55 protein-coding genes and 3 tRNA genes (1 of these 58 cut by a window edge) are annotated in these 56,406 nt (G+C 64.0%); 28 read left to right on the plus strand and 30 right to left on the minus strand.

The features are described from left to right. From ACZI8Q_RS16870 to ACZI8Q_RS16920, 11 genes are all read left to right on the plus strand, one after another. A protein-coding gene (locus ACZI8Q_RS16870; protein WP_463374719.1) for an alpha/beta fold hydrolase crosses the window boundary here: on the plus strand, positions 1-695 show its 3' portion. It extends 190 nt beyond the left edge of the window; the window shows 695 of its 885 coding nt (coding positions 191-885); its start codon lies off the left edge, out of view; its stop codon occupies positions 693-695. A 216-nt stretch (positions 696-911) separates the two neighbouring features. Continuing rightward, the gene (gyrB, locus tag ACZI8Q_RS16875) at positions 912-2,957 is read left to right on the plus strand and encodes a DNA topoisomerase (ATP-hydrolyzing) subunit B (RefSeq protein ID WP_463374720.1); all 2,046 of its coding nucleotides are present in this window, start codon (positions 912-914) and stop codon (positions 2,955-2,957) included. 373 nt (positions 2,958-3,330) lie between these two features. Beyond that, the gene (locus ACZI8Q_RS16880; RefSeq protein ID WP_463374721.1) at positions 3,331-6,216 is read left to right on the plus strand and encodes a sensor histidine kinase; all 2,886 of its coding nucleotides are present in this window, start codon (positions 3,331-3,333) and stop codon (positions 6,214-6,216) included. Next, a complete protein-coding gene (locus ACZI8Q_RS16885) occupies positions 6,213-6,629 on the plus strand; it encodes a roadblock/LC7 domain-containing protein (RefSeq protein ID WP_463374722.1) in 417 nt (138 codons plus the stop codon). Before ACZI8Q_RS16880 ends, ACZI8Q_RS16885 begins: the two co-directional genes overlap by 4 nt. A 15-nt stretch (positions 6,630-6,644) precedes the next feature. Then, complete coding sequence (locus ACZI8Q_RS16890) at positions 6,645-7,016, plus strand: DUF742 domain-containing protein (RefSeq protein WP_463374723.1); 372 nt, start codon at positions 6,645-6,647, stop codon at positions 7,014-7,016. Continuing rightward, on the plus strand, positions 6,997-7,581 hold the full coding sequence (locus tag ACZI8Q_RS16895) for a GTP-binding protein (RefSeq protein WP_463374724.1): 585 nt from the start codon (positions 6,997-6,999) through the stop codon (positions 7,579-7,581). The genes ACZI8Q_RS16890 and ACZI8Q_RS16895 overlap by 20 nt, the downstream gene beginning before the upstream one ends. A gap of 39 nt (positions 7,582-7,620) precedes the next feature. Then, on the plus strand, positions 7,621-8,448 hold the full coding sequence (locus ACZI8Q_RS16900; protein ID WP_463374725.1) for an MHYT domain-containing protein: 828 nt from the start codon (positions 7,621-7,623) through the stop codon (positions 8,446-8,448). 115 nt (positions 8,449-8,563) lie between these two features. Then, positions 8,564-11,077, plus strand: coding sequence for a DNA gyrase subunit A (gene gyrA, locus ACZI8Q_RS16905; RefSeq protein WP_463374726.1), 2,514 nt, complete (start codon positions 8,564-8,566; stop codon positions 11,075-11,077). Then, on the plus strand, positions 11,078-12,340 hold the full coding sequence (locus tag ACZI8Q_RS16910; protein WP_463374727.1) for a DUF3566 domain-containing protein: 1,263 nt from the start codon (positions 11,078-11,080) through the stop codon (positions 12,338-12,340). A 109-nt stretch (positions 12,341-12,449) separates the two neighbouring features. After that, positions 12,450-12,523, plus strand: a tRNA-Ile gene (locus ACZI8Q_RS16915). Between the two features lie 118 nt (positions 12,524-12,641). Next, a tRNA-Ala gene (locus ACZI8Q_RS16920) sits at positions 12,642-12,714 on the plus strand. Positions 12,715-12,830: 116 nt separating this feature from the next. Here the strand turns inward: ACZI8Q_RS16920 and ACZI8Q_RS16925 are convergent. The 3 genes from ACZI8Q_RS16925 to ACZI8Q_RS16935 form a co-directional block, all read right to left on the minus strand. Next, complete coding sequence (locus ACZI8Q_RS16925) at positions 12,831-13,268, minus strand: hypothetical protein (protein ID WP_463374728.1); 438 nt, start codon at positions 13,266-13,268, stop codon at positions 12,831-12,833. A 124-nt stretch (positions 13,269-13,392) separates the two neighbouring features. Beyond that, the gene (locus ACZI8Q_RS16930; RefSeq protein WP_463374729.1) at positions 13,393-14,235 is read right to left on the minus strand and encodes an MHYT domain-containing protein; all 843 of its coding nucleotides are present in this window, start codon (positions 14,233-14,235) and stop codon (positions 13,393-13,395) included. A gap of 172 nt (positions 14,236-14,407) precedes the next feature. After that, the gene (locus ACZI8Q_RS16935) at positions 14,408-14,992 is read right to left on the minus strand and encodes a hypothetical protein (RefSeq protein WP_463374730.1); all 585 of its coding nucleotides are present in this window, start codon (positions 14,990-14,992) and stop codon (positions 14,408-14,410) included. Positions 14,993-15,082: 90 nt separating this feature from the next. Between ACZI8Q_RS16935 and ACZI8Q_RS16940 the strand changes: the two genes are divergently transcribed. Both ACZI8Q_RS16940 and ACZI8Q_RS16945 read left to right on the plus strand, forming a co-directional pair. After that, a complete protein-coding gene (locus ACZI8Q_RS16940; RefSeq protein ID WP_463374731.1) occupies positions 15,083-15,610 on the plus strand; it encodes a peptidylprolyl isomerase in 528 nt (175 codons plus the stop codon). Between the two features lie 13 nt (positions 15,611-15,623). Beyond that, positions 15,624-16,544, plus strand: coding sequence for a rhomboid family intramembrane serine protease (locus ACZI8Q_RS16945; protein ID WP_463374732.1), 921 nt, complete (start codon positions 15,624-15,626; stop codon positions 16,542-16,544). A gap of 11 nt (positions 16,545-16,555) precedes the next feature. Here the strand turns inward: ACZI8Q_RS16945 and ACZI8Q_RS16950 are convergent, their stop codons facing one another. Together ACZI8Q_RS16950 and crgA are read right to left on the minus strand one after the other, a co-directional pair. Continuing rightward, entirely contained in the window at positions 16,556-17,011 is a 456-nt protein-coding gene (locus ACZI8Q_RS16950; protein ID WP_463374733.1) for a PH domain-containing protein, read from the minus strand. A 123-nt stretch (positions 17,012-17,134) separates the two neighbouring features. Next, positions 17,135-17,395 carry a cell division protein CrgA gene (gene crgA, locus ACZI8Q_RS16955; protein ID WP_463374734.1) on the minus strand — a complete coding sequence of 87 codons (261 nt, stop codon included), beginning with the start codon at positions 17,393-17,395 and terminating at the stop codon, positions 17,135-17,137. Positions 17,396-17,571: 176 nt separating this feature from the next. Between crgA and ACZI8Q_RS16960 the strand changes: the two genes are divergently transcribed. Together ACZI8Q_RS16960 and ACZI8Q_RS16965 are read left to right on the plus strand one after the other, a co-directional pair. After that, a complete protein-coding gene (locus ACZI8Q_RS16960; protein WP_463374781.1) occupies positions 17,572-18,261 on the plus strand; it encodes a DUF881 domain-containing protein in 690 nt (229 codons plus the stop codon). Between the two features lie 22 nt (positions 18,262-18,283). Next, positions 18,284-18,937 (plus strand): aminodeoxychorismate/anthranilate synthase component II, encoded by a 654-nt coding sequence (locus tag ACZI8Q_RS16965; protein WP_463374735.1) that lies wholly within the window; start codon positions 18,284-18,286, stop codon positions 18,935-18,937. A 31-nt stretch (positions 18,938-18,968) separates the two neighbouring features. Here ACZI8Q_RS16965 and pknB read toward each other — a convergent pair whose 3' ends face one another. The 7 genes from pknB to ACZI8Q_RS17000 all read right to left on the minus strand — a co-directional run bounded on the left by pknB (position 18,969) and on the right by ACZI8Q_RS17000 (position 28,645). Beyond that, positions 18,969-20,867, minus strand: a complete 1,899-nt coding sequence (pknB, locus tag ACZI8Q_RS16970) for a Stk1 family PASTA domain-containing Ser/Thr kinase (RefSeq protein ID WP_463374736.1) — start codon at positions 20,865-20,867, stop codon at positions 18,969-18,971. After that, complete coding sequence (locus tag ACZI8Q_RS16975; RefSeq protein ID WP_463374737.1) at positions 20,864-22,258, minus strand: serine/threonine-protein kinase; 1,395 nt, start codon at positions 22,256-22,258, stop codon at positions 20,864-20,866. The genes pknB and ACZI8Q_RS16975 overlap by 4 nt, the downstream gene beginning before the upstream one ends. Positions 22,259-22,260: 2 nt before the next feature. Continuing rightward, entirely contained in the window at positions 22,261-23,748 is a 1,488-nt protein-coding gene (locus ACZI8Q_RS16980) for a peptidoglycan D,D-transpeptidase FtsI family protein (protein ID WP_463374738.1), read from the minus strand. Next, a complete protein-coding gene (locus tag ACZI8Q_RS16985; RefSeq protein ID WP_463374739.1) occupies positions 23,745-25,199 on the minus strand; it encodes an FtsW/RodA/SpoVE family cell cycle protein in 1,455 nt (484 codons plus the stop codon). Before ACZI8Q_RS16985 ends, ACZI8Q_RS16980 begins: the two co-directional genes overlap by 4 nt. Then, on the minus strand, positions 25,199-26,707 hold the full coding sequence (locus tag ACZI8Q_RS16990) for a PP2C family protein-serine/threonine phosphatase (protein WP_463374740.1): 1,509 nt from the start codon (positions 26,705-26,707) through the stop codon (positions 25,199-25,201). The genes ACZI8Q_RS16985 and ACZI8Q_RS16990 overlap by 1 nt, the downstream gene beginning before the upstream one ends. After that, on the minus strand, positions 26,704-27,180 hold the full coding sequence (locus tag ACZI8Q_RS16995) for an FHA domain-containing protein FhaB/FipA (protein WP_463374741.1): 477 nt from the start codon (positions 27,178-27,180) through the stop codon (positions 26,704-26,706). Before ACZI8Q_RS16995 ends, ACZI8Q_RS16990 begins: the two co-directional genes overlap by 4 nt. Positions 27,181-27,340: 160 nt before the next feature. Further along, a complete protein-coding gene (locus tag ACZI8Q_RS17000) occupies positions 27,341-28,645 on the minus strand; it encodes a DUF3662 and FHA domain-containing protein (RefSeq protein ID WP_463374742.1) in 1,305 nt (434 codons plus the stop codon). Positions 28,646-28,877: 232 nt separating this feature from the next. On the opposite strand from ACZI8Q_RS17000, the gene ACZI8Q_RS17005 reads away from it, so the two are divergent. After that, positions 28,878-28,963, plus strand: a tRNA-Leu gene (locus ACZI8Q_RS17005). Between the two features lie 200 nt (positions 28,964-29,163). On the opposite strand, the gene ACZI8Q_RS17010 is transcribed toward ACZI8Q_RS17005, so the two are convergent. The 5 genes from ACZI8Q_RS17010 to ACZI8Q_RS17030 all read right to left on the minus strand — a co-directional run bounded on the left by ACZI8Q_RS17010 (position 29,164) and on the right by ACZI8Q_RS17030 (position 33,533). After that, the gene (locus ACZI8Q_RS17010; RefSeq protein ID WP_463374743.1) at positions 29,164-31,017 is read right to left on the minus strand and encodes a hypothetical protein; all 1,854 of its coding nucleotides are present in this window, start codon (positions 31,015-31,017) and stop codon (positions 29,164-29,166) included. Further along, positions 31,014-31,919: a hypothetical protein gene (locus ACZI8Q_RS17015; protein ID WP_463374744.1), complete on the minus strand. Its 906-nt coding sequence runs from the start codon at positions 31,917-31,919 to the stop codon at positions 31,014-31,016. The genes ACZI8Q_RS17010 and ACZI8Q_RS17015 overlap by 4 nt, the downstream gene beginning before the upstream one ends. Positions 31,920-32,044: 125 nt before the next feature. Further along, positions 32,045-32,179 carry a hypothetical protein gene (locus ACZI8Q_RS17020; RefSeq protein ID WP_463374745.1) on the minus strand — a complete coding sequence of 45 codons (135 nt, stop codon included), beginning with the start codon at positions 32,177-32,179 and terminating at the stop codon, positions 32,045-32,047. Between the two features lie 274 nt (positions 32,180-32,453). Next, positions 32,454-33,005 carry a hypothetical protein gene (locus ACZI8Q_RS17025; protein ID WP_463374746.1) on the minus strand — a complete coding sequence of 184 codons (552 nt, stop codon included), beginning with the start codon at positions 33,003-33,005 and terminating at the stop codon, positions 32,454-32,456. Between the two features lie 156 nt (positions 33,006-33,161). Continuing rightward, the gene (locus ACZI8Q_RS17030) at positions 33,162-33,533 is read right to left on the minus strand and encodes a hypothetical protein (RefSeq protein ID WP_463374747.1); all 372 of its coding nucleotides are present in this window, start codon (positions 33,531-33,533) and stop codon (positions 33,162-33,164) included. A gap of 107 nt (positions 33,534-33,640) precedes the next feature. Between ACZI8Q_RS17030 and ACZI8Q_RS17035 the strand changes: the two genes are divergently transcribed. Further along, a complete protein-coding gene (locus ACZI8Q_RS17035; protein ID WP_463374748.1) occupies positions 33,641-33,994 on the plus strand; it encodes a hypothetical protein in 354 nt (117 codons plus the stop codon). A 145-nt stretch (positions 33,995-34,139) separates the two neighbouring features. Here ACZI8Q_RS17035 and ACZI8Q_RS17040 read toward each other — a convergent pair whose 3' ends face one another. The 7 genes from ACZI8Q_RS17040 to ACZI8Q_RS17070 form a co-directional block, all read right to left on the minus strand. Further along, a complete protein-coding gene (locus tag ACZI8Q_RS17040) occupies positions 34,140-34,514 on the minus strand; it encodes a hypothetical protein (protein ID WP_463374749.1) in 375 nt (124 codons plus the stop codon). 35 nt (positions 34,515-34,549) lie between these two features. After that, positions 34,550-35,056 carry an LppA family lipoprotein gene (locus ACZI8Q_RS17045; RefSeq protein ID WP_463374750.1) on the minus strand — a complete coding sequence of 169 codons (507 nt, stop codon included), beginning with the start codon at positions 35,054-35,056 and terminating at the stop codon, positions 34,550-34,552. Positions 35,057-35,319: 263 nt separating this feature from the next. Next, positions 35,320-35,904 (minus strand): LppA family lipoprotein, encoded by a 585-nt coding sequence (locus ACZI8Q_RS17050; protein ID WP_463374751.1) that lies wholly within the window; start codon positions 35,902-35,904, stop codon positions 35,320-35,322. Then, positions 35,904-37,625: an alpha/beta hydrolase gene (locus ACZI8Q_RS17055; protein WP_463374752.1), complete on the minus strand. Its 1,722-nt coding sequence runs from the start codon at positions 37,623-37,625 to the stop codon at positions 35,904-35,906. Before ACZI8Q_RS17055 ends, ACZI8Q_RS17050 begins: the two co-directional genes overlap by 1 nt. After that, positions 37,622-37,918: a hypothetical protein gene (locus ACZI8Q_RS17060; RefSeq protein ID WP_463374753.1), complete on the minus strand. Its 297-nt coding sequence runs from the start codon at positions 37,916-37,918 to the stop codon at positions 37,622-37,624. Before ACZI8Q_RS17060 ends, ACZI8Q_RS17055 begins: the two co-directional genes overlap by 4 nt. A 251-nt stretch (positions 37,919-38,169) precedes the next feature. Then, positions 38,170-38,565, minus strand: a complete 396-nt coding sequence (locus tag ACZI8Q_RS17065; RefSeq protein ID WP_463374754.1) for an antitoxin Xre/MbcA/ParS toxin-binding domain-containing protein — start codon at positions 38,563-38,565, stop codon at positions 38,170-38,172. A 71-nt stretch (positions 38,566-38,636) separates the two neighbouring features. Continuing rightward, a complete protein-coding gene (locus tag ACZI8Q_RS17070; protein WP_463374755.1) occupies positions 38,637-38,873 on the minus strand; it encodes a helix-turn-helix domain-containing protein in 237 nt (78 codons plus the stop codon). A 433-nt stretch (positions 38,874-39,306) separates the two neighbouring features. Here ACZI8Q_RS17070 and ACZI8Q_RS17075 point away from each other — a divergent pair, with 433 nt between their 5' ends. The 3 genes from ACZI8Q_RS17075 (at position 39,307) to ACZI8Q_RS17085 (ending at position 42,371) form a co-directional block, all read left to right on the plus strand. Next, entirely contained in the window at positions 39,307-39,519 is a 213-nt protein-coding gene (locus ACZI8Q_RS17075) for a hypothetical protein (protein ID WP_463374756.1), read from the plus strand. 177 nt (positions 39,520-39,696) lie between these two features. Beyond that, positions 39,697-41,457: an ATP-dependent nuclease gene (locus tag ACZI8Q_RS17080; RefSeq protein WP_463374757.1), complete on the plus strand. Its 1,761-nt coding sequence runs from the start codon at positions 39,697-39,699 to the stop codon at positions 41,455-41,457. A 104-nt stretch (positions 41,458-41,561) separates the two neighbouring features. Beyond that, positions 41,562-42,371 carry a MerR family DNA-binding protein gene (locus ACZI8Q_RS17085; RefSeq protein ID WP_463374758.1) on the plus strand — a complete coding sequence of 270 codons (810 nt, stop codon included), beginning with the start codon at positions 41,562-41,564 and terminating at the stop codon, positions 42,369-42,371. A gap of 21 nt (positions 42,372-42,392) precedes the next feature. Here ACZI8Q_RS17085 and ACZI8Q_RS17090 read toward each other — a convergent pair whose 3' ends face one another. Genes ACZI8Q_RS17090 through ACZI8Q_RS17110 form a run of 5 tightly spaced genes read right to left on the minus strand, consistent with a single transcriptional unit; the run spans position 42,393 to position 47,877 of the window. Further along, entirely contained in the window at positions 42,393-43,373 is a 981-nt protein-coding gene (locus ACZI8Q_RS17090; protein ID WP_463374782.1) for a PGN_0703 family putative restriction endonuclease, read from the minus strand. Positions 43,374-43,375: 2 nt separating this feature from the next. Continuing rightward, entirely contained in the window at positions 43,376-45,223 is a 1,848-nt protein-coding gene (locus tag ACZI8Q_RS17095; protein ID WP_463374759.1) for a DUF2357 domain-containing protein, read from the minus strand. Between the two features lie 4 nt (positions 45,224-45,227). Beyond that, entirely contained in the window at positions 45,228-46,385 is a 1,158-nt protein-coding gene (locus tag ACZI8Q_RS17100) for an McrB family protein (RefSeq protein ID WP_463374760.1), read from the minus strand. Between the two features lie 60 nt (positions 46,386-46,445). Next, a complete protein-coding gene (locus ACZI8Q_RS17105; RefSeq protein WP_463374761.1) occupies positions 46,446-47,039 on the minus strand; it encodes a hypothetical protein in 594 nt (197 codons plus the stop codon). Beyond that, positions 47,032-47,877, minus strand: coding sequence for a DNA-methyltransferase (locus tag ACZI8Q_RS17110; protein ID WP_463374762.1), 846 nt, complete (start codon positions 47,875-47,877; stop codon positions 47,032-47,034). The genes ACZI8Q_RS17105 and ACZI8Q_RS17110 overlap by 8 nt, the downstream gene beginning before the upstream one ends. A 262-nt stretch (positions 47,878-48,139) precedes the next feature. Between ACZI8Q_RS17110 and ACZI8Q_RS17115 the strand changes: the two genes are divergently transcribed. The 4 genes from ACZI8Q_RS17115 to ACZI8Q_RS17130 all read left to right on the plus strand — a co-directional run bounded on the left by ACZI8Q_RS17115 (position 48,140) and on the right by ACZI8Q_RS17130 (position 51,141). Further along, the gene (locus tag ACZI8Q_RS17115; RefSeq protein ID WP_463374763.1) at positions 48,140-48,472 is read left to right on the plus strand and encodes a hypothetical protein; all 333 of its coding nucleotides are present in this window, start codon (positions 48,140-48,142) and stop codon (positions 48,470-48,472) included. Positions 48,473-49,232: 760 nt separating this feature from the next. After that, on the plus strand, positions 49,233-49,892 hold the full coding sequence (locus ACZI8Q_RS17120; protein WP_463374764.1) for a hypothetical protein: 660 nt from the start codon (positions 49,233-49,235) through the stop codon (positions 49,890-49,892). 89 nt (positions 49,893-49,981) lie between these two features. Further along, on the plus strand, positions 49,982-50,605 hold the full coding sequence (locus ACZI8Q_RS17125) for a hypothetical protein (protein ID WP_463374765.1): 624 nt from the start codon (positions 49,982-49,984) through the stop codon (positions 50,603-50,605). Positions 50,606-50,658: 53 nt separating this feature from the next. Continuing rightward, positions 50,659-51,141 (plus strand): hypothetical protein, encoded by a 483-nt coding sequence (locus tag ACZI8Q_RS17130; RefSeq protein ID WP_463374766.1) that lies wholly within the window; start codon positions 50,659-50,661, stop codon positions 51,139-51,141. A gap of 760 nt (positions 51,142-51,901) precedes the next feature. Here the strand turns inward: ACZI8Q_RS17130 and ACZI8Q_RS17135 are convergent. Next, positions 51,902-53,080 carry a PucR family transcriptional regulator gene (locus tag ACZI8Q_RS17135; protein ID WP_463374767.1) on the minus strand — a complete coding sequence of 393 codons (1,179 nt, stop codon included), beginning with the start codon at positions 53,078-53,080 and terminating at the stop codon, positions 51,902-51,904. A gap of 153 nt (positions 53,081-53,233) precedes the next feature. On the opposite strand from ACZI8Q_RS17135, the gene ACZI8Q_RS17140 reads away from it, so the two are divergent. The 4 genes from ACZI8Q_RS17140 to ACZI8Q_RS17155 are packed head-to-tail and all read left to right on the plus strand — an operon-like array spanning position 53,234 to position 56,394. Continuing rightward, positions 53,234-54,664 carry a fatty acid desaturase gene (locus tag ACZI8Q_RS17140; protein WP_463374768.1) on the plus strand — a complete coding sequence of 477 codons (1,431 nt, stop codon included), beginning with the start codon at positions 53,234-53,236 and terminating at the stop codon, positions 54,662-54,664. Next, the gene (locus tag ACZI8Q_RS17145) at positions 54,661-54,855 is read left to right on the plus strand and encodes a ferredoxin (protein WP_463374769.1); all 195 of its coding nucleotides are present in this window, start codon (positions 54,661-54,663) and stop codon (positions 54,853-54,855) included. The genes ACZI8Q_RS17140 and ACZI8Q_RS17145 overlap by 4 nt, the downstream gene beginning before the upstream one ends. 3 nt (positions 54,856-54,858) lie before the next feature. Beyond that, positions 54,859-56,079 carry an NAD(P)/FAD-dependent oxidoreductase gene (locus tag ACZI8Q_RS17150; RefSeq protein ID WP_463374770.1) on the plus strand — a complete coding sequence of 407 codons (1,221 nt, stop codon included), beginning with the start codon at positions 54,859-54,861 and terminating at the stop codon, positions 56,077-56,079. Positions 56,080-56,112: 33 nt separating this feature from the next. Then, on the plus strand, positions 56,113-56,394 hold the full coding sequence (locus ACZI8Q_RS17155) for a hypothetical protein (protein ID WP_463374771.1): 282 nt from the start codon (positions 56,113-56,115) through the stop codon (positions 56,392-56,394). Positions 56,395-56,406: the final 12 nt, after the last annotated feature.

A 56,406-nucleotide genomic window follows, 5' to 3' on the forward strand; every position in this document is an offset into this window, starting at 1 on the left:
CCAGCTCGGTTCCGACGTCGGTCGAAGCCTATCGTCTCGAGGCGCTGGCCTCGGATCTCTGCGCCGTGATCGACGCGGTGAGTCCAGGCAGTCCCGTTCACGTTCTTGCACACGACTGGGGTTCGGTCGAGACGTGGGAGGCGGTGTGTGAGCCCGATGCCGCCCGTCGGATCGCCTCCTTCACGTCTGTGTCGGGTCCCAACCTGGACCATCTCGGTTCGTGGATGCGGCGTCGTTTCGCGGAACGCAGGATCGGCGCGCCTCTCGAACAGGCCGTGGCGTCGGCATACACGGTGGCGTTTCAGATCCCCGGTGTGGCGACGCTGCCGCTGAAACTGTGGTTCTCGAAGAACTGGCCGCGTTTCCTGGGATTCTTCGACGGCCTCGACCCTGCATCGGTCCGGCCCGCCGACACGCTGGCGCGGGACATGGTGAACGGTCTGAAGCGATACCGTGCCAATATCCGCCCACGACTGAAGGCGCCGCGTGTTCGTCGCACCACTGTTCCGGTTCAGTTGATCGTGAACGAACGCGACAGAGCCGTGCGTCCTGCGGGGTACGAGGACACTGCACAATGGGTGTCGGACCTGCGGCGATCGGAACTCGATGCCGGTCACTGGTCGCCGATCTCGCATCCGGCGGACATCGCCGAACTGACGGCCAGTTTCGTGACACACCTCGCGAACAGGACGTAATCCCGCCGATTCCGTGTAGGGATTGACCCTCGGTACATCGAAATAGTTCGCCTACGGGGCTCTCAGGGGTGTCGTAGCGCCGCTGTATGTTCGGGGTACCAGTAAGATGATCGTGACATGTAGCGGCATATTGCCGGCACCGTGACCACTGCGGCCCCGTGGGGCCGGCTCGTCGGCTGTGCCGACGATCGGACGTAGAAGGAGGGCTACCCACCCGTGGCTGCCCAGAAGTCAGAGAAGAGCACGTCCAAGAAGGATTACGATGCTTCGTCGATCACCGTTCTCGAGGGCCTCGAAGCGGTCCGGAAGCGTCCCGGTATGTACATCGGTTCCACCGGGGAACGTGGTCTGCATCATCTGATCTGGGAAGTTGTCGACAACTCGGTCGACGAGGCGATGGCCGGGTACGCCAGCAAAGTCGACGTCACCATTCTCGAGGACGGCGGAATTCAGGTCGTCGACGACGGACGCGGCATTCCCGTCGGCATGCACGCCTCCGGTGCACCCACCGTCGAGGTCGTGCTGACGCAGTTGCACGCCGGTGGCAAGTTCGACTCCGATTCGTATGCGGTGTCCGGTGGTCTGCACGGTGTCGGTATCTCCGTGGTGAACGCGCTGTCGTCCAAGCTCGAGGTCGACATCAACGTCGACGGATACGCCTGGAGCCAGACCTACACCGAGTCCAAGCCCGGAGAACTCGTCCAGGGGGCGGAGACCAAGGAAACCGGTACCACCGTCCGCTTCTGGGCCGACGACACCATTTTCGAGACCACGGATTACAACTTCGAGACGGTGGCTCGGCGCCTGCAGGAGATGGCCTTCCTGAACAAGGGACTCACCATCACGCTGACGGACGAGCGGGTCGCCCCCGAAGAGGTGACCGACGAAGCCGTCAGTCAGGTCGCGGAGGCCCCGAAGACTGCGGAGGAAGAGGACGCCGAGGCGGCGGCGCCGGCAGTGCACAAGGTCAAGACCCGCGTCTACCACTACCCGGGCGGGCTCGAGGACTACGTTCGCCACATCAACCGCACGAAGCAGCCGATCCACAATTCGGTCGTCGGGTTCACGGCCAAGGGCACCGGGCACGAGCTCGAGATCGCCATGCAGTGGAATGCGGGCTACTCGGAGTCGGTGCACACGTTCGCGAACACCATCAATACGCATGAGGGTGGTACGCACGAGGAGGGCTTCCGCTCGGCGTTGACGGCGACGGTCAACAAGTACGCGCTCGACAAGAAGTTGCTCAAGGACAAGGACCCGAAGCTCACCGGTGACGACATCCGTGAGGGGCTCGCCGCGATCATCTCGGTGAAGGTCGGCGAACCGCAGTTCGAGGGTCAGACCAAGACGAAGCTCGGCAACACCGAGGTCCGCTCGTTCGTGCAGAAGGCAAGCAACGAACACCTGCAGCACTGGTTCGAAGCCAACCCTGCCGATGCGAAGACCATCGTGCAGAAGGCAGTGTCGTCGGCTCAGGCACGCGTGGCGGCGCGCAAGGCCCGCGAACTGGTTCGCCGCAAGAGCGCCACCGATCTCGGCGGGCTGCCCGGCAAGCTTGCCGACTGCCGGTCGAACGATCCGAGCAAGTCCGAGATCTACATCGTGGAGGGCGACTCCGCAGGTGGCTCGGCGAAGTCCGGCCGCGACTCCATGTACCAGGCGATCCTGCCGCTGCGAGGCAAGATCATCAACGTCGAGAAGGCTCGCATCGACCGCGTCCTCAAGAACAACGAGGTTCAGTCGATCATCACCGCGTTCGGCACCGGCATTCACGACGAGTTCGACATCGCGAAGCTTCGGTACCACAAGATCGTGCTGATGGCCGACGCCGACGTCGACGGACAGCACATCGCAACGCTGCTGCTCACGCTGCTTTTCCGATTCATGCGGCCGCTGGTCGAGCACGGTCACGTGTACTTGGCGCAGCCGCCGCTGTACAAGCTGAAGTGGCAGCGCGGCGCCGACCCCGAATTCGCGTACTCCGACCGTGAGCGCGATGCCCTGGTCAAGGCTGGTCTCGAGGCCGGCAAGAAGATCAACAAGGACGACGGCATCCAGCGCTACAAGGGCCTCGGCGAGATGAACGCCAAGGAACTGTGGGAGACCACGATGGATCCGGAGGTTCGCGTGCTTCGCCTGGTCACTCTCGACGATGCCGCAGCGGCAGACGAGTTGTTCAGCGTCCTCATGGGTGAGGACGTCGAGGCGCGACGTAGCTTCATCACCCGAAACGCGAAGGATGTGCGCTTCCTCGATGTCTGATCGCCAACGGCCCGGTGGCCGCGTAGTTGTTCCGGAATGCGCCGAAACTCATTGAATGTTCATCCAACCTTGGGTGTCGTGACGATCGTGTGTACGGTTATCTGACGCTTGTGTGGCCCGCGTTACTCGTGAGACCAAGGGTGCGGAAGTTACTCCGAAGTAAGTTATTACGGGTTTTTGTGGTAGAACGTCACCATACGAAAACGTGATGAAGTCGTTACCTTGGCAGACGAGGCGACGAAAGTTGCGGTGGGGAACGTAACTGCTCGCCCTCGGTAATGCGTTCATCGAATTCGGGGGCCGTTCATCGAACTCGAGGGCAAAAGCCGAAGGACGCATGAGGTTGAAGACAAGGGTTGAAAGAGAGCGAGAGATGAGCGACGCGTCGCCGTCCCGGACGAAGCTCTGGGATATCGAAGGCTGGGGCCTGCGGTGGAAGGTGACCGCGGTTCTTGCCGTGCCGGTGACCGTCGCCATGGTTCTGGGTGGATTGCGGGTCGAGAACGAGCTCACCGACGCCGCTCATTTCACGACGGCAGCCGAGCAGGTCACGAGCGTGCCGGACATGGTGAACCTCGAGGCCGCGCTGGGCACCGTGGTCAGTAGTTACGCAACCGGAACGATGACCAAGGGTGACAGCGAGGAGCTGGCGACTCAGTTCGAGAGGGTTTCCGAGGCGGCAGCCAACCCGGAGCTTCCGGCTGATATCGCGTCGGCCCTCGATGCAGCCCTCGCGGACGCACATGCGCTCGAAGGCATGACCACCGGCGCCCCCGGTGCCACCTCGATGCAGGTGCTGGCCGAACGTCAGCAAGACTTCGCGAGTCAGATCTCCGCCATCATGGACGACATCGTCGAACCGATCGACAACCGTGAGGTGCTCACCAAGTACACCTTGCTCGTGGACACCCTCGAGGCACAGCGAAAGATCTTCGACCAGGCCTCTCTGATGATCGAGATCATGAACGATCGCAGTACGCCGATGACCGAGCTGATCGCGACCAATGGCGCCGAACTCGCGCTCATCGACATCATGGCGACGTCGTTCCCCGAGGACGATCCCCGGATTCAGCAGCTTCGGGACGGCGTCGCCCGACGTATCGAACTCATGCCTTCAGGTGTCGACGCCATCGAGGCCATGCAGTCCGGAGCACCTCTCCCGATTCTGCAGCTTCGTAGTTCCCTGCTCGAGAGTCTCGACATCTACACCGCATTGATCGACGAGGCGTCGAGCGACATCGCCGAGACCGTCACCCTCCGCGCGGAGGAAACGCGTACCGCAGCACTTCGTGACACCGCGATCGTTCTCGGTACGCTGCTGGCCGCGCTCGTCCTCGCCCTCCTCGTTGCACGTTCGCTCATCGGGCCGGTTCGTCGCCTCCGATTCGGTGCTCTGCAGGTGGCCCGCCGCGATCTTCCCGAAGCCATTGCCAAGATCAAGTCGACCGACGACGTGGCGGATGTGCGATTCGATCCGGTCGAAGTGCATACACGTGAAGAGATCGGCCAGCTGGCAAGGGCCGTCGACGACATTCACGGTCAGGCTTTGAAGCTCGCCGGCGAGCAGGCGAACCTTCGCCTGCAGATCAACGACATGTTCGAGACGTTGGCACGCCGAAGCAAGTCGCTCATCGACCAGCAGCTCGGCCTCATCGAGAATCTCGAGTTCGAGGAGAAGGATCCCCGGAGACTCGAGAGCCTGTTCCGACTCGACCACCTTGCAGCGCGTATGCGGCGAAACGGTGAGAACCTGTTGATTCTCGCCGGTACCCGGGTGCGTCGCGGCTCCGGTGCTCCCGTCGCGCTCGGTGACGTGCTCCGTGCCGCGATGTCCGAGGTCGAGGACTACCAGCGTGTCCAGATGGGTGCTACCCCGGACGGTTCGCTCAGCGGTGCGATCGTCACGGACGTCGTTCACCTGCTCGCCGAGCTCGTGGACAACGCGCTGCGCGCTTCTCCGCCGGACAGCAACGTGAACTTCAGCTTCGCGCGAGCCGTGGACGGTGGCGTTCTCCTCGAGATCTCCGACCGTGGTATCGGTATCCCGCAAGACGAGATGCGTGCGATCAACGAACGCCTCTCCACCGGCGGCGAGGTGGGCCCGGACACGGCCCGTCACATGGGTCTGTTCGTCGTCTCCCGCCTGGCGGATCGTCACGGTCTGACAGTGCGGATGCGCTCCACCTTCGACACCGCACGTAACCCCGGTGTCACCGTCAGCATTCACGTCCCGAGTTCGTTGATCATCACGCAGGCCGGCGGCGGTCCGGGCGAGCTGCGACCGCAGCAGGTCGTGCAGACTCAGCGGTCGGTACAGGCTCGTCCGGTGCAACCGGCGATCCCGTCCCCGCCGCCGGAGCGTCGCGACGATCGTCCGATGCCGGAACGTCGTGAGGTCGTGCCGAACAGGCCGACAAGCGGTGCGCCCGCGTTGCCGCAGCGCAATGCACCGACCAATCCTGCTCCGGCTGCACCGACCAATCCTGCTCCGGCGGCTCCGGCACCTGCCCCTGCCTCCGGCGACGGCGGCTCGTCCACAACCACCGCCGGTCTGCCGAAGCGGCGTCCGGGTGCCAGTGGCATCGCGTCCGGTGCTGGAGTGGCCCCCGCGCCGTCGCCGGCCAACGGAGCCGACGGACCTCGTCCGATGCCGAAGTTGCCCACACGCCGGGCTCCGGAGCCGGCGGCTCCCGCGGCTTCCGCGGCTCCCGCGGCTCCCGCGGCTCCCGCGGCTCCCGCAGATTCCGCGGGCCTACCCACCGACCGCTCCCAACGGCCACGGCCGCCGATGCCGGAAACCGCTGAGGAATCGGCACCGGTTCGGCACCGCTACCGCACCAACCCTGCGAAAACGGCGTCGTTCTTCCAGTCGAGGATCGATCCTCCGCCCGCAGAAAACGGGGAGGGTGGCCACGGCACCCCTATTTTCGCGAACATGGTGTCGGACTGGTTGTCCGACCCGACAAGCGAAGAAGGCGCACCGGGTATCTGGGAATCCGCCGCCGATTCCGGTTGGAACGCAGCCAACCGCGTTGCGTCTGCACCGGTCGAGGTAGATCCTGAAATCGGCCTGCCCAAGCGCCGCCCCGGCGAGCGCTTGGTGCCGGGAAAGGTCGAAGGGGCCAACAACACCGGGACGTTCCGCCGCGTACGCGATCCTGAAACAATTCGGGCCAACTTGAGTAGACACCAGCAGGGTGTACGAAACGGCAGAGCCACCGGGGTGGCCGAGCGCACCAACATCGAAGGAGACCGATGAATACAGCTCACGCATCCGATAACACGAGGCCGCTCGACTGGTTGGTGTCGAACTTCGCCAGCGATGTCCCCGGTGTGACACACGCTGTGCTCGTGTCGGCGGACGGACTCCTCATGGCGGCCAGCGCGCATCTGCCTCTCGACCGCGCCGAACAACTCGCTGCCGTGACGTCCGGTCTCGCCAGCCTTTCCGCCGGCGTCTCCCGCCTCTTCGAAGGTGGTGGCGTCCTGCAGTCGGTCGTCGAGATGCAGCACGGATACCTGCTGTTGATGAGCGTCGGCGACGGCTCGCACCTGGCCACGCTCACCAACTCCGAGTGCGACATCGGACAGGTCGGCTACGAGATGGCCATCCTCGTCGACCGCGTCGGTGCGACGGTGCAGGCGAAAGCCCGCACCCCGCAGGGAACATGACCCTGAGGCACCGTCATGGATGACCAGAACTACGAATCGTCTGCGGGGCCGAACATCGTTCGGCCATACGCCCTCACGTCCGGGCGTACGCGGCCCGCAGTCGAACTCGCACTCGAAGCGCTCATTCAGGCGCTGCCGCATTCGGCTGATCGTCAGTGGGAACTCGACGACGTGAACGCCGCCATCGTGGCGCTGTGCAAGGAATCGCCTTCGGTTGCGGAGATCGCCGCCCGCGTGGGCATGCCCCTCGGGGTTGCACGCGTCCTGGTTGCCGACCTGGTCGAATCCGGACATCTCCAGATCCTGGCGACGCTGAAGGAAGACTCCACAGATTCCGAGCGCCGTGAACTTATCGAAAGGGTCCTCAGTGGACTTCGCGAAATCTGATTCTCAGAACAAGGTCACCTCCACGAAGATCGTGGTCGCGGGCGGATTCGGCGTCGGTAAGACCACGCTGGTGGGGTCGGTCTCCGAGATCGTGCCGCTGCGCACCGAGGCTCTCGTGACCAACGCCAGCGACGGTGTCGACAATTTGAACGAGACGCCGGACAAGGCGACCACCACGGTCGCCATGGACTTCGGCCGCATCAGCCTGGCGGACGACCTGGTCCTGTATCTGTTCGGTACGCCCGGTCAGCACAGATTCTGGTTCATGTGGGACGACCTCATCAAGGGTGCCATCGGCGCGATCGTGCTGATCGACACGCGCCGCCTCGACGAAAGTTTCGCGGCCGTCGACTTCTTCGAAGCGCGGCAGCTGCCGTTCCTCGTTGCCATCAACGAATTCGACGATGCGCCGCGCTATCCGACCGAGGATATTCGTGCAGCGCTCGCGATCTCGAGTGACGTTCCGATCATTCCGATCGACGCTCGCGACCGCGAATCCGCGAAGCAAGCGCTCGTGGCGATCACCGAATACGCCCTGCGGAAGTTGCACACACCCGCGTACTGACGTCCACTGCCCCGCAAACGCCTTCGTGAGGAATGAACGTTGACTGAACATCCGGAACAACTTGCCATGGGGATGTGGGTCCTCGTCCTCGTTGTGATCACCGCATTCTCAGGTGTTTTCGTCGGTATCGCCAGCGCCCGTAAAGCTGCCACCGTGCTCGGGGGGCGCCACCGGATGATGTGGCTGGTGTGGGGTGCGTTGTCGATTGGTGGCGTCGGACTCTGGTTGCCGAAGATCATCGGTTTGGTCGGCGTCGAAGTCGCCGAAACCGCGGTTCGTTACGACCTCCTCTGGATCGTCGGGTCGTTGCTGCTCTCGGTGTCCTCCAGCTACGCCGCGCTGTACGTAGCGAGCCCGGTACCGAATCGTCATCGCATGCCGAGTGGTTCGGTGGAACTCGGACGCCTGTCGACGGGCGGAGCCATCCTCGCAGTCGGCACGACCCTCTCACACCTCGCGCTGATCAGCGGTGTGCAGATTCGCGGTGAGATCGAATACGACTTCGTGATGATCGCAGTGTCGGCCCTGGTGGGCGTGGTCGCTGCTGCTCTCGTCGTGTGGTCCGTGCAGGCAGCCAACTCACGGGTGATTCGGCTCGGTGCGTCGTTCGCGGCCGGTCTCGGGTTCGCCGCAGCGCACTACATCGGTGTCTACGCACTCGTGGCAACGGTCGACCCGAACATCGCGCTCCCGGATGGAATCGACATCTTCTCGGTGCTGTTCCCTGCCTACGTGCTGGGTTTGCTGATCCTCACCATTCCGATCACGGCGCTGCTGATGGCACCGGACCGCATTGCCGCAGAACTCGAATTCGAGGCCGATGCTCTCGCCGAGGAACCGATCGATCACGAGTTCGAAAGGGCATAGATCCGAGTCCTTCACGCCCTCAGCTGACCTGCACCTATAGACTCGGGTGGTTGCGCGACGTTCAACCAGGCCGGGTTGCCTGTGTAGACGTCTAGCCGAGTAGAAGAAGGAGCTCATGACAGACACAACGTTGCCTCCGGAGGGTCCGGGACACGATCGCATCGAGCCCGTCGACATTCAGCAGGAGATGCAGAACAGCTACATCGATTACGCGATGAGCGTGATCGTGGGGCGTGCTCTGCCCGACGTGCGAGACGGTCTCAAGCCCGTGCACCGTCGCGTCCTGTACGCGATGTACGACAACGGGTACCGGCCCGACCGTGGTTACGTGAAGTCTGCGCGTCCGGTCGCCGAGACGATGGGTAACTACCACCCGCACGGCGACTCCTCGATCTACGACACCCTCGTTCGTATGGCGCAGCCGTGGTCGCTGCGGTACCCGCTCGTCGACGGGCAGGGCAACTTCGGTTCTCGTGGCAACGACGGTGCGGCCGCGATGCGTTACACCGAGTGCCGGCTCACGCCGCTCGCGATGGAGATGCTCCGCGAGATCGACCACGAGACAGTCGATTTTCAGGGCAACTACGACGGCCGCTCACAGGAACCGACGGTTCTCCCCAGCCGTGTCCCCAACCTGTTGATCAATGGTTCGGGCGGCATCGCGGTCGGTATGGCGACCAACATCCCGCCGCACAATCTGAACGAGGTCGCCGAGGCCATCTACTGGGCACTCGAGCACTTCGACGCCGACGAAGAGACCACACTCGCCGCGTGCATGGAGCGCGTGAAGGGCCCAGACTTCCCGACGGCGGGCCTGATCGTCGGCGGTCAGGGAATCCACGACGCCTACACCACCGGACGCGGTTCGATTCGTATGCGTGGAGTCGTCGAGATCGAGGAAGACGCCAAGGGGCGCACGACGATCGTCATCACCGAGCTTCCTTATCAGGTCAACCCGGACAACCTGATCACCTCCATCGCCCAGCAGGTGGGCGACGCCAAGATCGCCGGCATCTCCGACATACACGACGAGTCGTCGGATCGTGCGGGCCTGCGCATCGTGGTCACCGTCAAACGTGACGCAGTGCCGAAGGTCGTGCTGAACAACCTGTACAAGCACACCCAGCTGCAGACCAGCTTCGGTGCCAACATGCTCTCGATCGTCGACGGGGTGCCGCGCACGCTGCGCCTGGACCAGATGATCCGGAATTACGTCGTCCACCAGATCGAGGTCATCCGCCGGCGCACCGAATACCTGCTGCGCAAGGCCGAAGAGCGCGCGCACATCTTGCGTGGTCTGGTGAAGGCTCTCGACGCGCTCGACGAGGTCATCGCCTTGATCCGGGCGTCGCGGACGGTCGACATCGCCCGGGCAGGCCTCATCGAGTTGCTCGACGTCGACGAGATTCAGGCAGACGCGATTCTCGCGATGCAGCTGCGTCGCCTCGCGGCCCTCGAGCGACAGAAGATTGTCGACGAGTTGGCCGAGATCGAGCGTGAGATCGCCGACCTCAAGGACATTCTCGCCAACCCGGAACGGCAGCGCCGCATCGTCCGCGACGAGCTGAAGGAGATCGTCGAGAAGTACGGCGACGAGCGCCGCAGCAAGATCATCGCCTCCGACGGCGACGTGAACGACGAGGATCTGATCGCCCGCGAGGACGTCGTCGTCACCATCACGGAGACCGGTTACGCCAAGCGCACCCGCACCGACCTCTACCGTTCGCAGAAGCGCGGCGGCAAGGGTGTGCAGGGCGCCACCCTCAAGCAGGACGACATCGTTCGGCACTTCTTCGTGACCTCCACGCACGACTGGTTGCTGTTCTTCACCACCAAGGGCCGCGTCTACCGCGTCAAGGCCTACGAGTTGCCGGAGACCAACCGCACGGCTCGCGGTCAGCACGTCGCGAACCTGCTGGCCTTCCAGCCGGACGAGCGGATTCAGAGCGTCATCCGGATCAAGACGTACGAGGATGCCCCGTACCTGGTGCTCGCCACCCAGAACGGTTTGGTGAAGAAGTCGCGGTTGAGCGATTTCGACTCCAACCGTTCCGGCGGCATCGTCGCGATCAACCTGCGTGGAGAAGACGAACTGGTGGGCGCAGTGTTGTGCTCGTCGGACGACGATCTGCTTCTCGTGTCCGCCAAGGGCCAGTCGATTCGTTTCGCCGCCACCGACGAGGTGCTGCGTCCGATGGGCCGCGCGACTTCCGGTGTGCAGGGAATGCGCTTCAACGAAGAAGACGTTCTGCTCTCGCTCAATGTGGTGAAAGAGGGCACCTACCTGTTGGTTGCGACCTCGGGTGGTTACTCCAAGCGCACCCCGATAGAGGACTACGTGGCGCAGGGGCGCGGCGGAAAGGGCGTGCTGACCATTCAGTACGACAAGAAACGTGGCACCCTGGTCGGAGCGCTCATCGTCGACGACGACGACGAGCTGTATGCGATCACCTCGGGTGGCGGCGTCATTCGCACCGCCGCCAAGCAGGTACGCAAGGCGGGTCGGCAGACGAAGGGTGTTCGATTGATGAACCTCGGAGACGGCGACAACCTCCTCGCGATCGCCCGTAACGCCGACGAACCGGAAGAAGTTGCCGACAATGCCGACAACGGAGCCAAGGAGTCCTGAGTGAGTACTCCCAATCAGCCTGGCAAGGACGACAAGCGGCAGAGTCCTCCCACCGCATCGACGTCCCCGCAGGAGGGACAGAAGGCGAAGGAGGGGCAGAAGGCGCCGTCGGGGACAGATTCTGCGTCGCCGAAGCAGGCGCCGACGAACGGTCGGCCGCCGTTGCCGCCGTTGCCGCCTCGGCAGTCGTCATCGTCGACGTCGGCCGGTGCAAAAGGGTCGTCCGGTACCAATGGGTCGTCCGCTACCAAAGGCTCCGCTGGGGCATCGAGCGCGGCGTCGCAGTCCAAGCCCGGAGAAGGTTCCGGGCAGCCGAGCGTTCGGGGCACTCAGGTGCCGCCGTGGCAGCGCGCCCAGGGCATCCAGGGGCAGGGCGGCCAGCAAGCGCCCCCGAGTCCTCAACGTGAGCCGCAGACCAACCTGAAGCGTCCGGCGCCGCCGAAGTCCGGTGCTGCCCCCCAGCAGCCTCCCGCACAGCGGCAGCCCCCGAAGCAGGAGGCGTCCAAGCAGGCTCCTGGCGCGGCGCAGAAGCCCCCGTCAGGGCAAGCTCCGGCGGTGAAGCCGAAGCAGGAGCCGACCGGAGCTGCGCCTCGTGTCACGCCGCCACAGAAGGGTGCTGCGCCCAAGACGGCTCCGCCACGTCCGGCTCCGCCGCGAAAGGGCACTGCGCCGCAGAGTGCACCCGCGACGGGCGCGCAGCCGACTCCTGCTCAGCAGCGTGCGGCGGCGAAGGCCAAGGCCGCGGGAATCGACGGCCCGACTCGTCACATCGACCGCAAGTCCCTTCCGAAGGACATGCCGGACCTGTCCGATGCCAAGCATCCGGCGCCGGTCGAGAAGACGTCGACGACGGGCCAGCAGCCGAAGGTTGCGGCGGTGGCGATGCCCCAGCGAGTCGCCGAGGGCGAACCGTTGCGGGCGAGCGTGCAGGTTCGGAAGATCGATCCGTGGTCGATGCTGAAGATTTCCTCGGTGATTTCCGTCTCGTTGTTCTTCGTCTGGATGGTCGCAGTCGGTCTGCTCTACCTCGTTCTCGACGGTATGGGTGTGTGGGACCGGCTGAACAATGCCTTCACCGATATCGTGTCCGCTTCGGGCACCGAGGGGCTGATCACCGCAGGTCAGGTGTTCGGATATGCGGCCGTCATCGGCCTGGTGAACATGGTGCTGATCACCGCTCTCGCCACCATCGGATCGTTCATCTACAACATGAGTTCGGATCTGGTGGGCGGTGTCGAGGTCACTCTCGCTGATCGTGACTGACCTGGGAAAAGTGCGTCTCATCGGACCGGTTTTGGTATCGGCCGGTCCGGTGAGGTAATCTTCCCACTCGGTTCGAGACGAGGAAAAATCGTCTTGTTTCCGCACTCGAGGGCCTATAGCTCAGGCGGTTAGAGCGCTTCGCTGATAACGAAGAGGTCGGAGGTTCAAGTCCTCCTAGGCCCACTCCAAGTGCAGGAAGGACTACACGCATGAAGATGCTCCTCGCAGTGGGAGTCGCAGTGTTGGTAGTCTTCGGGTTGACCAAGTTGCTTTGCGGCGGTGAGGTCTGGCACGAGGTAACGGGGCCTTAGCTCAGTTGGTAGAGCGCTGCCTTTGCAAGGCAGATGTCAGGAGTTCGAATCTCCTAGGCTCCACAGAAATAAGCCACTTTCCGGGAAACCGGGGAGTGGCTTTCTCTGTGTCCGGACGAATGGAACATCCGTCCGATCTGACCGGACGGATGTTCCATTCGTCACTTGATCCAACCACCTCAGGCGATGAAGGTTCCGATCGTCGGGTTGCTTTGGCAGATGGGACTCGATCCCCAGTTGATGGATCCGAAGCCGGTGGCGATGACGTTGCCGACTCCGGTGTCGACGGTGGCCGACAGGTTCGGGTAGACGCCGGAAAGGTTTGTGATACCCGACTGACCGGTGTTGGTGTTCACCCATGCGACAGTGACCTGTCCGGCGGCGGGCATGGGAAAGGCGCCGGGGAACGAGTTGAAGCGAATGACACCCGGAGCGATCGTCTCTCCGGTCATCCCGGTGACAGACATCAGACTTCCCTGGTTGGGGCAGCCGAGCGTCCAGGCGGGGCCACCGAAGGGGTGTGGCGGCGCAGCAGTGGCCGTCCCGGCGAACAGGACGGCTGCCGCGACAGGCGCGATGAGCGCAATCAAACGGCTGGTGGTACGTAGAGCGGACATCGCGCCCTCCTCGTCCGAATTCCCGACGCAGTGATCTTCATCATATTCGCCCGGGTGGGTGCGGGGATAGGAGTCGAGGCGATGTGTAGCGCTGTCGGCCGGGTGCGCCGGTATCGAGCCCCTCCTACGGTGCGGTGTTCGATGTCGTCTCCGACAGGGCCCGGGCGGCGGCGTCACCGTCTCCGTCCATCCACTGCGAGATCACAGCCTCGCGTTGCAGGTCCTCACGGCCCGGGGCGAGCAGCAAGGCAACGATCGGTACCGCCAGCACTGCGATGCCGACGACGAATGCAGGGAGCAACAGCGACATGACCGTCAAACCCTCGGGGGTCGCGGCGGTCGGATCGAGCGTGGCCGTCACTCCGGCCATACCCGTGTAGTGCAGCGCGACCACAGCGCATCCCATGATCAGTGCCGCGACTACCCGGGCGGTGAGGCGTTCCGCCACGCCGGCGAGCCAGAGCGCGGCAGTGGCCGCGACGATGCCGATGACGACGGAGGCGACGACGTACGCCTGATCATGTTCGATTCTGCCCTCGATCCGGATCGCCGCCATACCGCTGTAGTGCATGGCGCTGACGGCCAGACCCATCACCAGCCCGCCGACGGCGAGCGGCACGGCGCGGGGCACGCGAGTCTTGCGCGCGGCATGCGAGTCCACGATCCAGAGACCGAACAGTGTGGCGGAAACCGCGAGCACCACCGAGAACAGCGTCGGTGTGATGTCGTACCGGATGGTGGAACCCGGCACGGCGAAACCCATCATCCCGATGAAGTGCATCAACCAGACACCGACGCCGCCGATGGCCAGTGCCGCCATCGCGAGCCATCGCAGTCTGCCGGTACCCCCGCCCCTCAAGGACTGCCGTACGCAGGACAGGCCCACGTACGATCCGATGACCGAGACCGCATACGCCAAGAAGAGGACCCAGTGTCCCATCGTGAAGTGGTGTAGTTCGTGCGACATGCCATCTCCGTTTGGCACGTCGGGTCGATGTCCCATATCCGGATGGGACGTGCCGTACCGACCGAACGAGGCCGCGCGCAGGTCTCCGGCGCGACGCAGGTCACATTACCCGTGTCACAATCGATGGCGCTCTGCGACGTGCCTCATGGCAACGGCGGCAGGCACGTCGCGGTCAGTAGCCCCGCTGGTCCTGGGGGCCCGGGGTATCCGAGGTCGAGTCGTCTTTCCAAGCGTGCTTGCCGTTGCTCTCGGCCGTTGTCCGCACGGTCGGCGTGGTGGGCTCCGGCGGAACCGACGGCGCAGCCGGCTGCCTGGTCTCGCTGAGAGTCGGGGGAGCGGGTGCCACCGGCGGGTGCTCGCTGCGACGACTGCGGTAGAACGCGAACCCTCCCGCGGCGACCGCGGCGACGCCGAGGGCGATCGCGATGTTGCGGCGGCGGTGTGAGGGTTTCGGCTCGGGCGGCAGGATGCGGCCTGCTGCTGCCTGGACTCGAGCCACGGGCACGCGCTGGGCGCGTTCGGCCCCCTTCCTGGCCAGGTCGAGGCCACGCTGCCCGACGATCACGCCTGCACGACCGAGCCCGCGTCCCGCCGTGACGGCTCCCGAGCGTGCGATTCGGATCGCTTCGCCGACCTTCTCCGAGTCCTTCGCCTCGAGCAGTCCGTCCCGGACGGCACGGGGCAATCCGAGTGACGGCGCCGTGAGCGACGGTGCGGTGAGCGATCGTGTGTCGAGTGACGAATTCGCGCGTGTCATGTTCCCAGCTTGTCACAGCAACCGTGTTCGTCCAGCAAATCCGGAGCACCAGCCACCCGTGTTCCTCGGGACTCGTGGCAACATGGTGGGGTGACTTCACCTCATCAGACAGCAACCGCAACGCTGCACACCAACCGTGGCGACATCTCCATCGCGCTCTTCGGTAACCACGCTCCCAAGACCGTGCAGAACTTCACCGGTCTCGCGGACGGCAGCAAGGCATACACCACCGCAAATGCCGGTGGCACGGAGTCGGGCCCGTTCTACGACGGTGCGATCTTCCACCGCGTCATCGACGGCTTCATGATCCAGGGCGGTGACCCCACCGGCACCGGTGCCGGTGGACCGGGCTACAAGTTCGAGGACGAGTTCCACCCGGAACTGCAGTTCGACCGCGCTTACCTGCTCGCGATGGCGAACGCCGGCCCGGGCACCAACGGCTCGCAGTTCTTCATCACCACCGGTGCCACTCCGCACCTCAACCGTCGGCACACGATCTTCGGTGAGGTCGTCGACGCGGAGTCGAAGAAGGTCGTCGACGCGATTTCCTCCACCCCGGTCGACCGCAGTGACCGACCCGTCGAGCCGGTCGTGATCAACAGCGTCACCATCGCTTGAGAAACGAGACCGTATGACGAACCCCGGCTGGGGTGGGGCTGCAAACGAGGGGTCTGCACCCCAGCCGCGGTGCGTTCGCCACCCCGATCGCCCCACAGCGCTGTCGTGCAATCGGTGCGGCCGTCCGGCATGTCCGGATTGTCTGCACGAGGCGGCCGTCGGCTATCAGTGTGTCGATTGCGTCGCACAGGGCAAGAAGAACGTGCGGCCCGTGCGTGGCGTTGCCGGTAACGCGGTGACGCAGCAGCAACCCACCCCGCTGGTGACGTACATTCTCATCGCCGCAAACATCGCCATCTACCTGGCGACGGCTGCGCAGTCCGGCAGCATCATGCGCAACGCCGCCGGGTCGGGCATCTTCCAAGCGTGGGCGCTCTTTCCGCCGGCCGTCGCGAATGGCGACTTCGAGCGACTACTGGGCAGCGGATTCCTGCATTTCGGCCTGATTCACCTGGCCGTCAACATGTTCGCGCTGTACATCATCGGGCGCGACACCGAAATCATTCTCGGACGTTCCCGCTACATCGCCGTGTATCTGGCGTCGATCCTCGGTGGTTCTGCTGCGGTGATGGCATTCCAGATCGACGCGCTGACCGCCGGCGCGTCGGGTGCCGTGTTCGGATTGATGGGCGCGGAAGTGGTGATTCTGCTTCGCATGCGGCGCAGTCCCACACCGATTCTTGCCGTGATCGCCATCAACGTGATCATCAGTGTGTCGATCCCGGGTATCTCGTTCTGGGGTCATCTCGGTGGTCTGCTCGCCGGTGCGGCGTCGGCGGCCGGGCTTCTCTACGCTCCGCAACTTCTCGGGGCCGGTAACAACCGGGAGAAGGCGGTTCGGATCGGATGGGCGGCGGTGGCCACTGTCGTCGTTGTCGCCCTAGGGGTGATCGTGCTGCGCATCATGCAGATGCGCGTCATGTTCGGCCTCTGAGGCCGATTCGCTCAGCGCTTCTCGGCAGGGACGAACCCGTGTGCCGCGAGTGCGTCGAACACATCCTGCGGGTTGGTGCCCAGGTCCCATCGGCCGAAGATGAACAGTCGTTCCACACCTTCGGTGTCGGTCACGTCGATCTCGAGCATCGGAACCCGGCGTCCCAGACGCGGGTACCGGACGAGTCGCACCCGGGTGATCTCCGAACTGCTGAAGCTGCGGTGCCCGGTGAGTTTGCGAACCGTGATGCGCGAGTCGGCGCCGGTGTGCGCGGCCAGGCGTGGACGCTGCACCGCCCCCGACACCGCCGACGCCAGCATCACGATCGCGGCGACGGAAACGAGTACTCGTCCGGCCGGTTCGTTGGCAACCAGGAAGGACGCACCCGCGAGGACCACCCCACCGACCGCGAGCGCGGCGACGACCCCCATCGGGGTGGCCCACTCGAGTTTTCCCTGTTCAGGCATCGACCTATCCAATTTGTCCACAGGCTTTGTCCACAGTGGGGATGAATGACAACGGTGTAATTGTCTCGGCACCGCGCGTTGGTGCTGTCTCCACCTCCGGGTAACCGACGGCGTCGGTTACCTTTACCTCCATCTCATCGTCATGACGAGGCCGACCACCATGAAGCCGAAGCCGATGAGGAAGTTGTAGGCACCGAGGTCGTTCATCCACGAAAGCTGGTCGGCGGCCAAGTAGTAGACGATCAGCCAGAGTAGGCCGAGGAGCATGAAGCCGAGCATCACCGATACGTACAAGGTGCTGGACGGACCGGCCTTCACCTTCTGCGTGCGGGTTGCAGGGTTGATCGTGTAATCGGTCTTCTTCCGGACCTTCGACTTGGGCATGTCGTCCTCGTTCGTGCGGGTGTACAGGAGTGTGTGTGCAGGTAGATTCGAATCACCTGCTCTCGAGTACACGCTAACAGCGCCGAGGGTGGACGCGACGATCGACAACGAGCGGACGCGACGATCGACGACGGGAGGCGGGCACCCGAGTGACCGGTGAGCGGGCGCGTAGGCCGATGTTCTGGCGCATTCTGGTGCTCGTGGCGTGCCTCGTCGCCGGGTTGCTGATCTCGACCACTCGCGAGGTGTCGAACGGTCTCGAATTGCGGGCCTCCGATTCCACCAGGCTGTCGGATCTGGTGCGCAACGCGCAGGACAAGGTGGACGCCGTCGCCGCGACACGGGACGATTTGGCCGGAGCGCTCGCCACGCTGCAGGAACAGGCCGCCCAGTCGGACACCGGGGTGGCCGAAGCTCTCCGGCAAACGGACGCCTTGGCAGACGACGCCGGGCTCACGCCCGTCACCGGCCCCGGAATCACCGTCACCCTGACGGATGCGCCGCGTGGCGCGGACGGCAAGTATCCCGTCGACGCCACCCCCAACGACCTGGTGGTACATCAACAGGATGTGCAAAGTGTCCTCAATGCGCTCTGGACAGGCGGGGCCGAGGCGGTGAGCATGCAGGACCAGCGAATCGTGAACACGTCGGCGCCGCGCTGTATCGGCAACACCCTGTTGCTGCACGGGCGCACCTACAGTCCTCCGTATGTGGTGTCGGCGATCGGCGATCCCGCCCGGCTCGAGGCGACCCTCGCGAACGAACCCGGGATTCGTCTGTACAAGCAGTACGCCGCGCGGTTCGGATTGGGGTATACGCAGGCCACATCATCTGACCTGACGATCCCCGGGTACACCGGCGGGTAGACCGACCCAATATCCTCGTTTCATGAGGATTCTCGTCGTCGACAACTACGACAGCTTCGTGTTCAACCTGGTGCAGTACCTGGGCCAGCTCGCAGCCGAGGCCGTGGTCTGGCGCAACGACGATCCGCGTGTCACCGGCCCCGATGCCATCGCCGCTGTCGCCGCCGAGTTCGACGGTGTGCTGCTGAGTCCCGGACCGGGAACACCGCAGCGCGCGGGCGCCACCATGGATGTGGTGACGGCCTGCGCGAAGGCCGGAACCCCGCTGTTGGGGGTGTGCTTGGGTCACCAGGCGATAGGTGCCGCGTTCGGGGCCACCGTCGACCGGGCGCCGGAGTTGCTGCACGGCAAGACCAGCATCGTTCATCACAACGGGGAGGGCGTACTGGCGGGCCTGCCGCAGCCCTTCACCGCTACCCGGTACCACTCGTTGACCGTGCTGCCCGAGACCATTTCCGACGAACTCGAGGTGACCGGGCGAACCGACACCGGCATCGTGATGGCGATGCGGCACCGCGAGCTGCCCATTCACGGTGTTCAGTTCCATCCCGAGTCGGTGCTCACCCAGTGCGGGCACCGGATGCTCGCCAACTGGCTCGGCGTGTGCGGGCAGGCGCCGAAGGAGGCGCTGGTCGCGGCCCTCGAAGCCGAAATGGCTCAGGCGCTGAGCACCTGAGCCATGACCGGCGTCGTTCGTCGAGGACCGATCAGCGCGGGATACCCAGGGTTCCGACGCTGACGGTCACTACCGCGTCCTTGCCGATCTCGGAGCCCGGCGGTTGCTGCTGCGACATGATTTTGCCGACCATCTCCGGGTCCAGCGTCGATGTCTTGGTCTGATTGAGCTGCGACGACGAACCGCGCCATCCGGCCGACCGCAGTTCGGACAGTGCCTGGGAGACCGTGTTGTCGGTCAGGTTCGGCATCGTGATGTTGTCACCGTTGGACACCCGCATCTCGATGGTGTCGCCCTTGGCTGCGGTGGAACTGCCGGCGGGCGCTGTCGAGACCACCTCACCGGCGGGGCGGCCGGAGTCGATCTCCGTTTCGGTGACCTCGAAGCCGGCGGCCTCGAGGTTCTTCTTGGCGACCCGGGCTTCCTGCCCCGTGACGTCGGGGACACGGATCTTTTCCGGACCGGTGCCGAGGGTGATGGTGATGGGTGAGTCCACCGCGATGCTCGTACCGGACGACGGCTCCTGCGCGACGACCTTGTCGAGTTCTTCTTCGGTCGACGGTGCCCGTGCGATTTCGGTGTCGAGACGCAAGTCGACCGCGGCGAGCTCCTGTTGGGCTTCCTCACGGGTCAGACCCGCCAAGCGGGGGATCTGCACCTCTTCGGGGCCTGTGGACACCTCAAGGGTGACGATGCTCTGACTCTCCACCTGCGAACCGGACACCGGTCGGGTGGTGATGACGTTGCCGACCGCCACCACCGGATCGGGCTTGTCCTGCCGGGACACTCTCAGTCCGGCATTCTGCAGCGTGGTGGTGGCCTCCTCGGCGCTCTGACCGGCGACGTCGGGGATGGCAATGGTTTCTCGGCCACCGGTCACCGACCACAGGAATGCGCCGACGATGCCCACCACCACGATCGCCGCAATCGCGATGAGCGCGATCTTGAGGGGGTTCGTGTCGGACCGCCGCTCCTCGTCGGAAACGGGGGCAGCGCCGCCACCGCTGTGCGAATGAGCGCCGCTGTGCTCGGCTGCACCGAGCATGGTGGTCCGGTCCTCGTCGTTCATCACCATCGGTGCGCTGGGGCGCTGCCCACCGAGAACGCGAACCAGGTCACTGCGCATGTCCGCGGCGCTCTGATAGCGGTTGGCCGGGTTCTTGGCCATCGCCTTGAGGATCACGGAATCGAGCTCGGGCGGAATCTCCGGGTTGATCGTGGACGGAGTCTTCGGGTCCTCCCGAACATGCTGGTACGCCACGGCTACCGGCGAATCACCCTTGAACGGCGGTCCCCCGGTGAGGATTTCGTACAGCACGCAGCCCAGCGAGTAGACGTCCGAGCGGGCGTCGACCTGCTCGCCGCGCGCCTGCTCCGGCGACAGGTACTGGGCGGTGCCGATCACCGCGGCCGTCTGCGTCATCGGGCTCGAGGCATCGGAGATGGCACGGGCGATGCCGAAGTCCATCACCTTCACCGCACCGGCCCGATTGATCATCACGTTGGCCGGCTTGACGTCCCGGTGCACGATCCCGTTGCGGTGACTGAAATCCAGTGCGGCACAGACGTCGGAGATGATCTCCATCGCCTCCCGCGGCGCCATCGGGCCGTTGGCGCGCACGATGTCGCGCAGGGTGTCACCGTCCACGTACTCCATGACGATGTACGGCAGCGGACCGGCTTCGATCTCGGCTTCACCGGTGTCGTACACGGCCACGATCGCCGGATGGTTCAGCGCGGCCGCGTTCTGCGCCTCGCGGCGGAAACGCAGATAGAACGTGGGGTCGCGGGCGAGGTCTGCTCGCAGAACTTTGATGGCGACGTCGCGGCTGAGCCGAACGTCGCGGGCCAGGTGAACCTCGGACATGCCACCGAAGCCGAGAATCTCACCCAGTTCATAGCGTGAGGAGAGGTTGCGCGGTGTCGTCATGGCTGTCCTTGCGGATTTTCGGTGGTGGTGGTCGTCGTCGGCTGCTCGGTGGTGGTGGTCGTGGTTTCTTCGGTGGTGGTGGTGGTTTCTTCTTCGGTGGTGGTCTGCGCGGTGGTCGTCGTCGGCTGCTCGGTGGTGGTCTGCTCGGTGGTCGTCGTCGGTTGCTCGGTGGTCGTCTGTTGCGTGGTGGTCTGCTGCGTCGTCGTCGGTTCCCAGGTGGTGACCGGCGGCTCCGTGGTGGTGATGGTCGGCAGCGTGGTGGTCAACGGCGCAGGGCGTGACGGTCCGTCGTCACCGCCGGTGTCGAACAGGATCAGAGCCAGCGCGATGATCGCCGCGAGCGCGAGCAGTCCCGCCGCGCCCCAGGCCATCGCCTTCTGCCCGCTCGTCAGGCCGCCCTTGGAGTCGTCGTCGCGCTCCGGATCGGCGGCATAGCCGGTGGGCTCTTCCGTGTAGGACGTCTGCGAGGTGGGCATCTTCTGCGTCGAAGCGGTGCCCATCGGGGGCAGGACCCGTGCTGTCGCAGGTACGGCGCCGGCTCCCGGTGGCGGCGGCCGACGTCCGGCACGCACGGCGGCGACGGCGTCGGCGAACTCGTGACCGTTGGAGTACCGGGTGACCGGATCTTTCGAGATCGTGATGTCGATCAGTTCGCGAATGTTGACGGGCAGGTCTGCCGGCATCGGTGCCGGGGTTTCCCGCACATGCTTCATCGCTACTGTCAGGGCACCCTCTCCGACGAACGGCCTGCGCCCCGACAGCGCTTCATAGCCCACGATGCCCAGCGAGTACACGTCGCTGGCGGCGGTGGCGTCCTCGCCGAGCGCCTGCTCCGGTGCGATGTACTGGGCCGTGCCCATCACCATTCCGGTACGGGTGACCGGTGAGTTCTCGTAGGCCTTCGCGATACCGAAGTCGGTGATCTTCACCTGCCCGGTGGGGGTGATCAGGATGTTTCCGGGTTTGACGTCGCGGTGGACGACCCCGGCGTCGTGGGCTTCCTGGAGGGCGCGCCCGGTCTGCTCGAGCATGTCCAGGGCGTGTGGGACGGCCAGACGTCCCACACGGGAGAGCACGGTGTTGAGTGGTTCACCGTTGACGAGTTCCATGATCAGGTAGGCCAGGGACTCACCGGTGGCGTCGCGGATCTCGCCGTAGTCGTAGATCCCGGCGATGCCGGAGTGATTGAGCTGCGCGGTGGTGCGCGCCTCGAAACGGAACCGCTCGAGGAACTCCGGGTCGGAGGAGAACTCCGACTTGAGTACCTTCACGGCCACACGACGATTGAGACGCTGGTCCGTCGCTTCCCAGACCTGACCCATGCCGCCGGTGGCGATGAGCCGGATCAGGCGGTACCGGTTCGCGATGAGTGCGCCGTTGTTCAATGCCACAGTCAGCCCCCTCGTAGTCCGGCTTCGATGACAGCACGCCCGATGGGTGCTGCCACGGAGCCGCCGGTCGCGGCCAAGGCCTGGTCTCCGCCGTCTTCGACGATGACGGCAATCGCCACCGTCGGCTTCTCTGCGGGTGCAAAGCCGATGTACCAAGCGTGCGGTGGTGTGTTCCGCGGGTCCGTTCCGTGTTCGGCGGTGCCGGTCTTGGAGGCGATTTGGACTCCGGGAATCTTGCCCGCGCTGCTCGTTCGGTTCTCGGACGCGATCATCAGATCGGTCAGGGTGGCCGCCACCTCCGGTGACATGGCCTGACCCGCCGAAACCGGGTCGGTGGTGTCGAGATTGGACAGGTCCGGTCCTTGCAGCTCGGAAATCAGTTTGGGCTCCATGCGCACCCCGCCGTTCGCCACGGTGGCGGCGATGACAGCGTTCTGCAGCGGGGTCAGCGCTACGTCACGCTGGCCGATGCTGGTCTGGCCCAGGGCCGCGTCGTCGGGGATGGGGCCGACGGTGCTGTCGGCGACCGGTAGCGCGAAGTCGGCGAAGTCCTGGCCGATGCCGAACGCCTCCGCCTGATCGCGGATCGCGTCGGCCCCGACCTCGATGCCCAGTTCGACGAACGCGGTGTTGCAGGAGCGGGCGAATGCTTCCAGCAGCGAGGCGGTGGGTGCGGGGCCGCAGGTGGTGCCGTTGTAGTTCTCGAGGGTGGTCGAAGTGCCGGGAAGGGTGATCTGGGGGGCAGCGGTGAACTGGTCCTGCGGGGTGACGCCGGCCTCGAGTGCGGCCGCGGTGTCGACGACCTTGAACGTCGACCCCGGCGGGTACGTCACCGAGACGGCCCGGTTGAGCAGTGGATTCGCCGGGTCCGCATTGAGCTCTTCCCACGCCTGCGTGGAGACGGCGCCGTCGTGGCTGGCCAGCAGGTTCGGGTCGTAGCTGGGGGTGGACACCATCGCCAGCACGTCACCGGTGGCCGGCTCGATGGCCACCACGGAACCGGTGTATCCGCGGGAGGTGAGCTCGTCGTAGGCAACCTGCTGCATCAACGGGTCTACGGTGGTGACGACGTTGCCGCCGCGTGGGTCGCGGCCGGAGACGAGGTCGAAGAACCGCTTGCCGAACAGACGGTTGTCGGAGCCGTTGAGGATGGAGTCGGCGGCGCGTTCGAGGCCCGTGCTCCCGTACTGCATCGAGTAGAAGCCGGTGACCGGCGCGTACGCCTTCGGACTCGACGGTGCGGCCGGGTTCTCCGGATACGTGCGCAGGTACTTGTAGCGATCGGTGGTGGGTACCGACGCGGCGAGTACCTGCCCGTCCGTGGAGATCTGACCGCGCTGACGGGAGTATTCGTCGAGCAGGATCCGCGAGTTGCGTGGGTCGGCACGCAGGCTGTCGGCCTTGATGACCTGCACGTAGGTGGCGTTGGCGAGCAGGGCGACGACCATCACCATGACGGCGATGGCCACGCGGCGCAGTGGTGTGTTCATAACCGCGGCAACATCTGTGTGGTGGCGTCGGCGATGGGGGCGGGGCCCTTCTTCTTGGGCTGCGCCGGCCGGCGGGCCGAATCGGACACCTTCAGCAAAATCGCGATCAGGAGGTAGTTCGCCACCAGCGACGAGCCGCCGTACGACATGAACGGCGTGGTCAGACCGGTCAGTGGGATGAGCTTGGTGACGCCGCCGACCACCACGAACACCTGGACGGCGAGCGTGAAGGCCAGGCCTGCGGCGAGGAGCTTGCCGAAGCTGTCCCGGATGGCGAGGGCGGTCCGCATGCCCCGGATCACCAGGACGAGGAACAGCAGCAGGACGGCGCTGAGACCGACCAGGCCGAGTTCCTCACCGATGGTGGCGACGATGAAGTCGGTTTTCGCGAACGGAACCTGGGACGGGCGCCCGCTTCCGATGCCGGTGCCGGCGATGCCGCCGGTCGCCAGCCCGAACAGGGATTGCGAAATCTGGTAGCCGGTGTCGTTGTAGTCGGCGAACGGGTCGAGCCAGGTGCTCACGCGGACGCGAACGTGACCGAACATGTTGTAGGCGAACACGAACCCGACGGCCAACAGGCCGGTGCCGATGAGTATCCAGCCGACACGTTCGGTGGCGATGTAGAGCATCACCAGGATGGTGGTGAACAGCAGCAGGGACGTTCCGAGATCCTTCTCGAAGACGAGGACGCCCACCGACACGATCCAGGCGCCGAGGATCGGACCGAGGTCGCGGGCCCGCGGGAAGTCCATGCCGAGGAAATGCTTGCCTGCGGTGGTGAACAGATCTCGTTTCGCGACGAGGACGGAGGCGAAGAAGATGATCAGGAGAATCTTCGAGAACTCGCCGGGCTGAATGCTGAATCCGGGCAGCCGAATCCAGATCTTCGCGCCGTTGACCTCGGAGAACTGAGATGGCAGCAGTGCCGGGATCGCCAGAAACACCAGGCCGACGAGACCGAGGGTGTAGCTGTAGCGCGCCAGCAGCCGGTAGTCGTGCAGGAAGATCAGGACCAGCACGAATCCGGCGATGGCGAGGGCCGTCCACAGTACCTGCTGGTTCGCGTCCGAGGACGGTGTCGGCAGCCCGAAGGCGATGGCGGACTGTTGGTCCGCCAGGTCGAGGCGGTAGATCAACACCAGGCCCAGGCCGTTGAGCAGGGCCACGATCGGCAGGATCAGGGGGTCTGCGTGGGGCGCGAATCGCCGCACCGCGAGGTGCGCGATCAGCAGGAGTGCCGCGTATGCCACACCGAACTTGCCCAGGCCCCAGGTGATGCTCTGTTCCTGACTGGCCTCGACGAGTATCAGGGACACCGTGGTGACGAGGACGGCAAGACCGATCAGGAGCAGCTCGACGTTCCGGCCGTTCGATTGCACGGGTGCCGGTGCAAAGCCTCCGGGGGGACTCGGGAAAGAGGACCCGGATGCTGCTGAAGAAACCGACATCAGCCAGCCGCCCTGCAGTTCTGGCCGGGCACCTGCGGGGGTGCTTCCGGCGCAGGCGTCTGCGGCGCAGTGGTTTCCGGTGCGGGTGCTGGAGCGGGCGCGGGTGGTGGCACCGGCACCGGCAGCGGCGCGGGCGCAGGAGCGGGTACCGCCGGCGGGGGGATCGGCACCGGCAGCGGTATCGGCGGCGGCGCGGGAGCCGGGGTGGGCGACGGAGTGGGGGCCTCGGTGGTTTCTTCCTCTTCGACGCAGACCGGAAGCAGATCGTTCTCGACGAGCCTGTTCATCTGGCTGCGGGCGTCGTCGAGGTTGCCGGAGGGGAGCCCGGCGCGGACCTGTTCACGGGCGGTTGCCGCGAGGTCGTCGATTTCGAGGACGTCGCACTCCGCGGGCATCTCGGCGGGGGAGACGAGTTCGAGTGTGTCCGAGTCGGAGATGCATCCGACGAGGCTTGCTTCCTGCAGCGAGTAGCCGAGGACGGATCCGGGGACACCGCGAAGCACGGTCACCCGGTCGTCGTCTGCCGCCACATAATAGTTGCCGCGCACGACGTACCTGCCGACGACGCCCGCGACGGCGACCACTGCGATCAGGGTGACCGCGACGAGCGCCCACTTCAGTTTGCTGCGCTTGCGCTTCGGTTCTTCCGGGGCGGGCCCGACGATGCGTTTCGGGGTGGCCCGCGGGGGGCGCATGGCCGCGGCGCGACCGGCAGCGGTGTTGGGCGGCGGGGTGTCTTCCTCGTCGTCCGAGGAGGCGGCGCCGGCGACGATGGGGTGGCTGTTCCCGTAGTCGAGGTCGATGACGTCGGCGACGACGACGGTGATGTTGTCGGGACCGCCGCCGCGCAGGGCGAGTTCGATGAGCCGGTCGGCGCATTCGTCCTCGGAGCCCTCGCGCAGCGTGTTCTCGATGGTCTCGCCGCTGACGACGTCGGAGAGGCCGTCCGAGCACAGCAGGTAGCGGTCGCCGGCCTTGGCTTCGCGGACGGTGAGGGTGGGTTCGATTTCGTTGCCGGTGAGGGCACGCATGATCAGCGAGCGCTGCGGGTGGGTGTGCGCCTGTTCCGGGGTGATGCGGCCTTCGTCGACGAGGGACTGCACGAACGTGTCGTCGCGGGTGATCTGCGTGAGGGTGTCGTCGCGGAGCATGTAGCCGCGGGAGTCGCCGATGTGGACGAGGCCGAGTTTGCTGCCGGAGAACAGGATGGCGGTGAGCGTGGTGCCCATGCCCTCGAGTTCGGGGTCTTCTTCGACGTGGTCGGCGATGGTGTCGTTGCCGTCGCGGGTGGCGGCCTCGAGTTTGCGGAGGAGGTCCTCGCCGGGTTCGTCGTCGTCGAGGTGGGCGAGGGCGGCGATCATGAGCTGGGAGGCGACTTCACCGGCGGCGTGACCGCCCATACCGTCGGCCAGCGCCAGCAGTCGCGCGCCCGCATACACGGAGTCTTCGTTGTTGGAGCGGACCAGACCGCGATCACTGCGGGCTGCGTAGCGGAGAACCAGGGTCACGGGCGCAACTCGATTACCGTCTTGCCGACACGTACTGGAGTACCCAGCGGCACGCGAACAGAAGTGGTCACCTTGGCCCGATCCAGGTATGTCCCGTTGGTGGAGCCGAGGTCTTCGACGTACCAGTCGGCGCCGCGGGGCGACAGACGGGCGTGCCGGGTGGAGGCGTAGTCGTCGGTGAGGACGAGAGTGGAGTCGTCGGCGCGGCCGATCAGCACCGGTTGCGTGCCGAGGGTGATGCGAGTACCTGCGAGACCACCCTGGGTGACCACGAGATACTTGGCGCCTTTCGACTTCGACTTGGTCATCGAGGGCAGGACGTTGGCCGCTCCGCGGGCATAGCGCGACACGGGCACGCGGACTCCCGAGCCCGCGTAGATGTCGTTGCGGAGGGCGCGCAGGACCGCCCAGACGAACAGCCACAACAGAAGCAGGAAGCCTGCCCTGGTGAGTTGCAGAATCAAGCCTTGCATCGAGCAGTCCACCTCCTTCTGTTTCCCGCGAATCATAGGGGGCATCGGCCCCGGACATCAGGATACGTACAGGTACCGACGAAACGGATTCGACACCATCGCGCGCCCGAACATCACATCGAACTGTGATGTCGGACGTTACGGAACTCCTGGAAAACGCTCAGAGGATGCGGACGAGGATCTCCGAATGGCCGGCGCGGATGATGTCACCGTCCGCGAGCTGCCAATCCTGAACCGGTGCCCCGTTGACGGTGGTGCCGTTGGTGGAGCCCAGGTCGGAGAGCATCGCGACCTGACCGTCCCAGCGGATGTCGATGTGGCGACGGGACACACCGGTGTCCGGGAGGCGGAACTGTGCCTCCTGGCCGCGGCCGATGATGTTGTTGCCCTCGCGGAGCTGGAAGTGGCGTCCGCTGCCGTCTTCGAGTTGGAGGGTGGCGGTGAAGGCATGCCCCTGTTGCCCGTATCCGGCCGGCGGGTAGCCGCCCTGTTGGTAGCCGGGGTCGTACGCCTGCTGGTCGTATGCGGGCTGATCGTACGCGGGTTGATCGTACGCAGGCTGCTGCCCGTAGCCGCCCTGTTGGTAGCCCGGGTCCTGGTATGGCGGGTTGTAGGCCGGCTGGTCGTACGCAGGCTGCTGGTATCCCTGCGGCTGGTAGCCCTGCTCTTGGTACTGAGAGTCGGCGTAGGAGCCGTCCGGGTAGCGGGCCGGAGCAGCCGCCTGCTGGTCGTAGGCAGGGAAGTCCTGCTGGTAGGCAGGATCCTGGAAGTTCGGGTCGCGGAAGTTGGGATCGTAGTCGTACGCGTCCGCGCGGCCGACCTGCTGGTCGTAGGCAGGGGGCGGGTTCCCCTGGTTCTGGGGCGGGTACGCGGGCGGCTCGAAGCCGGCACCACGGTCGAAACCGTTCTGGTAGGCGGGCCCGTCCTGGGCGTACCGCTGATCCTGACCCACGTGGGCGTGACCGTTACGCGCGTACTCGGGTTCGGGCCTGCGGCCCGCGGCCGGTTCGCGGCTGGGGTCGTAGCCTGGGTTCTGCGTCATGGGGCCAGCTCCTGGTTTCGACGTGGCGTTTGTACTTTTCGGGCGTCCGGCATCCGGATCTACCGAACCACTGGTTCGGAACTGCCCCGTGTGTAGTGTTTCCGACGGCTCGAACGCGACCTGAACCGGCCCGTACGTTTGCCAGCCCTGATCGCGAATGAAGTCTTCAAGGTGCCGGGAGAAAGCCCGGACCGTCAAGTCCCTGTCTTTGGCCAACGCGTCATGATCGGAATTGTTGACGGTGATGACATAGCTGTTGGGAGCGAGCCGGTGCCCGCCCTCGAGCTGCTGCACCCGATCGGCGGCCTCCTGCTGCAGTGCAGACTCCACCTCCTGAGGCATCACATTGCCACCGAACACCCGGGCGAACCCGTCACCGACAGCCCCTTGGAGCTTTCGCTCGAAGCGCTGAACAATACCCATTCCGGGACCTCCTCTCGGTGCCGCCGTGGCGGTTGTCGTGGCAGTGCGTGTCGTGACACCAGGGTGTCAGCGTCCCACGGTACTGTCATCGCCTGGCAAAGTGGCGCGAGTTCACCCTCTTGCATGATATCCGTCTTCCGCCGAACCAGCCCTCCCCGCGACAGATCTGCTTCCTGAACTGCACGAATCGTTAAACTCCGATGCGTCGTGTTAATCTTTTCGGCGTTACTCCGGGCGAGTGGCGGAATGGCAGACGCGCTGGCTTCAGGTGCCAGTGTCCTTCGGGACGTGGGGGTTCAAGTCCCCCTTCGCCCACCACGGGGTGTTTGTGAAACGGCTGGGTTCACGTTTGTGAAACTCGATTTGGCCGTCGCATGAACCCCGATTAGCAAGCGAGAAGGCCCGATCCGATGTTTCGGATCGGGCCTTTTTCGTTTTTGTCGGTTGGTTTGGTGTCCTGTCAGGGTGTTTTCTGGTGGTTAGACACGGTTGTTGCCGCCACAGTTTGTGTGTGGCGGTCAGCTGATGTGTGCGGCGGGTTGGTCGGCGGGTGGTCCGACTCCGGGTGCTGCGTTCGGGTCCGGTTTGTGCGCAGGGAGGCTGGTGGTTCGGCGCCTCCGGTCGTCGGGGCTCCGTTTGGTGCGTCCGTCGTGATGGCGTGCGTTGCGCGCGTGGAGCCAGATTTTGCGGATGTTGGCGGCGGCGGTGGTGATCGCGGTGAACATGAGTTGGGCGGTGTAGCCGCGCATGCGGCGTCGTCCGGGTTGGGCGAGGTCTCCGTAGGCGGGGTCTTTGACGAAGCCGTTGAATCCTTCGATGGTGTTGCGGTCGCGCCCGTATCTGCCGCGCCATTCGGGGGTGCCGTAGCGCAGGGATTGTCCGTACTTCACGCCGTCCTCGGGGCCGAAGGTCACGGTCTGCTTGTTCGTGCAGATCCGCGGTGGGTCCACTGGGGGTGTGAGGATGGTGGGCATTCCCAGCGTGGTCTTTTTGCCGGGTGTCGTTTTGAGGGGGCAGGCGACGGTGGGGGACGGGCCTGCGGCGGGGCAACGCATGGGGGTATAGCCCTCGCTGTCAGGGGATTGTTTGCTTTTGAGTAGGTAGGTGGCGCGGCGGGCGATGCGCTGATCGTAGGTGTCGTGATCGATGTGTCCGGCGCGCAAGTCTCGTGTGGCATCGATGAGGGGCTGCGGCATCGAGGGGCAATACCAGTGTCCTTCGACTTGGATGGCACCGGCGTGGGTGGCTTGGATGCCGAGTTGGTCGTCACGGTAGTCGGCGACCAACTCGTATCCCAGCGCACGGAGGGGAAGCTGGAGTTTGTCGGTTTTGCTGTTGGGTAGGTAGGCGCGGTCTCCGACGAAGTAGCGGCCAGGTAGTTCGCGGCCGCGGATCGAGTTCACGCAGGCCATGGCGTTTTCGCCGACGCGGCCCGCGGGCTTGTCCATGGACATGGCGACGGCGAGTAGTGGGTGTTCCGGTTCCTGTTCGGGGTTGCCGGGGGTCATGACCGCGAAGGTGGCCTCGTTCGCCCAGATGGATTTGGAGTGTTTGCGTCCGGTTCCGTCGGTGGGGTCGCGGTGGTCGGCTTCGCGCACGTACCAGGCGGCGTCGATGTCAGGGCTGCACAACACGGACTCGTCTTCGTGGGCAGCTGGGGGTGTGCCGCGTTTGCCCCATACGGGTACGGGGGTGGCGTCGACGCAGATGTCGCCGCGCCAGGCGTTGCGTGCCTTTTCCGGCATTGCCATGAACGTCGCGTGCAGTAGTGCATTTGCCACCTGCAGGGCGCGGTCTTGCTTGGTGCGGCATTCGTCGGGATCGCGGGCGGCTTGAATCTCGCGTACCTGTGGGAGGGGTAGTCGTCGTCCCGGTGTGTTCGGTGCCGAGTCGATGACGGCGAGAAACCGCTTGAACGCCCGGTAGAGCACGTCGTAGAGCGGGTCGGCCGGTTCGCGGCCGTCGGGCAGGTTCGATGGCTCGTAGTCCGGAAGGGTGCTGGGCGTGACGTCGAGCAGTCGCAGTGATTGGTCGTCGAGGCGGTGCCGCAACGTCTCGGCCATACGGGTCACCAGAAGGTCCTCGCACTCGATGGCCAGCAGCGCACTCAGCACGAGCACCACTCGGTCGCGATGGCGAAGGACCGGGCGGCGACCAACGGGGCGCCCGTCCGAGTGGGTACCGTTGTCCTGGTTGCGCCACTCGGCCAGCCATTCGATGATGCCGGAGCTGTCGATGAAATCACAGACGGCGCGGACGGTGTCGACCTTGAACATGGAGCGGTGAGCCCCACGCCCGGCAGTGGCCAGCTGCAGCAACCGCGACGCGTGCTCGTCGAACACTGTCTCCCCGGGCTTGGTCGGGGTGCTCACGTTAGATCCTGATGATCTGGACGTTGGAGTGCGGCGCGAACCTGCCTGGTTGTCATTTCGGGGGTGTGGGCGACGAAACGAGTCAACCCGTGCAAGGTGTCCACACCCGAGGCGGTCATCAGCGCCCGAACCGGAACACCGGCGACCAGATGCCCGACGATCCACGTCGCTCGCATCCGCTGAGAATTCGCCCCGGGCTTTCCGTTGCAGGTGGCGACGAAGCCGGTGATCAGGTTTCGGGTGCGACCGGCTTGCGGCCGAAAAACATGGATGTCGGGTCGTATCGCGGCGGTGGCCAGGTCCGCGAGCGGTTGTTCCCACCGCCCCAAGACTGGAACCGTGCGCGAACGCTCCCCCCGCACATCAATCAGCACACCGTCGTCGTCGACGGTGATGTCTCCGGTGGTCACGGCCCCGACCTCGACCGCCGACAGACCGGCACCCAAGCCCAAAGCCAGCAGCACGTGCGCTTGCAGGCGGCGGTGCGACGTCGCCTGCCCGGACGCCCACGCAGACAATGCCGCGCATTCGGCGTCGCTGTAGGGCGCGGACGGCACGAACCGCGTCAACCCGGGCAGCTGCGGAGCAGTCAGGTGCGGCACCAGAATCTCGGTCATTCGTTGCAGCAACCGCTTCACGTTCCCGGCGGAGCGGGCGGACATCCCGCCGCACTCGTTCACCAGAAATTCCGTGACCACTGCCGGATGAAAGATGCTGTCACGTTCGAGGGGTAGACCGGCAGACTTCCAGCACCAGTGCACGTGCCGACTGGCCGGCCACAGATACTCGCGGGCCGCGATCCAGGTGGCTGGTTCGCAGTCGGCAACAGCGGCACGGAGGAAGGGCCCGATGGTGTCCCAGTCGCGATCCGGAATATTTGCCGGACGGTAATCAGCGAGCATCGCGGCCGCCTCACTCGCGATGTCGGAACGTGTGGCTACACAAAGTGTATCACGTGCGATACACGTCGCAGGTGTGTCAACTTCGATGACATGTTCGTCAGTGCTGGGTGAGTTCGGCACGCCGGTCAGTCGGACCGGCCGACGCGCCGACGATCCACGCCGTGGATGTCCCACGGCCGCGTCCACAGCGCGCCGCCCGCGAGCACCCGATCGGGCGCGATCCGCGGCCACATGACGCCCAGTGGCCGTGCTGTTCTCACCGCTCGAAGTGCCGAGTCCAGCGGCCCCCGCTATTGGGGCACGCCGGAACAGAGCGCGGACTTCGGCGGTCAGCGGCCCGGTCACCGCACCAGGACCGCATCACGCGGCCCCGTCGATCCCGGCATCCGCACTGAGGGTGCGCCGGTGCGCAGAAAGTTCTGCCACACCGGAGTAATCCCGCTATGATTATGCGTAGCCGGTTGGTTTGCTATCGGTCCGAGTAAAGCCTCACCCTGAAGCCGTCCAAAGCATTGGGTGGGGTTTTCTCTTTGCCTAACCTGGTGTGGTGTGCGCCGAATCGTCGGCGACGGAGGACTCATCCCCTCCACCTCCATTCATCTCAGACCTGCCTTCTGGCAGGTACGTGTAGTGAGACCGGGTCGTCTTCACGACACCGCTGCCCGAAGCGTTCGACAGTCGCAGCAAGTTCGTGTTCAACGTGTTCGTGGGACGCTCGCCCGCTTGCCACCCGCGGTCGAGCATCGGTTCGACCAGATCACTGGCATGCACTTCGATGCCCGGTCGTTCCCGCAGAATTGCCAGCACCATGCTCGACACCGATCGCCGCGGCAGATACGTGCGCGGAGACGATGCCTCACCCGAATGGGCATCCTGCGGGTGGGGATCGGCCTCGCCCGCGGCGCGGGTATTCGACACAGCCACACGTAGCGCCAGAACCCGTTCGCACGCCGCGCACAGCTGCTCCGACGGCACCCACTCGATACCGAGTTGGCGAGCCAGCGCGGCGACATCCGACACAGTGCCGAGCGCCTTCACCGACGCACGCTCCGCGTCCGCTACCGCCGAATCCCAATCTGCCTGCATGGCCGATCACCTCCACATACAACTCCAACACAAACTGTGTGGGCCAGTGTGTAAGTTCCTGTCGGCAGAATGGTCCAGAGGAATGAACCAACTGAGTGGAGCATTGGGTTGGTTCATTCAATTGAGCCAATTCATAGGGCAGAGCCCTGTTCGAAGTCACGTCAGGAGGCGAAACGCCTTCAAGTTTTCCTCGACACCATCGAGCAACCACACCCCAAGCACGTCCGACAGAGCGATCACGGACTTGAGATCGGGCACGGTGAGGCCGTACACGACGTTCGCCACCGTCGTCCGCGACATCTCTGTCGCCGTCCGCCGCGACACCGAATCGAACCGCGGAATCCCACCCCGTCCGTCATTCCACCCCTTGGCGCGCATCGCTTCCCGAACATTCCACGACACCGTCCACCGCACCACGAACAACATCGCCGCAGCATGCTCCGGCGCACCCGGCTTCTTCTCGGCGTCCGTGAACTCCCCCCACGGCAGATCGCGGGACGTCCCGAAATCTTTGCCAGCGGTACGCATAACGCGACGATCCTCCCATCTCTAGGTCGAGGCACTAGCCCGCTTGCACATGTCAGGTTGTTCGACCCGAACTCTAGACGTGCACGACCCTCGTCCACACACAGGTTGTGTGGACGGCTACCGATTCACCGTGGTGCCGAACGCCGGTTCCGCATTCGGGGCGCGGCCGGCCGCGCGGGTGTGGTGCAGCGATCAGTGCCGCCGCGACGCCCACAACGCCCGCAAAACCGCCCGCGACGGCGCCCGTCGGCGTGCAGGTGATCCGGCAGGCCCGCACCATCGAAAAACCCGTCAAGGCTCCCACGATCGAGCACCCGGCGCGGCACCCGACGGCCACTCCTGCCCGGTACATAGACGAACACGAGCTCGTACCGCACGTCCCTTCGAATGCCGACCTGCTCGCAAAAACCCTGGACTCGGTCAGCGCCAGTCTCGGCCCCGGCTCGCCGGCCGGACACTGACCGGACCACTGCACGAGACTGCACCCTGGCTTGCCCCACTGCTCGACGATTACCGCCGCCAAACCGCCGACGACACGGGCCTGTCACGACAACAACGCCGCGCCACGCAACGCGTGGACTCGAAGAGCAATCGCCGCTGAGCAGGTCAGCGATTTCGGCCGAGTGGGTCGTTCCGAAACTGTTCGAAGTACCGTTCGTCCTTGTTGGCGACCCGCTGACGTCGCGTTTCCTCACGCTCATTGTTGTTGTGCACGAACGTCGTCACGGCCTGTGCCTGTGGATCATTCAGGACGTCTCGCATCGCCGCATCCACTTGCGGTTGCTTGTCGCGAAGCGCCGCCTGGTAGGCCGCGATGATGGATTGGGCGTCCGGGTGAACGATTGCACTAAGACGGTTCTCGGCGTCGACCTCGACGGTGATGCCATCTACCGTTCCGACACCCCGAATGCCGGCAACCTCATGTTGTGCGCGTTGCACTTTCAGACCGAATTCGTCGAACTCACTCTCGGATGAAGTCATGATCGATCAACCCTTCGTTGATGCGCCCGTGCGGTTCAGGGGTGTGGGTTAGAGGTCGACGGCGTCGCGGTCATCTTCGCTTGCGGCAGGCGACACCCGGTGGACGCATCGATCACTGTGTTCCCTGCAGCGCCTAGGTGAATCGCCGTTCCTTCCTTGGAGTAGAAGCGAACATCGTGGTTACCCGATTCGTCGTGGAACCGCTCCAGTCCGGTGGCGCCCAGCGTCGCCGCGAGTTCTTTCGCCCGCTCAAAAATTTGTGGCCACACGCTGTCAGGGATCTTGATCTTGGCGACGTAATCCTGGAGAAATACGGCACTCCCCTCGCCCCCGTTGTAGGGGTGAGAGCAACCGCTTGTCATTCTGTCGCCCATCCACGTCCACTGCATTCCCGGTACGAGGGTGCTGATGTATTCGGCGAGTTGTTCCACCGCCTGCTGCATCTGGGCTTCGGTGTCCTCGAGGGACGGCAGGGTCGCCAGGGTGGCGGCGGCCTGAGCCGTGTCGGCTTCGCTGGGTTTTTCGTAGGGGTTGTCGAGCACGTCCGATCCACATCCTGTCAGTGCGAGTAGTGCGGCTACTACTATGGCGGACGTTCGTCGTCGCGGTCGTGTTGTGTTCATCAGCGCCACATCCCGGCGAGCGTTGTCAGTATGTCGGTGCGACCGGTCTCGATTGCTGGGTCGCCCTCGACGAGGGCGTTCTCCTCGCCACCGAGACCGACGATGTGGACGAGCGGCCAACGTCATCGAACTCGATGTTGAGTGGTGGAACGGTCGATCACTGTCTTCGCTATGCAAACGGTTCACGGACGCGGGGTGGACGAAGGTGGCGTCACCGCCATTTTCGCTTGCGGCAGACGGCACCCGGTCCTGCTTCCGATGACAGCTCCCTTGCTTCCGATATGGATGGCTGTTCCCTCTGGGCTGTAGAACCTGATCTCATGATTTCCGGGCTCATCGTGGAAGAGCTGTACACCGGTCGCTCCGAACGATGCCGCAGTATTCCGAGCACGTTCGACTACTTGCGACCACACCTGATCCGGGATCGGTCCGGACGCCACATATTTCTGCAATATGGTGTCTTCACCTTCGGTGTCGTTGTAGGGCCGGTTGCAGCCGCCGCCCATTCTGTCGTACATCCACGTCCACTGCATTCCCGGTACGAGGGTGGTGATGTACTCGGCGAGTTGTTCCACCGCCTGCTGCATCCGGGCTTCGGTGTCCTCGAGTGACGGCAGGGTCGCCAGGGTGGCAGCGGCCTGAGCCGTGTCGGCTTCGCTGGGTTTTTCGTAGGGGTTGTCGAGCACGTCCGATCCACATCCTGTCAGTGCGAGTAGTGCGGCCACGGCCAAACCTGCTGTGCGCCGTCTCGTTCGCGTTGTCGTCATCAGCGCCACATCCCGGCAAGGTTCGTCAATATGTCGGTACTACCGGTCTCGATTGCCGGGTCGCCTTCGATGAGCTTGTTCTCCTCGTCTGCGAGACCGGCGATCACGATGGACGTGTTGTAGCCGGATGTCCGTAGCTGGCCGTTGTCACCGGTTCTGGGGTATTCGCTGTGGCCGGTGGCTCCCTCACGCTGCACACCGTCGGGGGTCTCCGTGGCATCGGTGTCGAGGTGGGTGAACTCCGACATGTATCCGGGACTCCAGCCGAAGCGGTTCATGTGCCCAACGATGTCGTTGTGCGCGGTCATCTCGTAGGCGTGCCCGGGTTCGATGTTGAGCTCGTCCAAGGGATCGTCGAACAGATCGTGCCCGGTGCCGAGTCCGGGCGACCCGTACACGATGGTGTCGTCGACGACACCCTCCGGGGTCTGCTGCAGGGCGAGGCCGGTGGTCAGTGACCCGTACGAGTGCCCGACAGCGGTCAGGTGCGGGTCCCCCCCGTCATGAGTGGCGTCGATACCTTCGTAGAACCGTGACAGGTGCGGTGCGGCGGCCTGCGCGTTCCACGGCTCGGACACCCGGATCGCCCCTTCCAGAGTCTTTTCGGAGGCCAGGTCATCGCTGTCCAATTGCGGGGCGTCGTACCCGATCCACGCAATGGTCGACACCGTCTCACCTTTGTGATCGTCCGTATTGCTCAGCTGGATCTCGGCGGTGTCCTTCATGGTCCTTGCTTCTTCGGTCATGTCCTCGATCGACCCCCCGACGGTGGTGTTCAACCCGGGTGTGGTGACCGCGACATGGTCGGCGGTATCCGGGTTGCCGACGGCCACCGCCGCGTGGGTCTGCACCCCGGACTGGGTGTCGAGCAGCATGAGCATCCGATTCGGGTCCGTGTCGATCGTGGCCTTGACTGCCTCTAAGTCTTCCAGCCGGTCCGCCACGGCCGGGTCACCGGCGTGGGCGCGGGTCAACTCGTCGCCGAGCTTGATGCGGTTGTAGTGGTCGCGGTCGGCTACGGGTATGCCGTCGCGGTTGCCGATGTAGTTGTCGTGTTCGAACAGCAAGTCTTTCTCGGCCGGCGACAGGTCCACCCACATCTCGTGCAGCTGCTGCGGGTCCGACGGCAACACCGCCGTGCCGTCGACGATTGCTTGCACGGTCGGGCTGATCGGTGCAGAGCCGGGTGCATTCCGGACAGTGTCCAGGTCTTGCTGCGCGGCGCGAATATCGTGCGCGGCGAGGTTCTCGCCGTCACTGAACTGGGTGAGCAGGCTTTTGATGCGTGTCTCGAATCCCTGGGCCTGCCCGTCGAGCTGCGATTGCAACAGCATGCCGGCCACGGTGGTGTCGCCGTCGAGGACTTTCGGCGCGGTTACGGCGCCGTCGTCGGAGACCGTCATGCCAGCGCCAGGTGCCTCCTGATCGACAAGCACCAGCAACGAGGTGCGGATACCGTCCAACACTGCGCCGTGCGAGGCGTGGGCGTCCACGATGGCAAGCACCGCGGTAGCGACGTGCGAACTGGCAAGTTTCTCGGACAGCCTCTGTGCTGATGCTGCGGACGCCGCGTCGCCTTGCCACGAGCCCATCGCGGTGTCGACCGCACGATCCATCTGCTGCACCTGGTCGGTGAACGTAGTGTTCGATGCCCGCAAGGAGGTCGCGTAGTCGATCATCGAATCCGGTTGGCAGCCGCGCACGTGGGAGATGGTGGTCACGACGCCGGTCCGTTCGTGTACCGCTGCAACTGAGTACGAAACGCCTGCTCGACATCGTCGTAGCTGGCTGCGTTCGACTCGCACGTTGCCGACATGCCGCTCACGTTGTCGCCGATGCGGTGGTACGCGTCCAGTGCCGCGCGAGTCCCCTGCGCCGACACCGCTGCCACCGGTGAGCCCGGCATCGTCACCGCCGCCGAGACAGCGATCCCATTGATGGTCTCGGCGGTAGCCGCCAAAGTCTTGGCGAGCTCCCGAAGTGCCTCGATATCGGCCTGCAGTACCACGCTCATGAACATCCCCCTCTGCCGATCCGTGATTCGGAAGCAACGGACCCGCGATTCGCAGCCAGTGTAACCACGGTAATCCAGATCTCTCCGTGTTGAGTCTGGGACGGGTGCGATACGGCTGTAGAGAGGGAACCTCGATTCAGCGTAAGTTCACGGGATACCTGATTCTCGACACCGGTCAGCTCGGCTGCGACGGCGGCGCGCTGATCCGTCCGGCCGACGATCCCCGCACCGTCTGGGCTGCGTCCTTTGTATCAGGCGGTGCCGCCCCACATCTCGGCGTCCAGCGCTTCGAGTACACGCGCCGGTCCCGCAACGTGCAGTACGTCGATGGGGCGCGCACCGCCGAGGTGAATGTTCGTGCTGGTGATCCACGCTTGGGCTGCGCTGCCTCCCCAGATCAGGCGGGCGCGTAGCAGAATGTGATCGAGGTCGATCACGATTGGTGCCACCTCGGGGGCGATGGTTTGCTGGCCGGACGTCCAGAGTCTGACGCGCGTCGGGGTCACGCCGAGAAGCCGGGCCAACGCGACTACGCGAAATACTGTGGTGAGGTGGTTCAGTTGCGCCACTGCGGGCCCCGAACCGGCGGCTCGGTGGGCGCTGTTACGAGTGGACTCTGCTGGTGGCGTTCGGTGTCGGGATGTCATGTCGATGATCGTTCGTCGGCGGTCTGTCCAGCCAAGCCCACGGTGCGCATCGAGTAGATGTGGGGCGCATTTCAGTGATGGTGCTCTGCGTGGATGTGGTGTTCGGCGTCGGTGAGCAGCGCTGATGGTGCGGTGCCCAGGGCTTCGGCGAGTTCCCATAGTCGGTCGATGGCGACGGTGCTGGTGCCGAGTTCGATACGGGCGATGGCAGGTCTCGAGACCCCCGAGGCGTTGGCGAGTTGGGTTTGGGTCAGTCCGGCGGATTCCCTCGCCTGGCGGATGGCCAGGCCCACCGCATCTCGTCGCATTTTCCGCAGCCTCCTCTGGTGAGGGGTGAGCGACGCTTCCGGGACCGGCATGCCCGCATCATCCCACGAGATGCCCCTTATGCGGATCGCCCCGGGGCGAGTTCTGGGACCTCGCAACCTGAATGTATCTCACGCGATACGGTGACGCTAGCGCATCACCGACGACCAGGAAGTGCTACCTTGCGATGAACGAACCACCTCAGCGTCCGGAGAACTACCTGAGGGTGTAGGTGCGCTCGTCTTCGGCGTCGGCGAAACCCTCATCGACGAATCGCGCTACGCAGGCACTCATACCGTCGAGCTCAGTTGACAGAGATGGGCGGGTGATGGACCTCCACGACCGACCGCTGTACGCCGAGGCGCTGCGGAGCGCGTCGACCCCACCGTCCGGCTCGCTGCCGGCGATCCCGTCAGGAACCTGCCCGCTGGTTCGGTGACGACCTTCAACAACGTCCGCACCGAGCTCGTCGAGATCCTTGGCGACTGCGTCGTCACCCAGGTCGGGCCCAAGGGAGCCCGGCTGAGGCTGTGGACCGACCCGTACGCCTCGGACGACGCGTCCGACCTGCTGCGGTCGCCCGGGCCGAGAGCTTCCACGTCCGTGAGGTCTGCGGGTAGCCGGGCACGAGCCGGCTGCCGCGGATGATCACCCGGCGCCTGCTCCACGTCACCAAATCGGTTGTCGGCGGGCGGCCGCATGGCGCTGCAGTGGTTGGACGCAATCGGCACACACCGAACGCGGTCGCCCACGTAGTTTGACGCTATGCACATAACCCAAGTCCACATTGAGAGACTCCTTGGGTTCAGAAGGCTCACACTCGACGTGGATCGAAGCCTGCAACTCATCGCGGGGCCCAACAACGCCGGTAAGTCGTCACTCATCCGCGTGCTCGAGAGCTTCTTCTCCGACCCGACGCCAGATGATTTCCAGCTCATGCAGCCCCTGAACGATTACTACGTCGGCGGCGGCCCGCGGATGCTGTCGAGAATCAAGGTGCACTTCGGCGGCCTGACTGCGGACGAAGCGGACGGCTTGGGGAACATCATCGCGCGCGACGGCACCTTCTGGGTTCAGATCTCGTGCACGAGGAAGGGCAATATCACTTACAGCACTTACAAGGACAAGACCTCGCGCTCCCGCGAGGTCTACGAACGGGTTCTCCAGTCGTTCGACTTCGTCAAGATCCCCTCGGTTCGAGTGAGTGGGGGCGAGCAGAGTGATGGTGACCAATCACTGGCCCGGCTTCAGGAGACGCTGGAAGGCGTGCTCATTCGTACGGGCAGCTCGCGCTCCACGCAGCTTCAGAAGGAGTTCGCGAAGGCGATGGAACCGGTCGAGGAGCTCGTGCGGGAGGTACTGACGGAGTCGGTTGGCGCTGTGGCCATGGAACTGCCGTTTCAGGACCCCGTGCTGGGGGTCGCACTGCCTTCGCCTCGCCACGCTCTGAGGGGGTTGCTGCAAGAGGCTGTGATCACGAGTCACGACGACGTAGTGGTCTCGATCGCCGAGCGCGGCACCGGCTTCCAATCGGCCCTGGTGCTCGGCATTCTCCGCTACGTCTCATCGAAGAGCGCACAGTCGGGAGCAAACGTCGTCTTCGCCATCGAGGAGCCCGAGGCCTACCTTCACCCGCAGACGCAGCGAGCCATGGCCAAGATCCTGAAGGACATCTCCGCGGAGGCCCAGCTGCTGGTGACGACCCATAGTCCGGTCCTCGTCGATTCCTTCTCCGTCAATTGGATCACGCGATTGCCGCTCAGTCCCGCTGGGATGAGCTACCAGGCGTACACCCCGGACCTGGGTGTGGACGAGGAAGGTCGATTGACCCGTTATTGCGATGCCACAAACAGCGAGTTGGTCTTCGCGACCTCGGCGATCTTTGTCGAAGGCCACGGCGACAAGCTCGTCATCGACTACCTCTTGGAGAAGATCACCGGTGGCCCTGGCGGCCACTACGCCCTGGGCATCGCGGTGATCGAGGCGTCCGGGATCACGACAATCTCGCATCTGCTTCGTCTCGCGCAGCTGTTCGGAGTGCGTGCCTACGTCCTCACTGACAAGGATGGTCTACACAAGTCGGGTAACAGGAAGCGGGCCCTCATCGAGATCCTCAGGGCGAAGGATCCGAAGCCGACCACGATCTACCTCAACCACTTGCGCGATCTGGCCGACCGCCAGGTGACGACGCTTACGGCGGCCATCGAGCATCAGAACGAGCTCAACGAGACGCTGCAGCCGTGGGACGCATTCGTGCTCAGCTCAGACCTCGAAGGCCTGCTTCTCGACACAGTGGGGCAGGAGCGGCTGGCCAAGATGCTCGGTCCCGACGAAGCGGGCGAGGTTGACGGGACGACCGCCGAGCAGTTCGCTGACGGAAGGGCAGGCAAGGAGGCAATGGCGTCCTACCTGGGTGCGAAGGGCTGGAACTCCGACCGGAAGAAGACCGGGAAGGCGAAGCCGCATGTCCCGTCTGCCCTACTGCGGCAGCACCTCAGCGCCGGGTTGGGCCAGCACCGGGCGATGAAGCCGTTGCAGACTTGGCTGCGTGAGATTGTCGACGAGCACAGGCGCGCCCCGCTCTGACCTACTGCTCGTGCTCAGAGGCTCGCCGAATACCCTTACGGGTCAGTGCCGTGTAGAGGGGTATATCGGCTGACGCCGCGCTCCTGGCCACCGCCGCCTTGGGCGTGCCGGGCTCGATCATCGACGGGGGTGAAGATCTGCTCCGCGATCAGCTTCAGCTTGCGCTCGCACGCGCCATTGCCATACTCCACCCGACGCGTTCGGACGCGGCCTTCGCGGCTGCGGTGCCGATGAGCGAGGTGCCAGTGTGGCCGGTGCACCTCGGGATGCCGATGTGTGGTGCACGGATGGTGGGCGGCTCCATGGAGGCCGGATTGCGGCTGATCGAGGAGGACGTTCTGATGCCGGCGATGTTCCCGTTCGTGCAGCAGGCGAGCGAGGAAGTCCGGCCGTGCTGGCGTCTCTTCGAGATCAGTTTCCCGTCGACAAGGGTCCCGGTGTTCTCGGTGGATCCTTGGGCGGCGCTGTTGCTTTGTGGGTTCTGGCGACATGGACGTCCCCGTGTTCGCCGGCGCTGTTGTGAACGCGGCGGTTCGGATGCGGTTGGTCATCGGATTGTTCCCCGGCGAGTATCCGTTTGCCGTCGAGTCTGCTGGCTGAACCGGACAGATCCTTGCCTGTACTCCGAGATGGCCGTCACCGTAGTGCGAGCGATCAAAGCCGCTCGAGGCCTTGGTTTCACCCTCGACGAGGTAGACGACCTGCTCGCAGCCACCCGGTTCGACGGCCACCTTCGCGCTGATGCAGGGTTGCAGGCGCACGCGGTGGAGACGCTGGCCGAGATCGACACGAAGCTTGCCGAGTTGACCGCGATGCGCGACACCCTGTGTGCCGCGCTGGTGGGCTGTGAAGACCTCATCGTGTGGAGTGAAAGCCCTCCCGCCCGGTATCGTTCACTGGGGACGCGCCAGTGACACCCGCGTGTTGACACCGAATCACGTGGCTTGGAGACGATCCATCGTCGTGGTGTCAGTGTTGCGGCACAACGCGGTCCAAGTGTCTTCGCTTTCCTCGTGGCTTACATATCGGGTACACATGCTGCGGTACCACTTCGAGAGAGCTGGGTCGTTAGCGGCCGCGTCAATAGCGTCGAGGGCGCAGTCCAACGGCATGCACGCAACGGTGGACGGGATGCTGACATTCTGGCGGTACTTGTCGACCAAGTGAGGTGCGTTCGTATCGTCGGGGTGATGAACGACGAGCAGGGTTGGGGGCAAGTGTCGCGCTACGGTCGCACCTAGCATGGAAGCCCCCAGGGCATGGCAACGAATGAGCTGGTTGAACTGCCGGTTTTCGAATACTCGAAGGGGTTCTCTCCACAACCCGGTAGTGTCGGCCAGTCTTAGGTATGCGTCGTTGTCGGCGATGTTTACCTGTCGGCTGTTGAATCGGTCCGCGTACTTGATCTCGACCACGCAGACCTCCCGCCCTAGCGATGATTCGAAGTGCAGTAGGGCATCGACTCTCGTCATGTCCCCCAGGTGTTCGCTTCGCCGTTCGGGAGCGAACTCGACACGTGCGGCGGTGACATTACGGATGTCATCACGTCCCAAGAGGGCATTCAATATGTCGGGCAACTGATTTGGTTGCGCGAACATAGGACCGAACAGGTTCAGCGTCAGCGTCTGGCTCGATGTCATGTGACTGGTGCATCTGACTGGGTCGACACCCCACCCTTGGGTTCGGCGCTCAGCAAACAACTGAGCGCTTGTCGCAGCAACGAAGTTCTTTCCCGCTGCGGCATCGCAGTCGGAAAGTATGCTGCCCAACGGTTTCGGATTCTGACCGCTGGTCATTCCGTATCGGCGTAGTCCCAGGACCGCGTACCGGTACCAGGATTGGTGGAATCTAACTCGTGCTTGCAGACCAGACTCGCGATGCAACTGGGGGCCAATCATTTCGGCAGTCAGTCGCATGCTCACGGGACGCCAGGGGTTTGGGCGCCGGGGGCTTGTGTTCGTGCATGTTCGTAGGCCATGAATGGTGGACCTGGGGTTGCTAGTTCGTACGGTGTCAGCGCCAACACTTGAGTCAGCCACTCCGTCAACATGTCAGGCGCGTCGGGTAGTAGCGGTATTGCACCGATACCCAACTCACCCAGGGACTGCCACAGGCGATGCTCCCGGAAGTCGTCGTCTCCAAGTGGCAGGGGGAACAGAATCGCACCCCGCACGACGGGCCTGCCGCGTCGCGCCTCGCCGAAGCGTTGAGTGACTGCATCCCGGTAGCGGTGTAGGACGTTTACTGCGTCGACGGGTGGACCCGGTGAACCGAATGTCTTGATGTAGTCGCGACTGACGTCTATCCGGTACTTCGCGTCGAGGATGAGCACAATCGCAGGCCAGCCAGGATGGTGTACCTCGATGACGATGTCGGGTTTCTGTTGGCCGGTCAGTCCTTCGAATCTGCGGTTGTACACGATTCTGACGACTGTGTTCGGGGAGGTTGCGATGCCTGTGAACTCGACTGCACTCTTCTTCCCCTGTTTGAGCAGCACTCGTACACCGGAGTCGTGCACTTTGATGAGGGTGGTGGGGTCAATTGTCGAGCCGAGGATTGTGTGTACTTCAGCGACGACGCGAACGAAGCACCAGCTTTCGTAGAGCACGTCGATGTCCTTCATCGACACGTCGAGTGGTTCTCCGGTGACGTTGAGACCGAGGCGAAGTAGTTGAAGGTTCCGGTGTACTTCACGGTAGCCGGGTGCCCCTGCGAGCGTGAGTGAGGTGAAACCGTGAGGAACCGGACCCACGGCATCTACAAGTGTCTGCGCCGATGTCAGCCGGGTGAGCCGGGCACGAATGGCTCTGACCTCCTGTATTTCTGCATCCACACGTCGAGTTGGGCGCCCACCATTCAGCAGTCGCGACCGGGACTCGTTGAGTTCTTGGAGGATCTCGCTGAGCCTCGAACTCGCGGCGGTGACTTGTTGACGTATCCACCGGTGCTCGTTGTTGTCCAGGGTCTCCCGTGGGCGGGCACTGGGCAGCTTTGAGCGGACCGGGCCGATTCGAGCGCTGTGAATCCAGGGTCCCGAGCCGAGGCCGCGCAACACCGTTCGACGCATCGCGGAGTTGCTTCGTCGTGCGCGATGGGCGGACTGTTCAACGACTTCCCGGATCAACGTGCGATGGGGGTGGGCTGCAACGTACTCCATGGCAGCTTCGAGACCGTCGACAACACTTGTGAGAACGGACAGCCACTCGATGGCTGTTGGTGTGCTGTTCTTGGTTGGGGCGACGCCAGACTGTGTTGCCTTCAAGTAGTCGAATGCGAGTCCGCGTGCAGTCGAGTGAAGGTCGTGAAGTAGTGCAGCGTAATCGGTGCGGTAGTCGAGTTTGGTCGGTCGGACTTCCAGTGTGAACCGAAGCCATCTGCGGCCCGCGTTCACCGTGAACACGGACCGCCCGACCTGTCGTCCGAAATTGATGCTGCCCGCCTGAAGGTGGTGGCGCCCGCCGATGGGTTGCACATTTTGCAGAAAGAACGGGTCCCGATGAGTTGCCCGAACTGGTTGTGTGAGGTCAACGGATTCGATTGTCAGTTGATACGCGGTGTCCTCGCGCAGATGAGGCCCGGGCTTGCCTGACTGCCAGGGGATGAGTTCACCGTTGATGTCGACTGCGCATTCTTCGATGCCACCGGAGTCGACTTCCAGGACGAGGGGGTCGGCGGAATTGGCTGCATCGGATTGTGTTCGGGGGCCGTATATTTCAACGCGGATGGCCTCAGTAGCAATGCGTAGCAAGAGAGCGGGGCGTGCCATTTTGTTACAGCCAGTAGGACGTGAAGCCGGTGTCATCCAGGCGTTGCTGCATTAGTGCCAGCCGCTCAGCGCACATGGGGAATCCAGAGGCGGTGGTCACGGCCTGGTCGGCGTCACCGTCGTTTTCAATGCTGCCGGTGCCTGTGTCACCGTTTGCCCACTTTGTCAGCGACCCCAGGACTCCACCGATAGCTGATCCGCTGCCTTGGATGCGCGGCAACACTTTCATCGTGATGGCAAGGTCGAGAGGGTCGACATACTCGCCGTCTGCCGTCACAAAAGACGTGCTGCTGGATCGGGCGTTCGCGCAGAAGAGTGCGATTTCGTCGCGAACGCGGTACCCGACTTGGAGTTGCGCTGCCGCGAGGTGTTCATTGATCGCGTTGAGCGCACCGATCACATCCAGTATCAGGGCGTCGTCGGGTTGGGGAAATTCCCCGAGTCCTTGGTACTGCTGTTCCCATTCTGATGCAGGCCACGTAGAGGCGTGCACCACGTCCTTAGTGGTTGCTACCGCGTTGAGGTCGATGTCGGAGAACTCGATGACAAATGCTCGGTCCAACACCTTCCGTGAGAAGCCGTGCGTCGTTTCGTCCATGTTGACTGAACCGACGAGGCACAAGTTCGATGGCCAGCACACTGTCGACCAGTCCACGTCGTCAACCTTGCCAGCAGCGGGCAGGAGAGGGTCGCTGCGCAAGTGTCCGTCCTGCCACTGCCTGTCCTCGAGTCTCGACAACACGTCGGCGAGGTAGTACTCGACCCGAGCAAGGTTCATTTCATCGAGTAGGACGAACTGCTGTTCGCTCGGATATTGCGAAGCGCGGTGGGCAGCACGCAGTAGTGGACCTGGGACGAACGTATCGTCCAGTCGGTGGTACCCGAGGAGGTCGCTGCTGTCGACCCAATCCGGTCGAACAGCAATCACCTCGATGGGCGTGGCGCCTGTTCCCTCTGCCACGAGCCGTGGCAACTTCGTCTTGCCCGTTCCCGAGATTCCAGCCAAGATGACGAACGGCTTCGTCCGGGCGGCTGTGACGAAACCGGCAACCTGCCACGGCTGGAATATGAATCCGCGCCCGGTGATGTACTCCACCAGAGCGGCAACCTGTGAATCAGTGTTACCGACAGCTATCCGGCTCACGGTTTCGGTCGTGCTCACGACAGTGTCGGGCAGGTAGTCCGCCGACGCTGCCCGCTTTGTGTCGAATGTAAGGGGCACTCAGACCACCGGCGTATGAGTGTCGAAGATGGCTTCCGCTTCATCTTTGCTTAGGCCGAGGTCATCGAGCATTGCCTCGACCAACTGCTCCTCCGTGGGCTCGTCATCGAAGCGTTCATCCAAGTCGGTATCGCGAAACCACCAGCAGGCAACGTCGATTGCGCGAGGCACTTCACCCTTGTTGATATGAACGAAAGCGGCGATCTGTGTCGGTTTGCGCAGAGGAACGAGCGTTACCTGGGCCGGACTGGTGTCAGGAACACGCTCAACTGGACTGTTCAATCTGCCGTGCCAATTCGGCACCGCGACCGCAGGGCCGTTGGAATCGTATTTAGGGCTCTTGAAGCCGCGCTTCCTATCACGAGTTGCGCCGAACGGAGAGAAGAACGGGGCGGCCATGCCAGTGACTTCAGCAACCTCCTCGATGGCCTGCATGAAATGCTCATCACGTAGGGACAGGGTGGCGTTGGCCTGACCGCTGAGCTTCATCGTCCGCCTGACTACCAGGTAATCCGACAAGTTGCTTTTCGCGCGACTTGTTCCAAGTCGATGGACCGCAGCTCGTAGCGTGTCCGCATCGAGGTAGCTACTCATTGAACTCCTCGTCGTCGTAGGGGACCGGCGTCGCTTCCTTAACAGTGTCTGTCGCGAGTTTGCAATACTCCGGGTTGAGGTCGATACCGATGGAACGGAACCCGTGGCGCCGCGCAAACGCCATGCTAGTTCCAGACCCGACGAACGGGTCAAGAACAATCCCATCTGGGGGTGTCGACCCAAGTATCGGGATACGAACCAGTTCCTCCGAGAACGCAGCGCGGTGCGTTCCGTTGCCTCGTGATGGCGCCACCCGCCACGTATCACTCGGCGGCAGAATCTTGCCCGCTGCGGTGGGCCGACCCACCGGCTTCTGGTCGAAGTAGTACCACCGGCTCTTCGTCATATGGAAGACATACTCATGTGAGGTGGAGCAGCGGTCTCGGACCTGGTCCGGTATCGGATTAGGTTTGATCCAAACGTTGTCGTTGCGTATCAACCAACCGAGGTCTTGCATTTCGATCGCGAACCGGTGAGGGATCAGTAGCAGCTGCTTTGGGCGAGCCCAGCGGCCGTCGCCGGGGAGGTCTTGCGGCCTGATGCCGAACCTTCGTGCGCCCTGCTTCAGTTCGGCACTGCGGTGCGCGCCTTTGCCGCTCCAGTATGTGTCGCCGAGGTTGACCCAAAGACTCCCGGTTTCCCGCAGCAATTGCCCGCACAGTTCGAATACCTCGACCAGCGAAGCGATGAATTCTTTGGGGGAGGGCTCGAGTCCGATTTGTCCATCTACACCGTAATCGCGTTGGCCGTAGAAGGGGGGCGAGGTGACGATGCAGTCAACCTTGATGCCTTCGTTGACCATGTGTTGAAGCGACTTGGTTACATCACCGTTGAACACGATTGAGTGTTCGTCGTGGTGGAACGCGTCTTTGACGAGGGACCGTCTGGTGAAGTCTTCTTGGCTGGTGGTCTCGGGGTGCAGCGCCCGGTTGGCAGGTGTGTCTTTGAGTCGGCCGTCCTTGTCACGCGAAGCCGAGTTCGGTGGTCGAGGCTGCCGCCGCTTCGGCTCCTTCACTAGACGCCCATCCAATCTGTCTACTACTGTTAACTTCGTATATAGAACTTAGTATGTACTACTGACAAAGTCTACGGGAGCATCTATGGACAGCGAGTCCATGAGAAGCGTGTCAAAGGGCCTCCTCGGCAACAAGCACAAATTGGAAGTCGTTGCCGCCATAGGCGATGCGCTCGATGACGGCTGTCAGGACTTCTACCCTCGGATGATCTCGAAGATGGTGCCCGAAGCTGCCGACAATCAAGTCAGCGCGGTCATCAAGCAACTGCAAGAAGGTGGATTACTCATACCGGTCGAGGATAAGGCCGACAAGCAGAGGCACCGCTTCCGAGCCCGAGAAACCACCTTCTGGGAATTCGGGCAAACCTTGCGACGGGAGTTCAGCGAAGCGGAGTGGAGTCCCGACAACCCCTCGTGATCGGCAGGTAGACTGACAGTCTTCCGAGTGGCACCCGCCTGGGTTGCCGGCCGTCCGTACGTGGCAGGGCAAATTGTTCGGCGTCGGCTACGTCGTGTGCTGGCTGATGCGCTTGTTAAGGGATGTTCCGACACTGTTCCAACTGCGCGCGGTGCGGGTCTGGCTGCTGTGATTCGCTGCCTTGACCGCCGCCGCTGTCCGCGTCGCTCCGCCGTTCAGGGCGATGGTCCCTGGCGGATTGCCTGTCCCATCGTCATGCCGCAACTTTACCCCGCTACATAGCGAGTAAACCGTTCCGCCGAGCGATGAGCACGACTTGAGGAACCGAGAGTTGGCGACGTGCCTGCCAGCAGCTGCCAGGCCCTCGAAGAAATTGCACGTGCGGTCTCGGCGCAGCGCGAGGCGCGAGCCAACCATGTATTACTGATTCGTGCTCTGGGCGTCGGCGACGTCAGCCAGCGGGGACGTCAGCCAGCGGGGCGGTAGCGCTACGCCGGAATCTCGATGCCAGATGGGCGCGGATCGACGGCATGGAAAACGAAGCTCGTGCCCGACGGCCGAATGGCTTGACCTGAGTCGACGGCTTCAACGGTCGCGTCGCGTTATGGTGCCATGGTGTCGATCGGGTCGGCCAGTGCGGGCATCCAATGTGTGACACGCCTGAGTCGTTCGCATAGGTGCACTGGCAGACTCTGGGCTGTGGATGCCGTAGCGCTAGCGGCTACTACACTTGGCGGACCGAAGCGAGGGGAGGTGGGGGGTGTCGAGCGATCCGTGGTCCCATGCGAACAAGGAGTGGCAGAAGACCCTCGATTTTGCGCGCGCACGGGGCTGGCCGACTCCTGAGACCGGTACCAGCCACGGGATAATCATCCTGAATTGCCCGGAGGCTGATCCCCGATGCAGGACCAAGATCTTCTCCACTGGCAACGGCACCGAGACCGTCGCCAAGACGACCCATCGCAAGGTGAGTAGATGTCCGCACGCTGTGCCAGCCAGCGCCCTGGACGAGATCGCGGACTGCCTGAATGCAGCAGAGCGACTCCTCAAGGCTGCTGAGACGGAACTGAAATACATCGAAGCGGAGCGTCACGCGAACGAGTTGCTGGAGCATGCGGACTCCACTCTCGGGCTAGCGGCGGAGGCGATCGACAAGCTCGAGAAGGAGTTCGAGGCGGCGGCAGACGAACAGCTCCAAGCTGAAGCAGCCCGCGACCAACACCGAGAAGCGATTCCTGAGGGCGGAGACGCCCACGACTGGCTCGGTGGTGCGGGAAGCAACATTCGCACTGCGGACCAGAAGCTGAGGGAAGTTCCGAAACGGCACGACGACTTTCAGAAGCTCAAGGACCGGGTCGAGCATCTGAAGGTTTGGCGTTCAGACCTGCAGGTTCGCTGGCAATCGGATGGTCACGCGTGATTCTGACCGCACTATCGATCACCATCACGATTTTTGGTTGGCATCTGCCAACTCGTGTGTCATAGTAGGCAAAAGAGAGGGGTGAGCGTATGGACCTGGAGATCGGTATCCGTGTTTCCGGGGTTGATTGGGATGCGCCAGAGGTCGAAACGATCGTTGTGGACAAGTTTCCGCAGATCGTGATCTCGGGCCACCAGCCGTGCGTGCTTATCGTCAATGTAGACGAGACCGATGCCGCTGCGGTCGTCGTTGAACTGGTCCGCAAAATGCAAGCAGCGCTGCCGAACCTGAAGGTGCACGGTGTGGACCGTGGCCTGGTGAACATTTCTGACATCGCGTTGCGTATCGGTGTGAGCCGTGAGGGTGCGCGCAAATGGACTCAGGTCGATGGCTTTCCGGAGGCGTTCGGCGCATTGGAATCATCGTCGATGTCGGTGTGGGCATGGACTGATGTTGTCTCCTGGCTACGCAAAGAGCGCAGCCTGGACATAGACGAGCAGTTGCCGAGCCTGCAGTTGATGACTCAGATCGAGAACTGCCTCATGAAAAATCCCGACCACACCACGACTCAGTGGCATCAGGTGTCCGGCGCGTTCTCAGCGCGTAGTGCGAGCCACGCACGAACTGTCACCGCGGCACAGCGCACCAGCGCTGGCCGCGCCCAGAGGGCCGCTTACCAGAGCGGCCTTGTGGGCGCGGCCAGCGGAATTTAGGCGACGGAGGAGTCGGACTTTTGATTGAACTCTGTGATGCGTCGACTGAAGGGGTGTCGCCCGAGCACGTTCGGGAGATCATCGATGCCACTCGTCCGCTGGAGGTTCGGGTCGACGAAGTGCACGCAGGCCCGGTTGGTCCCATCCGGCAATCCGAGTTTCAGGCGGAGCTAACTCCGGAAGATGCGGCCTTCGCCCTGATCGACGACGGCGCTGGACTGGCGGTGCGCCTGCAGCACACTCTGACATGCACAAACGGTGCGGTCGGGGACGAAGCGAGTGGCGATGAGCCACCGACGAAAATTACGGTTGTCCACCTGGTGCGTTTCGAGTGCATCGGTGATGCCCGAGTGTCGCCAGAAGCGATTTCAGCTTGGATCGAAACGAACGTCTACTTCATCGCCTACCCGTATGTCCGCCAGTTTTTCGCCAACATCACTGCGACTATGGGATTGCCTTCAGTCGTGCTCGGATACATGCAGCGTGACGAACGCCCCTTTTCGAATGCATCCCTTCTTGCGACAGAGTCGAACTGAACACACCACTCCCACCGGAGAATATCGCCGGGTTCCGGCACAAGAGTTGGGCGAATTCAGGGCACCATTGCGCGCCTTGCCGGCGACCCCCAACGCGGTCCCGGAGAGCGTGGCGGCGTGTGAGTCCCTTCCTGAACTCGCAGCGGTGTGCGCTGCGGAAGCGGAAGCACTTCCGACCAATCCGGGTACCGGCCGCTTTGTTGGTTATGGCGGGGCGCTCGACTGCGGTGCGCAGACTGCTGTACACGTGCAGAAGTAGCGCTAGCCGCATACCTTTAGCTTGAGGCGCTGAGACATTCTCGAGACCCGGCTGAATCCCAATAACTCGCGACGGTGTCGGGACCGCGCAGGCCGATATTCTCCCTGCCGAGCCGACGAGCGCCACGGTGTCGGCCGACGGATGATGGGCTGCCTGGTGAACACGTTGCGCCGCATCGGTTGGCAACGGGATCTGATTGGTCCAGCGGGGGTTGGTCCAGCGCGGGCAGTGCGCACACCGTCATTTGATTCAGTTTTGAACTATGGGCTAGCTCGGCGAGACGCATGGGATAGCGGTGTCAGTGGGTAGTGCATAGGCGGTGGTCAGGGGGTTTCGCAAACAGCCCACCACGAGCAGTTCCACGAACTGCGACACACGAGGTCACGAACTCGAAAGGGTTCGTGACCTTTGTGTTTGTCGGAAGATGCGGTGTCAGAGCGATATCGGTGGACATTCGCATCCTGCCGCCGAAAGATCCTGAACCAGTGTGATCACCAACGCTCACACCAGAAACGTCTCGTGGTAATCCAGAGCCAGTAGTAGGTCGCCGGCGCGCGTACGCAGGGTGCGCCCGAGCAGCCGTTCGGCCTGTTCCAGCCGGTAGCGCACGGTGTTCTTGTGGACGCCGAGCGTCGCCGCGACCTCGTCGGCGGGCCCGTCCGCGGTGAGCACCGCGTGCACCGTCTCGCGAAGGTGCGCCGCTGGCGGGTCGGCGAGCACACCGAGTGTCCGAAGGGTGAATCGCCGCGCGGCGTCCGGGCGGGAAGCCAAAATCGTCAACGCCATCACGTCGTCGTGGTCGGTGACCGCCGTCCGCCGACCGGGCGCGCATGCCACGGTCTCGGCGGCAGCCGCGTCGGTGTGTGCGTCGACGAAACCGGCCACACCGGGAGCCGGTCCGCCGACGGCGATCCGCACCCGATCCGGATCGATCCGCGCATCGCCGAGGCGGCCGGTGCCGCCGGTGAGCCAACCCCACACCTGCCGCCCGCCAGGACGCACAATCACCAGTCGGGCGCCGTTCGCTGCTCGGGCGACGTGGGTGAGGGCCGACTCCAGTTCGTCGACGGCTTCGGTGGTGACTGCGTGCGCTATCAGCGCCACGTGTTCGCTGGCGACCGGGTAACCGCCGAGCGCCGCCGACAATTCGTTTGTGCCGACCGTGTTTCCGGTGAGCAGTTCGGCGACTGTCTCGTAGCGGCGCCGATCCCCGCGTCGGCGCACGCGCTCGGATTCGGCCTGGTGGATCAGGACGGATTGTTCGACGGCCAGCCCGAACCAGCGTGTGGCTTTGGTCCAGAACCAGATCAACAGCTCTTCGCGCCCCTCCTCGATCGGCGCTTGCCCGACCACGTCGATCGCGAACGACCAGGTGGCCTCCTGTGCGAGCTGGTACACCTTGAGCAGCACCGGCAGGCCCAGGTGTCTGCGAGCCAATTCACCGGCAGCCTCGCCCGCGGAATCGACCAACACGAATTCGACATCTGGTCGCCACAGTTGGTCGAGAAAGGCCAGCCAGTGCTCCTCGACGGCCCGCTCGACGAGCGGGCGCAGATCGCCACGCACCTCCTCGACCTCGTCGACGATGGCGTCGACCGTGCGTTGGGTCCAGCGTGCGATCTCCGCCGGGTCGCGCTGCTGAGCCTCGAACTCGACGAGCCAGGCGGTCTGCTCGGACACCCGTCCCCCTTGTTTGTATTTTTTCACAATCCACGCGGCGACTTTCACCATTTCGACCGGTGACATGTGATCCACATCCCGCGCATTCTGACAACACCAGGTTATCCGGGACGACCAGCCACCCGGGCCGGACCTGAGATGCGAGGAGGAGCCATGACATCGCCCGACCTGTCCGCCAGCGGCACCGTCGCCGCCGAGAGCACCGAGCGGTGGCGGGACAAGAAACGCTACCTGTGGTTGATCGGCCTGGTCATACCGTCGCTGGCGTTCGTCGCCATCGGCATGTTCACCTTGACCGGGTGGACAGCGTTCTTGTGGACCGGACCGATCGTGATCTTCGTTATCGTCCCAGCGATCGACCTCCTGACCGGCTTGGACACGTCGAACCCGCCCGACGATGTCATCGAAGCGCTGGAAAAGGATCGCTACTACCGCTATCTCACCTTCGCGTTCCTGCCGTTGCAGCTCGCCGCGTTCGTACTGGCGATGTACCTCATCGCCACACAGGGTTGGCCGGTGATGGCGCAGGTCGGTCTGGCCATCTCCATCGGCATGGTCGGTGGCATCGGCATCAACACCGCCCACGAACTCGGCCACAAACGCGAGGCGCACGAACGTTGGCTGTCGAAGATCGCGCTGTCGCAGACCGCGTACGGGCACTTCTACATCGAGCACAACCGCGGCCACCACGTGCGGGTGTCGACCCCGGAGGACCCGGCGTCCTCACGTTTGGGTGAGAGTTTCTACCGCTTTTGGCCGCGCACCGTGTGGGGCTCGCTGCGGTCCGCGTGGAACCTCGAACGGAACCGGTACCGCCGCAAGGACATGCACCCGTTCCGTCTCGGTAACGACGTACTCAACGCCTGGTTGATGACGGCCGTGTTGTGGGGCGCGCTGCTGATCTGGCTGGGTATCGGCATACTGCCGTTCCTGATCCTGCAGGCGGTGGTGGGCTTTTCGCTACTCGAGGTCGTCAACTACCTCGAGCATTACGGGATGAAGCGCCGCAAGGTGAGCAAGGGTAAGCGGGTGCGCTACGAGCGGGTGCTGCCCGAGCACTCCTGGAACGCCAACAACATCGCCACCAACGTTCTGCTCTACCACCTGCAGCGGCACAGCGACCACCATGCCAACCCCACACGGCGCTACCAGACACTGCGTGACTACGAGGAGTCGCCGGTACTGCCCACCGGGTACGCCGGGATGATCCTCATCGCATTGATTCCGCCGGTATGGAAACGGGTGATGGACCCGAAGGTGGTCGCGCACTACGACGGCGACATCCGGTTGGCGAACGTCGCCCCGGGCAAGTTCGACAAGTTGGTCCGCCGTTACCCGCTGCCCGTCGACGCCGAAGAACCGAGCAGTTTCGGTACCGACACCGCACGCCAGAACACCGGCGACCAGGTCGCGGCGGCACGCTGCCCCGGTTGCGCGTACGTCTACGAGGTTGCGGTCGGCAACGAAGCGGAAGGCTTCCCGGCCGGAACCCCGTGGTCGCAGATCCCCGACAACTGGACCTGCCCGGACTGTGGGGTCCGCGACAAGGTCGATTTCATCGCATTGGAGGAGTCCACGCTATGAGTCACATCCACGCAGATCACGCACTGTGCGACGGCATCGGAATGTGCGAAGCCCAGGCCGACGAGTACTTCATGGTCGGGGACGACGGATTCGTCGAGGTCCAGAAGGGCGAGGTGCCCGAGTCCGATCGGGCCGTTGTCTCTGCCGCGGTGGCATCGTGCCCCGTCGCCGCACTTCGCTTGGAGGGATGAACGATGGATTCTTCGGTGACTTGGCGCCCACCCGCTGCGTCTGCCGGTACCGGGCACCTGGTGGTACTCGGTACCGGACTGGCCGGCATCCGTGCCGCCGAAAGTGCCCGCGCCGCAGGACATACGGGACCCTTGACCGTCCTCGGGGTGGAATCGCACGCGCCCTACGACCGGCCACCATTGTCGAAGACTTTGCTGGAGGTCGAGGGGTCGACCGAGTTGCCGTCCCTGCGCGACCACCAGGCCCTCGCATCTTTGGATGCCGATCTGCGGACCGGGTCCGCGGCGACCGGGTTGGACGTTGCAAACCGTGTTGTGCACACTGTCGCCGGACCGGTGGGCTATGACGCACTGGTCATCGCCACCGGTGCGCGAGCGCGGAACCTTCCCGGCTTCGCATACGACACCGACGTGCTCACCTTGCGTAGCTACACCGATGCCCTGGCCGTGCGTCGTGCATTGGAGACGGTACGGACCCTCGTTGTGCTCGGCAGTGGCTTCATCGGCTCCGAGGTCGCATCTGCCGCTCGCGCCCGAGGAATCGATGTCACGATCGTCGAAGCGGCACCGCAGCCGTTGGCGCGTGCAGTCGGGCCTGTAGCGGGAGCGCAGCTATCGCGTGTGCACGCCGACGCGGACGTCCCCATCCTCTGCGGCGTCGCGGCCACAGCCCCGCAATTCGAGGAGGGGCGCCTGTGTGCAGTTCATCTCGCGGACGGACGCGAACTGCCGGCGGATGCCGTGTTCGTCGGTGTCGGTTCGGTGCCGGACACCTCGTGGTTGCGCACCGGGCCGGGTGCCGGAATTGCGCTCGATCCCGTGTCCGGTGCAGTGCAGTGCGATCGTGAACTCGCCACCACGGCGCCTGGGGTGTTTGCCGCCGGGGACGTCGCAGCGGTTGCCGGGGCCCACGGCCAGCACTGGATGGCCGCCGCCGACCAGGGCCGGATCGCGGGCGCGAACGCTGCGGGCCATATCGCAGACGGAGATGCCACCCGGGAACGCTTCAACGCTGTCCTGTTCGCGTGGTCGACCTGGCATGGTCGGCGCATACAGATCGTCGGCGATACCGCGAATGCGGACGAAGTCGACGACGGTGAAGGGTTGGTGACGTGTATGCGCGACGGCCAGGTGGTCGGGTGTGTCGGGATCGATAGACCGGCAGACGTTGCACGGGTGCGGCGCACCTTGATGCGTGGACTGAAGGCCGCCGCGGCCGTGTAGTCGTATTGCGTTCGGGGAAGAAGGATTCTGGCGATGTCGCGCCGGAAGGTACTGCAGGGCGTCGACGAAGGCGATGCGGATCGATTCGCGTTCGATCACATCGACCGCGGCATCCAAGATCGGTTCGAACCACGGGATTGCGTGGTCCTCGATCAGCTCGTCCGAGGCGTGGGCGCCGGCGTCGCCGAGCCCGGTGGGCAGCGGACGCCGTGTTTGTCCCGTCTTCACGTTCAACGGGGCCGTCTCGTTATCGGTCACCTGCGCGGACGCAGACGTGGCATTGTGGCTGGCACAGTCGAGCGCACGGTGTATTGAGGTATCAACTAT

It is taken from the genome of Rhodococcus quanlei (genome assembly GCF_055231015.1).

Excerpts from the sequence above, each read along its gene's own strand:
- ACZI8Q_RS16880 (WP_463374721.1), top strand. The coding sequence starts at position 3,331 with ATGAGCGACGCGTCGCCGTCCCGGACGAAGCTCTGGGATATCGAAGGC.
- ACZI8Q_RS16885 (WP_463374722.1), top strand. The coding sequence starts at position 6,213 with ATGAATACAGCTCACGCATCCGATAACACGAGGCCGCTCGACTGGTTG.
- ACZI8Q_RS16890 (WP_463374723.1), top strand. The coding sequence starts at position 6,645 with ATGGATGACCAGAACTACGAATCGTCTGCGGGGCCGAACATCGTTCGG.
- gyrA (WP_463374726.1), top strand. The coding sequence starts at position 8,564 with ATGACAGACACAACGTTGCCTCCGGAGGGTCCGGGACACGATCGCATC.
- ACZI8Q_RS16925 (WP_463374728.1), bottom strand. The coding sequence starts at position 13,268 with ATGTCCGCTCTACGTACCACCAGCCGTTTGATTGCGCTCATCGCGCCT.
- ACZI8Q_RS16930 (WP_463374729.1), bottom strand. The coding sequence starts at position 14,235 with ATGTCGCACGAACTACACCACTTCACGATGGGACACTGGGTCCTCTTC.
- ACZI8Q_RS16935 (WP_463374730.1), bottom strand. The coding sequence starts at position 14,992 with ATGACACGCGCGAATTCGTCACTCGACACACGATCGCTCACCGCACCG.
- ACZI8Q_RS16945 (WP_463374732.1), top strand. The coding sequence starts at position 15,624 with ATGACGAACCCCGGCTGGGGTGGGGCTGCAAACGAGGGGTCTGCACCC.
- ACZI8Q_RS16950 (WP_463374733.1), bottom strand. The coding sequence starts at position 17,011 with ATGCCTGAACAGGGAAAACTCGAGTGGGCCACCCCGATGGGGGTCGTC.
- crgA (WP_463374734.1), bottom strand. The coding sequence starts at position 17,395 with ATGCCCAAGTCGAAGGTCCGGAAGAAGACCGATTACACGATCAACCCT.
- ACZI8Q_RS16960 (WP_463374781.1), top strand. The coding sequence starts at position 17,572 with ATGTTCTGGCGCATTCTGGTGCTCGTGGCGTGCCTCGTCGCCGGGTTG.
- ACZI8Q_RS16965 (WP_463374735.1), top strand. The coding sequence starts at position 18,284 with ATGAGGATTCTCGTCGTCGACAACTACGACAGCTTCGTGTTCAACCTG.
- pknB (WP_463374736.1), bottom strand. The coding sequence starts at position 20,867 with ATGACGACACCGCGCAACCTCTCCTCACGCTATGAACTGGGTGAGATT.
- ACZI8Q_RS16980 (WP_463374738.1), bottom strand. The coding sequence starts at position 23,748 with ATGAACACACCACTGCGCCGCGTGGCCATCGCCGTCATGGTGATGGTC.
- ACZI8Q_RS16985 (WP_463374739.1), bottom strand. The coding sequence starts at position 25,199 with ATGTCGGTTTCTTCAGCAGCATCCGGGTCCTCTTTCCCGAGTCCCCCC.
- ACZI8Q_RS16995 (WP_463374741.1), bottom strand. The coding sequence starts at position 27,180 with ATGCAAGGCTTGATTCTGCAACTCACCAGGGCAGGCTTCCTGCTTCTG.
- ACZI8Q_RS17000 (WP_463374742.1), bottom strand. The coding sequence starts at position 28,645 with ATGGGTATTGTTCAGCGCTTCGAGCGAAAGCTCCAAGGGGCTGTCGGT.
- ACZI8Q_RS17015 (WP_463374744.1), bottom strand. The coding sequence starts at position 31,919 with ATGCTCGCTGATTACCGTCCGGCAAATATTCCGGATCGCGACTGGGAC.
- ACZI8Q_RS17025 (WP_463374746.1), bottom strand. The coding sequence starts at position 33,005 with ATGCAGGCAGATTGGGATTCGGCGGTAGCGGACGCGGAGCGTGCGTCG.
- ACZI8Q_RS17030 (WP_463374747.1), bottom strand. The coding sequence starts at position 33,533 with ATGCGTACCGCTGGCAAAGATTTCGGGACGTCCCGCGATCTGCCGTGG.
- ACZI8Q_RS17040 (WP_463374749.1), bottom strand. The coding sequence starts at position 34,514 with ATGACTTCATCCGAGAGTGAGTTCGACGAATTCGGTCTGAAAGTGCAA.
- ACZI8Q_RS17050 (WP_463374751.1), bottom strand. The coding sequence starts at position 35,904 with ATGACGACAACGCGAACGAGACGGCGCACAGCAGGTTTGGCCGTGGCC.
- ACZI8Q_RS17060 (WP_463374753.1), bottom strand. The coding sequence starts at position 37,918 with ATGAGCGTGGTACTGCAGGCCGATATCGAGGCACTTCGGGAGCTCGCC.
- ACZI8Q_RS17065 (WP_463374754.1), bottom strand. The coding sequence starts at position 38,565 with ATGACATCCCGACACCGAACGCCACCAGCAGAGTCCACTCGTAACAGC.
- ACZI8Q_RS17070 (WP_463374755.1), bottom strand. The coding sequence starts at position 38,873 with ATGCGACGAGATGCGGTGGGCCTGGCCATCCGCCAGGCGAGGGAATCC.
- ACZI8Q_RS17090 (WP_463374782.1), bottom strand. The coding sequence starts at position 43,373 with ATGCGACTGACTGCCGAAATGATTGGCCCCCAGTTGCATCGCGAGTCT.
- ACZI8Q_RS17095 (WP_463374759.1), bottom strand. The coding sequence starts at position 45,223 with ATGGCACGCCCCGCTCTCTTGCTACGCATTGCTACTGAGGCCATCCGC.
- ACZI8Q_RS17105 (WP_463374761.1), bottom strand. The coding sequence starts at position 47,039 with ATGAGTAGCTACCTCGATGCGGACACGCTACGAGCTGCGGTCCATCGA.
- ACZI8Q_RS17115 (WP_463374763.1), top strand. The coding sequence starts at position 48,140 with ATGGACAGCGAGTCCATGAGAAGCGTGTCAAAGGGCCTCCTCGGCAAC.
- ACZI8Q_RS17125 (WP_463374765.1), top strand. The coding sequence starts at position 49,982 with ATGGACCTGGAGATCGGTATCCGTGTTTCCGGGGTTGATTGGGATGCG.
- ACZI8Q_RS17140 (WP_463374768.1), top strand. The coding sequence starts at position 53,234 with ATGACATCGCCCGACCTGTCCGCCAGCGGCACCGTCGCCGCCGAGAGC.
- ACZI8Q_RS17145 (WP_463374769.1), top strand. The coding sequence starts at position 54,661 with ATGAGTCACATCCACGCAGATCACGCACTGTGCGACGGCATCGGAATG.
- ACZI8Q_RS17150 (WP_463374770.1), top strand. The coding sequence starts at position 54,859 with ATGGATTCTTCGGTGACTTGGCGCCCACCCGCTGCGTCTGCCGGTACC.
- ACZI8Q_RS17155 (WP_463374771.1), top strand. The coding sequence starts at position 56,113 with ATGTCGCGCCGGAAGGTACTGCAGGGCGTCGACGAAGGCGATGCGGAT.